Annotated in this window: 48 protein-coding genes, 1 tRNA gene and 2 pseudogenes (1 of these 51 running past the window's edge); 29 read left to right on the top strand and 22 right to left on the bottom strand. The window is 38.3% G+C overall.

The window, feature by feature from the left end; translation table 11 throughout:
• Together dnaA and DQL14_RS00010 are read left to right on the top strand one after the other, a co-directional pair.
• A complete protein-coding gene (gene dnaA, locus DQL14_RS00005) occupies positions 1–1368 on the top strand; it encodes a chromosomal replication initiator protein DnaA (protein ID WP_108169399.1) in 1368 nt (455 codons plus the stop codon).
• 228 nt (positions 1369–1596) lie between these two features.
• Positions 1597–3036 carry a competence protein gene (locus tag DQL14_RS00010; protein ID WP_108169400.1) on the top strand — a complete coding sequence of 480 codons (1440 nt, stop codon included), beginning with the start codon at positions 1597–1599 and terminating at the stop codon, positions 3034–3036.
• Positions 3037–3038: 2 nt separating this feature from the next.
• On the opposite strand, the gene DQL14_RS00015 is transcribed toward DQL14_RS00010, so the two are convergent.
• Positions 3039–3114 (bottom strand) — tRNA-Phe (locus DQL14_RS00015).
• Between the two features lie 101 nt (positions 3115–3215).
• On the opposite strand from DQL14_RS00015, the gene DQL14_RS00020 reads away from it, so the two are divergent.
• A complete protein-coding gene (locus tag DQL14_RS00020) occupies positions 3216–3968 on the top strand; it encodes an exodeoxyribonuclease III (protein ID WP_108169401.1) in 753 nt (250 codons plus the stop codon).
• Here the strand turns inward: DQL14_RS00020 and DQL14_RS00025 are convergent.
• Together DQL14_RS00025 and DQL14_RS00030 are read right to left on the bottom strand one after the other, a co-directional pair.
• The gene (locus DQL14_RS00025) at positions 3965–4600 is read right to left on the bottom strand and encodes an outer membrane protein (RefSeq protein WP_108169402.1); all 636 of its coding nucleotides are present in this window, start codon (positions 4598–4600) and stop codon (positions 3965–3967) included. The genes DQL14_RS00020 and DQL14_RS00025 overlap by 4 nt on opposite strands.
• 3 nt (positions 4601–4603) lie before the next feature.
• A complete protein-coding gene (locus tag DQL14_RS00030; RefSeq protein ID WP_108169403.1) occupies positions 4604–4951 on the bottom strand; it encodes a hypothetical protein in 348 nt (115 codons plus the stop codon).
• 81 nt (positions 4952–5032) lie between these two features.
• On the opposite strand from DQL14_RS00030, the gene recG reads away from it, so the two are divergent.
• The 7 genes and pseudogenes from recG (at position 5033) to DQL14_RS00070 (ending at position 17785) form a co-directional block, all read left to right on the top strand.
• Entirely contained in the window at positions 5033–6904 is a 1872-nt protein-coding gene (gene recG, locus DQL14_RS00035; protein ID WP_108169404.1) for an ATP-dependent DNA helicase RecG, read from the top strand.
• A gap of 43 nt (positions 6905–6947) precedes the next feature.
• A complete protein-coding gene (locus DQL14_RS00040) occupies positions 6948–8327 on the top strand; it encodes a site-specific DNA-methyltransferase (RefSeq protein ID WP_111735915.1) in 1380 nt (459 codons plus the stop codon).
• Entirely contained in the window at positions 8324–8911 is a 588-nt protein-coding gene (locus DQL14_RS00045) for a site-specific DNA-methyltransferase (protein WP_111735916.1), read from the top strand. The genes DQL14_RS00040 and DQL14_RS00045 overlap by 4 nt, the downstream gene beginning before the upstream one ends.
• Positions 8912–8913: 2 nt before the next feature.
• Positions 8914–11823, top strand: a complete 2910-nt coding sequence (locus DQL14_RS00050; protein ID WP_108169407.1) for a type III restriction-modification system endonuclease — start codon at positions 8914–8916, stop codon at positions 11821–11823.
• Between the two features lie 202 nt (positions 11824–12025).
• The gene (locus tag DQL14_RS00055; protein WP_108169408.1) at positions 12026–15787 is read left to right on the top strand and encodes a class I SAM-dependent DNA methyltransferase; all 3762 of its coding nucleotides are present in this window, start codon (positions 12026–12028) and stop codon (positions 15785–15787) included.
• Between the two features lie 805 nt (positions 15788–16592).
• Positions 16593–17030 (top strand): Panacea domain-containing protein, encoded by a 438-nt coding sequence (locus tag DQL14_RS00065; protein ID WP_108169409.1) that lies wholly within the window; start codon positions 16593–16595, stop codon positions 17028–17030.
• Positions 17020–17785, top strand: a pseudogene (locus DQL14_RS00070) (hypothetical protein). The gene DQL14_RS00065 and the pseudogene DQL14_RS00070 overlap by 11 nt, the downstream one beginning before the upstream one ends.
• A 232-nt stretch (positions 17786–18017) precedes the next feature.
• On the opposite strand, the gene nusA reads toward DQL14_RS00070, so the two are convergent.
• From nusA to plsY, 6 genes are all read right to left on the bottom strand, one after another.
• Positions 18018–19205 carry a transcription termination factor NusA gene (gene nusA, locus DQL14_RS00075; RefSeq protein ID WP_108169410.1) on the bottom strand — a complete coding sequence of 396 codons (1188 nt, stop codon included), beginning with the start codon at positions 19203–19205 and terminating at the stop codon, positions 18018–18020.
• Positions 19206–19306: 101 nt separating this feature from the next.
• Entirely contained in the window at positions 19307–20467 is a 1161-nt protein-coding gene (locus DQL14_RS00080) for an aminotransferase class V-fold PLP-dependent enzyme (protein WP_108169411.1), read from the bottom strand.
• Between the two features lie 227 nt (positions 20468–20694).
• Entirely contained in the window at positions 20695–23286 is a 2592-nt protein-coding gene (locus tag DQL14_RS00085; RefSeq protein WP_108169412.1) for a TonB-dependent receptor, read from the bottom strand.
• A gap of 153 nt (positions 23287–23439) precedes the next feature.
• The gene (locus DQL14_RS00090) at positions 23440–23766 is read right to left on the bottom strand and encodes an iron-regulated protein (RefSeq protein WP_108169413.1); all 327 of its coding nucleotides are present in this window, start codon (positions 23764–23766) and stop codon (positions 23440–23442) included.
• Entirely contained in the window at positions 23750–24103 is a 354-nt protein-coding gene (locus tag DQL14_RS00095) for a FolB domain-containing protein (protein ID WP_108169414.1), read from the bottom strand. Before DQL14_RS00095 ends, DQL14_RS00090 begins: the two co-directional genes overlap by 17 nt.
• Entirely contained in the window at positions 24100–24762 is a 663-nt protein-coding gene (gene plsY / locus DQL14_RS00100) for a glycerol-3-phosphate 1-O-acyltransferase PlsY (protein ID WP_001875223.1), read from the bottom strand. The genes DQL14_RS00095 and plsY overlap by 4 nt, the downstream gene beginning before the upstream one ends.
• A 105-nt stretch (positions 24763–24867) precedes the next feature.
• Here plsY and ccoG point away from each other — a divergent pair, with 105 nt between their 5' ends.
• Positions 24868–26244: a cytochrome c oxidase accessory protein CcoG gene (gene ccoG, locus DQL14_RS00105; protein ID WP_108169416.1), complete on the top strand. Its 1377-nt coding sequence runs from the start codon at positions 24868–24870 to the stop codon at positions 26242–26244.
• A gap of 8 nt (positions 26245–26252) precedes the next feature.
• Here ccoG and DQL14_RS00110 read toward each other — a convergent pair whose 3' ends face one another.
• The gene (locus DQL14_RS00110; protein WP_108169417.1) at positions 26253–27452 is read right to left on the bottom strand and encodes a saccharopine dehydrogenase family protein; all 1200 of its coding nucleotides are present in this window, start codon (positions 27450–27452) and stop codon (positions 26253–26255) included.
• An 85-nt stretch (positions 27453–27537) separates the two neighbouring features.
• Between DQL14_RS00110 and gltS the strand changes: the two genes are divergently transcribed.
• Genes gltS through DQL14_RS00130 form a run of 4 tightly spaced genes read left to right on the top strand, consistent with a single transcriptional unit; the run spans position 27538 to position 32869 of the window.
• Positions 27538–28764 (top strand): sodium/glutamate symporter, encoded by a 1227-nt coding sequence (gltS, locus tag DQL14_RS00115; RefSeq protein WP_108169418.1) that lies wholly within the window; start codon positions 27538–27540, stop codon positions 28762–28764.
• Complete coding sequence (locus DQL14_RS00120; protein ID WP_108169419.1) at positions 28761–29795, top strand: bifunctional diaminohydroxyphosphoribosylaminopyrimidine deaminase/5-amino-6-(5-phosphoribosylamino)uracil reductase; 1035 nt, start codon at positions 28761–28763, stop codon at positions 29793–29795. Before gltS ends, DQL14_RS00120 begins: the two co-directional genes overlap by 4 nt.
• The gene (locus DQL14_RS00125) at positions 29777–30493 is read left to right on the top strand and encodes a tRNA1(Val) (adenine(37)-N6)-methyltransferase (RefSeq protein ID WP_108169420.1); all 717 of its coding nucleotides are present in this window, start codon (positions 29777–29779) and stop codon (positions 30491–30493) included. The genes DQL14_RS00120 and DQL14_RS00125 overlap by 19 nt, the downstream gene beginning before the upstream one ends.
• Positions 30494–30502: 9 nt before the next feature.
• Positions 30503–32869 carry a heavy metal translocating P-type ATPase gene (locus tag DQL14_RS00130; RefSeq protein WP_108169421.1) on the top strand — a complete coding sequence of 789 codons (2367 nt, stop codon included), beginning with the start codon at positions 30503–30505 and terminating at the stop codon, positions 32867–32869.
• Here DQL14_RS00130 and DQL14_RS00135 read toward each other — a convergent pair.
• Positions 32866–33303, bottom strand: a complete 438-nt coding sequence (locus DQL14_RS00135) for a CopD family copper resistance protein (protein WP_108169422.1) — start codon at positions 33301–33303, stop codon at positions 32866–32868. The two genes, DQL14_RS00130 and DQL14_RS00135, sit on opposite strands and share 4 nt — an antisense overlap.
• Positions 33304–33484: 181 nt before the next feature.
• Between DQL14_RS00135 and DQL14_RS00140 the strand changes: the two genes are divergently transcribed.
• The gene (locus DQL14_RS00140; RefSeq protein ID WP_162296900.1) at positions 33485–34648 is read left to right on the top strand and encodes an outer membrane protein; all 1164 of its coding nucleotides are present in this window, start codon (positions 33485–33487) and stop codon (positions 34646–34648) included.
• Between the two features lie 62 nt (positions 34649–34710).
• Here the strand turns inward: DQL14_RS00140 and DQL14_RS00145 are convergent, their stop codons facing one another.
• The 11 genes from DQL14_RS00145 to DQL14_RS00190 are packed head-to-tail and all read right to left on the bottom strand — an operon-like array spanning position 34711 to position 43764.
• Positions 34711–36075 carry an AlwI family type II restriction endonuclease gene (locus tag DQL14_RS00145; RefSeq protein ID WP_231952949.1) on the bottom strand — a complete coding sequence of 455 codons (1365 nt, stop codon included), beginning with the start codon at positions 36073–36075 and terminating at the stop codon, positions 34711–34713.
• Positions 36076–36084: 9 nt separating this feature from the next.
• Positions 36085–36330 carry a hypothetical protein gene (locus DQL14_RS08565; protein WP_231952861.1) on the bottom strand — a complete coding sequence of 82 codons (246 nt, stop codon included), beginning with the start codon at positions 36328–36330 and terminating at the stop codon, positions 36085–36087.
• Positions 36331–36333: 3 nt separating this feature from the next.
• Positions 36334–37233: a Dam family site-specific DNA-(adenine-N6)-methyltransferase gene (locus DQL14_RS00150; RefSeq protein ID WP_108169424.1), complete on the bottom strand. Its 900-nt coding sequence runs from the start codon at positions 37231–37233 to the stop codon at positions 36334–36336.
• Entirely contained in the window at positions 37230–38231 is a 1002-nt protein-coding gene (locus DQL14_RS00155) for a DNA adenine methylase (RefSeq protein ID WP_108169425.1), read from the bottom strand. The genes DQL14_RS00150 and DQL14_RS00155 overlap by 4 nt, the downstream gene beginning before the upstream one ends.
• 56 nt (positions 38232–38287) lie before the next feature.
• On the bottom strand, positions 38288–39355 hold the full coding sequence (locus DQL14_RS00160) for an LptF/LptG family permease (RefSeq protein ID WP_108169426.1): 1068 nt from the start codon (positions 39353–39355) through the stop codon (positions 38288–38290).
• 54 nt (positions 39356–39409) lie between these two features.
• On the bottom strand, positions 39410–39970 hold the full coding sequence (gene pth, locus DQL14_RS00165; RefSeq protein ID WP_108169427.1) for an aminoacyl-tRNA hydrolase: 561 nt from the start codon (positions 39968–39970) through the stop codon (positions 39410–39412).
• 9 nt (positions 39971–39979) lie between these two features.
• Positions 39980–40516 (bottom strand): 50S ribosomal protein L25/general stress protein Ctc, encoded by a 537-nt coding sequence (locus tag DQL14_RS00170; RefSeq protein WP_000889333.1) that lies wholly within the window; start codon positions 40514–40516, stop codon positions 39980–39982.
• A gap of 54 nt (positions 40517–40570) precedes the next feature.
• Positions 40571–41521, bottom strand: a complete 951-nt coding sequence (gene tal, locus DQL14_RS00175) for a transaldolase (RefSeq protein ID WP_108169428.1) — start codon at positions 41519–41521, stop codon at positions 40571–40573.
• Between the two features lie 3 nt (positions 41522–41524).
• Positions 41525–42868, bottom strand: coding sequence for a UDP-N-acetylmuramoyl-L-alanyl-D-glutamate--2,6-diaminopimelate ligase (locus DQL14_RS00180; protein WP_108169429.1), 1344 nt, complete (start codon positions 42866–42868; stop codon positions 41525–41527).
• Between the two features lie 3 nt (positions 42869–42871).
• Positions 42872–43483, bottom strand: coding sequence for a histidine kinase (locus tag DQL14_RS00185; protein ID WP_108169430.1), 612 nt, complete (start codon positions 43481–43483; stop codon positions 42872–42874).
• Between the two features lie 11 nt (positions 43484–43494).
• Positions 43495–43764, bottom strand: coding sequence for a NifU family protein (locus DQL14_RS00190; RefSeq protein WP_000569296.1), 270 nt, complete (start codon positions 43762–43764; stop codon positions 43495–43497).
• Between the two features lie 140 nt (positions 43765–43904).
• Between DQL14_RS00190 and DQL14_RS00195 the strand changes: the two are divergent.
• From DQL14_RS00195 to DQL14_RS00255, 13 genes and pseudogenes are all read left to right on the top strand, one after another.
• Positions 43905–45507: pseudogene (locus DQL14_RS00195) on the top strand (inorganic phosphate transporter).
• Between the two features lie 102 nt (positions 45508–45609).
• Positions 45610–46947 (top strand): hemolysin family protein, encoded by a 1338-nt coding sequence (locus DQL14_RS00200; protein WP_108169432.1) that lies wholly within the window; start codon positions 45610–45612, stop codon positions 46945–46947.
• A 15-nt stretch (positions 46948–46962) separates the two neighbouring features.
• Positions 46963–48495, top strand: coding sequence for a TolC family protein (locus DQL14_RS00205; RefSeq protein WP_108169433.1), 1533 nt, complete (start codon positions 46963–46965; stop codon positions 48493–48495).
• Between the two features lie 11 nt (positions 48496–48506).
• A complete protein-coding gene (locus DQL14_RS00210) occupies positions 48507–49496 on the top strand; it encodes an HlyD family secretion protein (protein ID WP_108169434.1) in 990 nt (329 codons plus the stop codon).
• 11 nt (positions 49497–49507) lie between these two features.
• Positions 49508–50605 carry an ABC transporter permease gene (locus tag DQL14_RS00215; protein WP_108169435.1) on the top strand — a complete coding sequence of 366 codons (1098 nt, stop codon included), beginning with the start codon at positions 49508–49510 and terminating at the stop codon, positions 50603–50605.
• Positions 50602–51732: an ABC transporter permease gene (locus DQL14_RS00220; RefSeq protein ID WP_108169436.1), complete on the top strand. Its 1131-nt coding sequence runs from the start codon at positions 50602–50604 to the stop codon at positions 51730–51732. The genes DQL14_RS00215 and DQL14_RS00220 overlap by 4 nt, the downstream gene beginning before the upstream one ends.
• The gene (locus DQL14_RS00225; protein WP_108169437.1) at positions 51719–52291 is read left to right on the top strand and encodes a YigZ family protein; all 573 of its coding nucleotides are present in this window, start codon (positions 51719–51721) and stop codon (positions 52289–52291) included. The genes DQL14_RS00220 and DQL14_RS00225 overlap by 14 nt, the downstream gene beginning before the upstream one ends.
• Before the next feature lie 10 nt (positions 52292–52301).
• Positions 52302–52748: a protoporphyrinogen oxidase HemJ gene (gene hemJ, locus DQL14_RS00230; protein WP_000506456.1), complete on the top strand. Its 447-nt coding sequence runs from the start codon at positions 52302–52304 to the stop codon at positions 52746–52748.
• A 26-nt stretch (positions 52749–52774) separates the two neighbouring features.
• Positions 52775–53506, top strand: coding sequence for a bifunctional demethylmenaquinone methyltransferase/2-methoxy-6-polyprenyl-1,4-benzoquinol methylase UbiE (gene ubiE / locus DQL14_RS00235; protein WP_108169438.1), 732 nt, complete (start codon positions 52775–52777; stop codon positions 53504–53506).
• Between the two features lie 9 nt (positions 53507–53515).
• Positions 53516–53776, top strand: a complete 261-nt coding sequence (locus DQL14_RS00240) for an exodeoxyribonuclease VII small subunit (protein ID WP_050844145.1) — start codon at positions 53516–53518, stop codon at positions 53774–53776.
• 3 nt (positions 53777–53779) lie between these two features.
• Positions 53780–54577: a carbon-nitrogen hydrolase family protein gene (locus DQL14_RS00245; RefSeq protein WP_108169439.1), complete on the top strand. Its 798-nt coding sequence runs from the start codon at positions 53780–53782 to the stop codon at positions 54575–54577.
• Positions 54578–55825 (top strand): serine--tRNA ligase, encoded by a 1248-nt coding sequence (gene serS, locus DQL14_RS00250; RefSeq protein WP_108169440.1) that lies wholly within the window; start codon positions 54578–54580, stop codon positions 55823–55825. It abuts the gene before it with no gap.
• Positions 55826–55834: 9 nt separating this feature from the next.
• A protein-coding gene (locus DQL14_RS00255; RefSeq protein WP_108169441.1) for a tetratricopeptide repeat protein crosses the window boundary here: on the top strand, positions 55835–57671 show its 5' portion. It continues 698 nt past the right edge of the window; the window shows 1837 of its 2535 coding nt (coding positions 1–1837); it begins with the start codon at positions 55835–55837; its stop codon lies beyond the right edge, outside the window.

A 57671-nucleotide genomic window follows, 5' to 3' on the forward strand; every position in this document is an offset into this window, starting at 1 on the left:
ATGGATACCAATAACAATATTGAAAAAGAAATCTTGGCGCTAGTCAAACAAAAAGTTAGCCCCATAGAGTATGAAAATTACTTGAGCCAACTCAAATACAACCCTAACGCGAGCAAGAGCGACATTGCCTTTTTTTATGCCCCTAACATGCTCTTATGCAATTGGATTACGGCTAAACACGGCGCGTTGCTTAAAGAAATTTTAAGCCAGAATAAAGTCGGCATGCACTTAGCCCATAGCGTGGATGTGCGTATTGAAGTAGCGCCTAAAATCCAAATTAGCGCCCAATCTAATATCAATTACAAAGCCATAAAAACGAGCGTCAAAGACTCTTACACTTTTGAAAATTTTGTCGTAGGCTCATGCAACAACACCGTTTATGAAATCGCTAAAAAAGTCGCCCAAAGCGATACCCCCCCTTATAACCCGGTGCTTTTTTATGGCGGCACAGGGTTAGGCAAAACGCACATTTTAAACGCTATCGGTAACCATGCCCTAGAAAAACATAAAAAAGTCGTGTTAGTCACTTCAGAAGATTTTTTGACAGACTTTTTAAAGCATTTAGACAACAAAACCATGGATTCTTTTAAAGCAAAATACCGCCATTGCGACTTTTTCTTGTTAGATGACGCTCAATTTTTGCAAGGAAAACCCAAGCTAGAAGAAGAATTTTTCCACACTTTCAACGAATTGCACGCCAACAGCAAACAAATCGTATTGATTTCAGACCGATCGCCTAAAAACATCGCCGGCTTAGAAGATCGCTTAAAATCGCGCTTTGAATGGGGGATAACCGCCAAAGTCATGCCCCCTGATTTAGAAACCAAACTTTCCATTGTCAAACAAAAATGCCAGCTCAATCAAATCACTTTGCCTGAAGAGGTGATGGAATACATCGCCCAACACATCAGCGACAATATCCGCCAAATGGAAGGCGCGATCATTAAAATCAGCGTGAACGCAAACTTAATGAACGCTCCCATTGATTTGAACCTCGCTAAAACCGTTTTAGAAGATTTGCAAAAAGATCATGCCGAAGGCTCAAGCTTAGAAAATATCTTGCTCGCTGTCGCGCAAAGCTTAAATCTCAAATCCAGTGAGATCAAAGTCTCTTCACGCCAAAAAAATGTCGCTCTAGCGAGAAAATTAGTCGTGTATTTCGCCAGGCTTTATACCCCTAACCCCACGCTCTCGCTCGCTCAATTTTTGGATTTAAAGGATCATTCAAGCATTTCTAAAATGTATTCTAGCGTTAAAAAAATGCTTGAAGAAGAAAAAAGCCCTTTTATTTTAAGCCTTAGAGAAGAAATCAAAAACCGCCTGAACGAATTGAACGACAAAAAAACCGCTTTCAATTCAAGTGAATGAAAAAAGGCTTATCAAAAAGCGTTTCATTCACTTTTTTTAAAATCCCACAACCCCCCTAAAAACACGCACCTCTAAAGCTTTTTATTGTTTCATTCCATTCATTCACGCCCCTACTACTGTTACTAATTATTATTAATTAAAGTGTTACCTATCTATAACTTATTGATAACTTTTACTAAACCTTTTTTTAAGATATAATCCAAAAACCAAAAATAAAAAGGAATAAGCATGAAAAAATCCCTTTGTCTGTATTTCTTTCTGACTTTCTCTAACCCTCTTCAAGCCCTTGTAATCGAGCTTTTAGAAGAGATCAAAACTTCACCGCATAAAGGCACTTTTAAGGCTAAAGTCCTTGATTCTAAAGAACCAAGACAAGTTTTAGGCGTTTATAATATCTCCCCACACAAAAAACTCACGCTCACAATCACTCACATATCCACTGCAATTGTCTATCAACCCCTTGATGAAAAATTTTCTTTAGAAACGACCTTAAACCCTAACCGCCCTACTATCCCTAGAAACACCCAAATTGTTTTTTCTTCAAAAGAATTGAAAGAACCGCACTCGCACCAAATGCCTTCTTTAAACGCACCCATGCAAAAACCACAAAACAAGCCCCATTCATCGCAACAATCCCCTCAAAACTTTTCCTACCCAGAGCTCAAACTAGGCTCTAAAAACTCTAAAAACAGCCTTTTACAGCCTTTAGCAATTCCTAGCAAAATAAGCCCCACCAACGAAACTCAAACGCCAACAAACGACACTAAACCCCCTTTAAAGCATTCTTCAGAAGATCAAGAAAACAACCTCTTTATAACGCCACCCACTGAAAAAACGCTCCCTAACAACACCTCTAACGCTGATATTAGTGAAAACAATGAAAATAATGAGAATAAGGATAATGTGGAAAAACAAGCCATTAGAGATCCTAATGTTAAAGAATTTGCGTGCGGGAAGTGGGTCTATGACGATGAAAATTTACAAGCTTATCGCCCAAGCATTTTAAAACGCGTTGATGAAGACAAACAGACTGCGACAGACATTACCCCTTGCGATTACAGCCACGCTGAAAATAAAAGCGGTAAAATCACTACCCCCTATACTAAAATCTCTGTTCATAAAACAGAGCCTTTAGAAGAGCCGCAAACTTTTGAAGCTAAAAACAATTTTACGATTCTTCAAGCCAGAAGTTCTACAGAAAAATGCAAAAGGGCTAGAGCCAGAAAAGACGGCACGACTAGGCAATGCTATCTGATAGAAGAGCCTTTAAAACAAGCGTGGGAGAGTGAGTATGAAATCACCACGCAATTAGTGAAAGCCATTTATGAGCGCCCCAAACAAGACGATCAAGTAGAGCCGACTTTTTATGAAACCAGCGAATTGGCTTATTCTTCCACACGAAAAAGCGAAATAACGAGCAACGAATTGAATTTGAATGAAAAATTCATGGAATTTGTGGAAGTGTATGAGGGGCATTATTTAAACGATATAGTCAAAGAGAGTAGTGAATACAAAGAATGGGTTAAAAACCATGTGCACTTTAAAGAAGGGGTGTGCATGGCCTTAGAAATAGAAGAGCAACCACGAGCTAAAAGCACGCCTTTGAGCATTGAAAACTCTCGTGTGGTGTGTGTCAAAAAGGGGAATTATTTATTCAACGAAGTTTAAGATGGTGGCTTGAGGCGGAATCGAACCACCGACACGAAGATTTTCAGTCTTCTGCTCTACCGACTGAGCTATCAAGCCAAGCAAAAGACAATTATTACATAAAAAAGGTAAAATAAAGCTTAATTTTTAAAAGAATGACTAAAAAGATATAATTTATTCAAAAGGGAACAAGGATTACAATGAAATTGATTTCATGGAATGTGAACGGGTTAAGGGCTTGCATGACTAAGGGCTTTATGGATTTTTTCAATAGCGTTGATGCGGATGTTTTTTGCATTCAAGAATCTAAAATGCAACAAGAACAAAACACCTTTGAATTTAAAGGGTATTTTGATTTTTGGAATTGCGCGATTAAAAAAGGCTATTCTGGGGTGGTAACTTTCACTAAAAAAGAGCCTTTAAGCGTGAACTATGGGATTAATATTGAAGAGCATGACAAAGAGGGGCGCGTAATAACTTGCGAATTTGAGTCGTTTTATTTAGTGAATGTTTATACCCCTAATTCCCAACAAGCCCTATCCAGGCTTAGTTATCGCATGAGTTGGGAAGTGGAATTCAGAAAATTTTTAAAAGCTTTAGAATTGAAAAAACCGGTCATTGTGTGCGGGGATTTGAATGTGGCCCACAATGAAATTGATTTAGAAAACCCTAAAACCAACCGAAAAAACGCGGGCTTTAGCGATGAAGAGAGAGGGAAATTCAGTGAGCTTTTGAACGCCGGTTTTATTGACACTTTCCGTTATTTTTACCCTAACAAAGAAAAGGCTTACACCTGGTGGAGTTATATGCAACAAGCAAGGGATAAAAACATTGGTTGGCGCATTGATTATTTTTTATGCTCTAACCCTTTAAAAACGCGCTTAAAAGACGCTTTAATCTATAAAGATATTTTAGGGAGCGATCATTGCCCGGTGGGGTTGGAATTAGTTTAAAGGTAGAAAGTGTGCGAAATAAAGACAGAAAAAAGCCTTACAAAGGCTGAGTCGTATTCAAAAGCAAAAGGCCATTTGATCCCCACTTCAATACTAGCGTCATGGTGGAATAGCACGGTTTGGAATTTAAACCCCACTAAACCCAACATCCTAAAATTGGAAGTTTTGAGCGAAAACCCTTGAATGCTGCGCCAATCGTCAATAATGAAATTCGCGCTGTGTTTGGAAATCGTCCATGTGTTTTCAGCAACTTGCATGCCATAAAAAAGAGAAAATACATACAAAGGGTTTTTATTGTATTCTACGATCAAATCCCCCCCAAAGCCATAAGTGAACATGTTCGCTTGAGCGCCCGTTCTTTTATTGAGGATGACATTCCCGTAATCCATAAAAAAGTAATAGCGCGAATAAAACCAATAATTAGTGGGGTTAATCTCCCAGCCTAAAGAAAAGCTCGCCCCTTCAATCGTGCGTTTGAGATCGTTGTATTTTTTCATGATCATTTTCCCTACCTGGTATTGAGAAGCCACATAAAAACGGCTTTTAGCTTGCATAAGGGTAGGGCTTAAAAAACAAACGCTTAAAAATAAGGGGGTTACTTTTTTAAATAAATCCTTTGAAAAAAATTTCACACTTTAATACTTCCTGTTGAGTGGGGAGCTGAGATTGTCTTGGTGGTTAGTGGCTCGTTGCAAAACGTTGTTCGTTCTTTTTTGCGAAGGATCAACATTTTCTTCATTATTGATTTCATCAATTTTATTTTCGTTATTAATCAAATCGTTCACTTCTTTGGTGGCTTTTTCATCTTCTTCTTCATGTTCAATTTTTTTTATATCCTTATTCGCTTGATTGATTGGATTGTTTTGAGTGGTTTTAGTGTTGTTTTGGTGCGATTGGGACGATTTTTTAGGCTCGTCTTTGCACGCGCTAAACAGGCTTAAAACAAAAGAGATAGCGATAAAATGAGTGATTTTAGATTTCATCAATTAAATTTCCTTAAGTCAATGTATAATTTGACTATCTTATCATAAAAATGATTAAGGATTGGCTAGGGTAAGAACAAATTGCAAGAAACAGATAACTTATTAAAAACATTGAACGTGAAATCGCTTTTAGAAGCCTTGCTTGTTTATACGCCCAAAGGTTATAAAGATTTAAATTTATTAGAGCGTTTTGAAACGGGCTTGAGCGGCGTTTTAGAAGTGGGTATTTTAGAGAAAAGAAACTACGCCAAAGTTTTAAAGATTTTTGCCTATTCCAAACGATTTTACAAAAATTTAGAGCTTGTTTTTTTCAATTACAGCGCGTTCCATTACAACCAGTTCAAAACCGGCGAGAGTTTGTTCATTTATGGTAAATTAGAGCAAAGCTCTTTTAATCAAGCTTATATCATTAACACGCCTAAAATCCTTACTGAATTTGGAAAAATTTCTTTAATTTTTAAAAAAGTTAAAAATCATAAAAAAATACAAGAAAATTTACAAAAACTCATTTCATTAGAAAATTTAAAAAAGGAAGGCGTTAAAGAAAATATCGCACATTTATTGTTAGAAATCTTTTTCCCCACGCCGCATTTTGTCAAGGATTTTGAAACGAATAAAAATTTCCCTTCACAACATTTAAATGCATTAAAATACATTGAAATGCTTTTTTATATGAAAAATTTAGAGCGCAAAAAATTGCAATTCAGTGCTAAAATCGCATGCCCCAATAACAGCGAACGCTTGAAAGCGTTTATCGCTTCTTTACCTTTTAAGCTCACGCGCGATCAACAAAACGCTATTAAAGAAATCCAAAGCGATCTCACTAGCCCCATAGCGTGCAAGCGTTTGATTATAGGCGATGTGGGGTGTGGGAAAACGATGGTGATTTTAGCGAGCATGGTATTAGCCTACCCTAATAAAACCCTTTTAATGGCGCCCACTTCCATTCTCGCTAAACAGCTTTATAACGAAGCCTTAAAATTTTTACCCCCTTATTTTGAAGTGGAATTATTGCTTGGCGGGAGCCACAAGAAGCGATCCAATCATTTGTTTGAAAAAATCACGCATGTGGTTATCGGCACGCAAGCGTTGTTGTTTGATAAGCGCGATTTGAATGAATTCGCACTAGTGATCACTGATGAACAGCACCGATTTGGCACCAAGCAACGCTACCAATTAGAAAAAATGGCGAGCAGTAAGGGTAATAAACCCCATTCTTTGCAATTTTCCGCTACCCCCATTCCTCGCACGCTCGCCCTAGCCAAAAGCGCGTTTGTGAAAACGACCATGATTAGAGAAATCCCTTATCCTAAAGAGATTGAAACTTTAGTCTTGCATAAAAGAGATTTTAAAATAGTGATGAAAAAAATCAGCGAAGAAATCGCTAAAAACCATCAAGTCATTGTCGTTTATCCATTGGTGAATGAAAGCGAAAAAATCCCGTATTTATCGCTCAGTGAGGGGGCGAGTTTCTGGCAAAAACGCTTTAAAAAGGTTTATACCACTTCAGGGCAAGATAAAAATAAAGAAGAAGTGATTGAAGAATTTAGAGAGTCCGGGAGCATTCTTTTAGCGACTACGCTCATTGAGGTGGGCATTTCTTTACCACGATTGAGCGTGATGGTGATTTTAGCGCCCGAAAGGTTAGGCTTAGCGACTTTACACCAGTTAAGGGGGCGCGTGTCTCGTAACGGCTTGAAAGGCTATTGTTTTTTATGCACGATTCAAGAAGAAAACGAACGATTAGAAAAGTTTGCTGATGAATTAGACGGCTTTAAAATCGCTGAATTGGATTTAGAATACAGAAAAAGCGGGGATTTACTTCAGGGCGGAGAGCAGAGCGGGAATAGTTTTGAATACATTGACTTAGCCAAAGATGAAAGCATTATCGCTGAAGTGAAACGGGATTTTTTAAAGGCTGCCAGCGTTTCACATGGAACATTTGAAAATTAAGGCGGAATTGGGTAATTTAAATCATTTAAAATAAAGGATAGCAATGCAAAATAAAGAAATTGATGAAGAAAAAAGCGTTAATGAAAAAAATGTAGAGGTATTCAATCGTTATTTCCCCGGTTGCTTGAGTATAGAAAATGACAACCAACTCACGCTAGACACAAAAAAATTAAAGGCGTTACTAGGGGATTTTAGCGAAATAAAAGAAGAGGGCTATGGGTTGGATTTTGTGGGTAAGAAAATCGCCTTAAATCAAGCTTTTAAGAAAAACAATAAGATCTTAAAGCCCTTAAACGAATCCACTAGCAAGCACATTCTCATCAAGGGCGATAATTTAGACGCTCTCAAAATCTTAAGACAAAGCTATAGTGAAAAAATCAAAATGATTTACATTGATCCGCCTTACAACACGAAAAACGATAATTTTATCTATAGTGATGATTTCTCGCAATCCAATGAAGAGACTTTAAAAACATTGGATTATTCTAAAGAAAAGCTGGATTATATCAAGAATCTTTTTGGGTCAAAATGCCATAGCGGGTGGCTTAGTTTCATGTATCCTAGATTGTTGCTCGCTAAAGATTTGCTCAAACAAGACGGCGTGATTTTCATCAGCATTGACGATAACGAGTGCGCCCAACTCAAACTTTTATGCGATGAGATTTTTGGGGAGGGGAATTTTGTGGCTGAAATGCCAAGATTAGTTAAAAGAGCAGGAAAATCTACTAATCAAATCGCTAAAAATCATGATTATGTTTTGTGTTATCAAAAGAATAGTATCAATTTTAAACAGATTGATATTGATGAAAACGATTACTCTTTTAAAGATGAATTTTACAATGAAAGAGGTGGGTATAAATTGAATCAAAATTTAGATTACAATTCACTTCAATATAATAAAAAAATGGATTATGAAATTGTAATTGGTAATGAAAAGTTTTATGCTGGCGGATTGGAAACTTATACTGAAAGACAAAAAGGTAATTTTGGAACGATTGATTGGGTTTGGCGTTGGAGCAAAGCGAAATTTGATTTTGGATTAGCTAATGGTTTTATAGAAGTTAAAAATAATAGAATTTATACAAAAACTTACACAAAGGCTAAAATATCTGATAGCAAGCCTTATAAAATAGAATATTTTAACCGCACTAAAAATATTTCAAGTATAGAATTTTTAGATAATAAATACTCTAATGATATGTCAAATAAAAAATTGCAATCAATTTTTAATGTTAAGAATATTTTTGATTATTCTAAACCTGTTGAATTGATAAGTTTTCTCATAGATCAAACTACCGAAAAAGGCGACATCATCTTAGACTTTTTCGCCGGAAGCGGGACAACCGCGCACGCCGTGTTAGAGAGTAATAAGAGCGATTATCAAAAATTAAGTGAGGGGGGGGGGGGTTATTTAATGGCTTGAACGCCGCATTTAAAGAAAGGCGCTTCATTCTCGTCCAGTTAGATGAAAAAATTGATCCCAAGAAAAACAAAAGCGCGCATGATTTTTGTTTAAACACCCTAAAATCACCCTCGCCGAGCATTTTTGACATCACCGAAGAAAGGATTAAAAGAGCGGGGGCTAAAATCAAAGAAGCTTGCGCGCATTTAGATGTGGGGTTTAGAGCGTTTGAAATCATTGATGATGAAACGCATGCGAATGATAAAAATCTCAGTCAAGCCCATCAAAAGGATTTATTCGCTTATTCCAACCCAAAAAAATGGGAAACTCAAACGATTTTAATCAAGCTTTTAGGCTGCGAGGGTTTGGAACTTACTACCCCTATAATTTGCTTGATTGAAAACGCCTTGTATCTGGCTTTAAATACGGCTTTCATTGTGGGGGATATAGAAATGAGTGAGGTTTTAGAAAACTTGAAAGATAAAGGGGTGGAAAAAATCAGCATGTATATGCCAGCTATCAGTAACGACAGGCTGTGTTTGGAATTGGGCAGTAATTTGTTGGATTTGAAATTAGAGAGCGGCGATTTAAAGATTAGGGGGTAGAGGTGAAAATCAAATTCAAACGATTAGACTATCAGGAGCAATGCCGGGACCAAATTTTAGGGGTGTTTAAGGGGATTGATTTTAGAGAGCTAGAAAATGACGCTCAAAGGATTTCTAACCCTATTTTTGAAATAGGGGCGATCAAAGATCTTTTATTAGAAAATATTGAGAATTTGCGATCGAAACAAAAAATAACCCAGGGGAGCGTGGGGATTGACAAGTCGTTAAACTGCGATATTTTAATGGAAACAGGCACCGGGAAGACCTTTTGCTTTTTGGAGTGCGTTTATGCCTTGCACAAAAACTACCATTTGTCAAAATTTATCGTTTTAGTGCCAAGCAACGCCATTAAATTAGGGGTTTTAAAGAGTGTTGAAATCACCAGAGAATTTTTTAAAAGCGAGTATTCTACGCATTTAGAAAGCTATGAAGATATAGAAAGATTCATTTTAGCGAGTAATCACAAATGCTGCGTGTTGGTGATGACTTTTTCCGCCTTTAATAAAGAGAAAAACACTATCAATAAATCATGCCTAGAAAACACGAATCTATTCAATGGTGCAAAAAGTTACATGCAAGCTTTAGCGAGTATGCGCCCCATCGTCATCATGGACGAACCGCACCGATTTTTAGGCGATAAAACAAAAAAATATTTGGAACAATTAAACGCTTTAATCACGCTCAGGTTTGGGGCGACTTTTAAAGATGATTATAATAATCTGATTTACGCGCTAGACAGCAAAAAAGCGTTTGATTGCGCCCTAGTGAAAAGCATCAGCGTGGCGTCTGTGGGGGAGAGTAACGAGTGTTTTTTAGAGCTTAAAGGGGTTGAAAAAAGAAATGGATATGAAGCGGTAATCAACTACACGGATTTAGAAAATAAAACTAAAAGCGTCAAAGTCAAAGAGCATGATAATTTAGGCGTGGTAACTCAAATCAGCGCTTTAGAAGATTACATTGTAGAAAAAATCACTAAAACTGAGATTCGTTTTCTCAATGGCTTTAATTTGTTACTGGATCAAAAAGAGCCTTTTTCTCATCTTTTAGAGGGCGAGCAAGAAGTGATGCTGAAAGAAGCGATAAAAAGCCATTTTGAAAGAGAAGAAGGGCTTTTTAAAAAGGGGATTAAAGCCTTGTGCATGGTGTTTATTAGCGGGGTGAATAGCTATTTAAGCGAGAATGAAAAGCCGGCTAAATTATCCCTTTTATTTGAAAAACTCTACCAGCAAAAGCTTGAAGAAGTTTTAAAAAAGCCTTTAGATGAAAATTATAGAGCGTATTTAGAGCGCACCAAAGACGCTATTTTAAAAGTGCATGGAGGGTATTTTGCTAAAAGCAAGAAAGAGAGCGATGAAGCCCAAGTGATCGCGCTCATTTTAAAAGAAAAAGAAAAATTGCTGAGTTTTGATTCCGATCTCAGGTTTATTTTTTCGCAATGGGCGTTGCAAGAGGGGTGGGATAACCCTAATGTGATGACGATTTGCAAATTAGCCCCTAGCCATTCCAATATTACTAAATTGCAACAAATCGGTAGGGGATTAAGGCTCGCTGTGAATGATAAGGGCGAACGCATCACTAAAGAGCATGCTGATTTTGATTTTGTCAATGAATTGGTGGTGATCGTGCCGCAAGTTGAGGGGGATTTTGTGGGAGCGATCCAGCAAGAGATAAGCGAGCATAGCTTGATTAAACAAGTATTTAGCGCAGAAGAGTTAGAAAAAAGCGGCATGGTTAAAAAAGGGTATTACGGGGTTTTATTTGAAACATTAGATGGTTTGGGTTTTGGAGAAAAAACAGATGATGAAAGCTTTAAACTCACCCTCAATCAAAACGAATTTTTAAAAAAAGAGCCAGAACTTGAAAAATTAAAAGATGAAAAATACCTGAATTTTGAAAAATTAAAAGATTTTTTAAAAGATCGCTTAGTTGGCAATCCTAGAGTTAGGAACAAAAACGAGCGAAAGAGTGAAAAAATCAAAATCAATAAAGAAAATTTTAAAAAATTTGAAACTTTATGGGAGGGTTTGAATCATCAAGCCCGGATCGCTTATGCCATTGACAGCGAGAGCTTGATTGATGAGATTGTCAAAAAGATCAATGCTTCTTTTAAAGTCAGTTCAAAAATCGTTTCGGTTACGACGCATAAAAAAGTAGAAACTATGGGAAATAACGCCAAAACAGAGATTTTTGAGCGAGAAAGCGCATGCGTGTGGAGCTTGCATGAATTTATCAGCGCCTTGTCTAATAAGGTGAAATTGAGTTTTAAAAGCGTGGCTAAAGTGTTGGAAAAAATTGATGAAAACAAGTTTGAGCAAATTAAAAAAAACGAACAGGAGGGCTTAAGGCGGTTAGAAGAGCTGTTTTTGGAAATCATTTATCAAAATATTAAAGATAAAATTTCCTATCAAATGCGCGAAACGACGATTAAAAACAGAAAAAACGATGCGTTTTATGATGAAAAAGGAGAAATCAGAGAGTTTTTAGACGGGAGTTTGGGGGTGGATAAATATGAGATTAAAAATCCAAGCGCGCGAGAAAAATGCCTGTATGAAAATTTCATGCAAGTGGAGAGCGAGATTGAAAAAGACACGATTGAAGAATCTAACGACACTAAAATCATTGTTTTTGGCAAGCTCCCTAGGGTTAAAATCCCGATAGGGTTAAATCAAACTTATAGCCCTGATTTTGGGTATGTGGTTGAAAACAACGATAAAAAAGTGTTGTTAGTGGTAGAAACTAAGGGGGTTGATAAAAAAAGCGAATTACGCCCTGAAGAAGATCGGAAAATTTCAACCGCTAAGAAATTTTTTGAAGCTTTAAAAAAGCAAGGCGTGAATATTGAATACAAAACCAAATTGAGTAATGATCAATTAAGCGCGTTGATTAATGAAATTTTAAATCGTAAAGATTAGAGTTACTTTAATGTTTCACATGGAACAATTTTAAAGAAAAGCGTTTTATTTAAAATTCATGGTGCTTTTGTTACAATCGTTTTTATCCAATTTTAAAGCATTGAAAAGCATTATACTTATAAAAGCGTAGCATTTAAAAACGCTTTTATAAACAACGATAAACTTTTAAAGCATGTGTTTTTAAGCGATGTAAGGAATTAACATGGATTATAAAAAATTAGATTTACCCAACACAAACTACCCAAGTAAAGAGCAACTGGAAGCTTTTAAAACAGCTTTTGACGCCTTTTTAGAAACCAACCCACAAGAAAATGAAAATCACCAAAACGACGCTTTTAATGATTTATTGAAAGGTGTTTTTAAATACAAGGTTAAGCCCACCAAAAGAATAGACAGTGCTATTCTTAATGATAATGGCAAAGTGGAAGTGATCATTGAATTTAAAGCCCTTAAAAACCCCAACGAATTTATTAAAAAGGGTGATTTGAATGTTAAAGCCTTGCATGAAAGCCTTTTCTATTATCTCATAGAAAGAAAAAATGGTAATAACAACCTTAAGCATCTTATCTTAGCCACTATTAAAGAGCTTTATATTATTGATGCGAACGAATTTGAGATTTTTAATAAAGATAAAGAAATTGAAAACGCCTTTAAAAATTGCCACGATAGAAAGGGTAACCATACACGCACAGAAGCGTTTTATGATGTTTGCCAAAAGCACCTTAATGAACTTGATCATTCTTTGAAATACCACCATATCTCTCTCAAAAAAGAAAATTTAGCCCTAATCTATCAAGCCCTAAGCCCTAATTTTTTGCTCAAAATTCCAAAATATTCTGACGCTAACACGCTTAACAAAGATTTTTATGAAGAATTGCTTTACATTTTAGGGTTAGAAGAGCAAAATGATAAAGGGAAAATTTTAATCAAGCCCAGCCGCACCAAAAATTCCCTAAGCGATGCTTTAAAAAAGCAATACAAAAATTTAGATGATGAAGAAGTCATGGCGTTACTCATCGCTTGGAATAACCGCATCTTGTTTTTACGGCTTTTAGAAAGCCTTTTAATCTCGTTCGAGCATTTTGAAAAAGAAAAACATTTCTTAACCACAGAAAACTTTGAAGATTTCAACGCCCTAAACGACCTCTTTTTTGAAGTCCTAGCCAAGAAAAACAGCGAGCGTTTACCAGAGATTAAAGAAAGCAAGATTTTACAAAAAATCCCTTATTTGAATTCCAGTTTGTTTGATAAAACGCCTTTAGAATTAAAGGGGTATGAAATCAAATGGCTTGATAACAAATCTTTAGAGATTTACTCTAAATCCGTTTTTAAAAAACATAAAGATTATCAAAAAGAAAAAGCTTTACCCTTGCTAAAATACCTTTTTAAATTTTTGCGTCTTTATAAATTCACCACCACCCCTAAAGACATTAAAGATAATACCGATACCAGCGAAAGCTGTTTGATTAACCCTAGCGTTTTAGGGCTTGTTTTTGAAAAACTCAACGGCTATAAAGAGGGGAGCTTTTATACCCCAAGCTTCATCACAAGCTACATGTGCAAAGAGAGTATCACGCCCATCGTGCGGGATAAATTCAACGCTATTTATCAGTGGGACTGCGAAAATCTAAAAGCGTTGAAAGGAGAAATAGACAGAAATTTTTCAAATGAAAAAGCTAAAGAATACTTGCAACTCCTTCTCACTTTACGCGTTTGCGACCCGGCGGTGGGGAGCGGGCATTTCTTGGTTTCAGCGCTCAATGAAATGGTGTGGATTGTTTATGAGCTAGGGCTTATTACTTCCTTGCATCGCTACGATCTTAAATTAGAAAACGATGAAATCATCATTCACCACGCACAAACGGGTGAAATCTTTAACTACAAAAAACCGCATAGCGAAAACGACCCCCACCACCACATCCAAAAAGAACTTTTTGAGCTTAAAAAATCCATTATTGAAAACTGCCTTTTTGGCGTGGATATTAACCCCAATTCTTGCGAAATCACCAAGCTCAGGCTATGGATAGAGCTTTTAAAATACAGCTATTATATTTTTGAAGAGGGCAAGAACACTAACGCGCTTGAAACCCTCCCCAACATTGATATTAACATTAAGTGCGCTAACAGCTTGATCTCACGCTTTAGTTTGAATGACGATCTCAAAAAGATCCCCAACATCAAGCAAAAAATCCAAGAATACAAAGATCTAGTCGCCCAATACAAAGACCCAAACCCTCTCTTTCCTTTAAATAAAACAGATCTCACCAACAAAATCCAAGACCTAAAAACCACTTTTTCCCTCACGCTCAAAGACCCTAAAACCAAAGCAGAGCTTGAAAAGGCTATTGAAAAACACATCAAAAAATACAATTTCTTTACCCTAGACGATAAGAGTTTGCTAGATGGGTTAAATTATTTTATCCCAAGCCTTTTTGGCACGCTCAAACTAAGCCCCAAAGAAGAGGAAGAGGCTTTTGCGTCTTATGGGCGTATTAGAGCTTTAAGAAAAAAGCTTGATGATGCCTTGAGTGGTAGAGAGTATCAAAATGCGTTTGAATGGCGCTTTGAATTCCCTGAAGTTTTAGACGATGAGGGGGATTTTTTAGGCTTTGATTGCATCATTGGGAATCCGCCTTATATCCGTCAAGAACAAATCAAAGACTTAAAGCCTTTATTAGAAAAGCAATACCAAGATTTCTATAACAGCACCGCTGACATTTACACCTACTTTTTTGCCCTATCTTACCACCTTTTAAAAGAAAAAGGCTTTAGCGCTTTCATCACTTCTAACAAATACGCGCGAGCCAAATACGGCGCTAAATTAAGGGAATGGCTACTCAAAAAAACCACCATCGTCAGCTACATGGAATTAAACGCCTTAAAAGTCTTTGAGAGCGCTGCAGTGGATACCAGCATCATGAATTTCATCAAACAAACGCCCCCTAAAGAGAACAGCTTTAAATATTACGAACCCACCCCAAACGATAAAGACGATTTGAAAAGCACCCCTTCCCTTTTGATGAAACAAAACGCGCTTTCAACAGAAAGCTTTATTTTTGCCAACGCCACGCTTTTGGATTTGAGGGATAAAATAGAGAGTGTTGGCACCCCGCTTAAAGATTGGGATATTCAAATCAATTACGGGATAAAAACCGGCGCGAACGAAGCCTTTATCATTACCACTGAAAAAAGAGATGAAATCTTGAACGCTTGCAAGACGCAAGAAGAAAGGGAGTGCACAGAGAGGCTTATTAAGCCTATTTTAAGAGGGAAAGACATTAAAAGGTATTCTTATGAGTGGGCGCATTTGTGGGTTATTTTTATACCTTGGCATTTTCCAAACACCGGTAGTCCAAAAGACATGGAACAAAATGAAAAAGATTTTTCTATTCATTATCCTATTATCTATGCTCATTTGCTTTCACATAAAGATGAACTTTTAAAACGCAATAAAGATGAAACCGGAAAGAGATATGAATGGTATTGCTTGCAAAGATGGGCGGCAAGCTATTATCAAGATTTTGAAAAAGAGAAAATTGTGTATGGCGAGATCGTGCAAGAGCCGCGATTTTATTTAGATAATGGAGAATGCGAATTAGGGTATTTTTATGCAGAAGCCACGAGCTTCATTCTCACAGGAGAACATTTGCGCTATCTTTTAGGAATGTTACATTCTAAATTGATCACTTTTGCTTTCAAAACTTTCTATGCTGGTGGAGGACTAGGTGAGAGTGGTTATCGCTATAAAAAGGCTTTTATAGAACGGCTACCCATTCCCCAAATCACCGAAAAAAACCAAGAATTAGCCCGTAAAATCACCGATGGCGCGAAGCAAATCCTAGCGCTAAAAGCAAAAGACCCTAAAGCCAACACCCAAAAGTTAGAAAAAGAAATTGACGCTTTAGTCTATCGGCTCTACAACCTCACCGATGAAGAAATTAAGATCATTGAAGAGGGGCAGTGAATAAAAAGTGCTTATTCTTTGTCTAAGAAACACCCCCCTTTAAAAAAGGGGGACTCTTGAAAAACTATCGTTTGATTTTTAATTCCAAACAAAACCCTAAAAAACTGATTTTTAGGTATAATGTTTCCCAAGAGTATTTACTATGATTTTTTCTCATAGAAGTCTCCTAGACAAACTTTACCCCCTAATCTCTAGCAAAAAAACTAGGGGGTGAAGCGTTATTTTATCCTAATCTTACAAAAACGATTTTTATAAAAGTTGCAAACCACTCATTTAAAATCGCATCGAAAAACTTCACAAGAAATAAAAAACGCTTTACCTTAAAGGAAACCCCTTAAATAGGGGAAACCTTTGGTTTTAATGGGTTTTTTTAACAACGATTTTAACCCTATACTTAAAAAAAGGTATTTTTAAGTATAATACGACCAAAGGCTTTTTACCATGTTTTTTGGACATAGTAATCCTTTGAAGGTAATTTACCCCCTAATCTCTAGTGGAATAAAAATTAGGGGGTGAGCGTTATTTTATCCTAATCTCACAAAAACGATTTTTATAAAAGTTGCAAACCACTCATTTAAAATCGTATTGAAAAACTTTTCTTCCAAATTTTTGAAATTCTATTAAACATTTGTTCAATACCGCAAATTTTTAACTTAAAGCCTGTTTTTAGAGCTTAAGTTATTGGCCTTACTTTTTTCTTGAAAAATATCTTTATAAATAAAGAGATTAAAATCATTGAAAAAGGAATGGTTAGAAAGTTAACAATATTTAGTTAAAATTAGCAAAAACTGACTAGGAGGTATTAATGGTCAATGCTTTGGAGCTAGCAAAATATATTCTTAAGCATTCAAACAAAGAATTGAGCAACTTAGAATTGCAAAAAACTTTGTATTTCACAGAGCTTGACTATATTAAAAAGTTTGACAAACACCTAGTTTCTGATGATTTTGAAGCTTGGAAATATGGGCCTGTTGCAAGAGAAGTGTATTATGAATACCGCAATTATGGTGCCAATTCCATTGACAAACCCAAAGAAGAAACGCTCTCACAAAATCTTAGAGAAGATGAACTTGAAACCATCAATCGCTCCATAGAAAAATGCAACAAAAAATCCTATTGGGATTTAGTGAAAGAGAGTCATAAAGAAGATGGCGCTTGGCATAAAAGCTTCAAAGAAGATAGAAAAGAAATCATTAGCAAAGATTTGATCAAACAAGAAGCCAAACAAGCAAATGGAAACTAAAGAAGAATATAAAGATAAAAAGCTAGAAGAAATTATTGTATTGCTGTGCGAAGAGGGGGATTTGTCTGGTCAAAAAGATCAAATCATCAAAGATCTCAAAGAAATCTATGTAAGGAGAATACAAGCATAAATACTCAAAAATCACAACTATTATTTTAAATTCCACAAGGGATAAAGAGCAAGCCTTTATGACGCTCACACAAAATATAAAGACACTCAAAGAGATTCAAGGTAATAAAGAAGTTGAAAGCATTAAACCAAAATTAGAAAAGCTTTATGATCACATGAATTTAGAGTGTATCAGACTGCAAGATTTTGATGAGAAAATGAGTAGAGTTAAAGATGTTTCTATCAAGTTAGAAGACGATCTAAATAAAAACTATAAAAAATTAAGCGAAGAATTGAATAAGCAACAAACGCAATACATAACCATTTTAGGTATTTTTGCCTCTATTGTTTTAACATTTGTTGGGGGATTGGCATTTTCCACTTCTGTTTTATCAAGTATTGACAAAGCGAACGCCTATCGTTTGGTTTTTGTTATGGCTTTTATAGCTTTATTTTTTGGGAATATTTTGTATCTGCTTTTTTCTTTTTTATCAAAAATATCCTTATCAAAAGAGGAAAAAGATAAACAAGAAAATTTTTTCAAAAAACCCATGTTTTGGTTTAATCTGATGGTTACAATTCTATTTGTGATTGGTTTTGTGGGAGAATTGCATATAATACAGAGATTAGTTTCTAAATATCTTTAAATTCAACCCAACCCATTTTTTGCGTCATTCCAATAAAATTTGATGCAAATCTTTCTTAATTGAGTGTTTTTTTTGCAATTTTGAAAATTTCAATACTCACTCATTGAAAAACCTAAATTATTTCTTTCAAATTTAGCCTTAAGAAATCCAATCACGTGCTTATTTAACACCGCAAGCCTTTTAGCTTAAAGTCCTTTTGATTAAGGACTCAATAAGTTTCACAGAAATCATTTTAATTCTTAAACAAAGACTCTAAAGCTTCTACCCCTACTTTTTGCGTTTCTTTTTCGCTTTCATTTTCTGCGTTTTCTTTCACGCTAGGAATGGTTTCAAACTCTATGTGATAGCCTGTAAGCATGGACGCTAAGCACACATTCACCCCGCCTTTACCGATAGCTTTAGATTTTTCAATGTCTAATAAACGCACTTTAGCCTTTTGCAAATGGTTATTGACGATAAAACGCTCTTGAATGGATTCTTTTTCTTCAGCATTCAATTCTTCTATAGGGATTTTTTTGATTTCAACGCTTAAAATTTTGGCTGGAGCGAGCGCGAGAGTGATATAAATTTCAGGCACATTAGAATACTCTATGCAATCAATGTTTTCTTTATTCAATTCGTTACTGATCGCATTAATGCGCACGCCCTTAACCCCCACAGCCGCGCCTATGGGATCAATCCTAGCGTTATGGGAAAAAAAGCTCACTTTCGCTCTGTTGCCTGGGATTCGCGCGCAATGGATGATTTCAATTTCTTTGTCTTTAATTTCAGGGACTTCTAATTCCAACAAAGCTTCAAGCATTTTAGGGGTGGTGCGGCTCAGCTCTAATAATAAGCCTTTTTTCGTGCGTTTGACTTGCGTTAAAACCGCTTTAATGCTATCGCCCACTTTAAAACTCTCGCCCTTGATGCGATGGCGCATGGAAAGAACGCCCTGAAATTGCTGCTCAATCTCAATAAAGGTGTTTTGGTTGTGATCCACTAAAATCACTTGCCCCATTAAAACGCTGTTAAGGCGCTTTTGAAACGCTTCAAAGTGGCTGTCTTCTAACGCTTTTTCTAACTGGTATTGCAAATCTTTAAAAAGGCGGTTGATCGCTCCTTGCTTCATGCTCTCCAAACTCAAGCTGTAAGACAATTCGTCTTTAATCTTAACGCTTGGATCCATTTCTTTGGCTTTAGACAAACTGATGTATTTAGAAGGGTCGTTAATCAATCTTTCATCATTATCTTCTAAAACTTCTACCAACTGGATAAGCTGGAGCTGCTTGTTTTCTTCAATTACCAAGTAGCGTGCTAGGGGATCTAACTCATTTTGCGCCATTTTTAACAAACAGCCTTGAATCACTTTTGAAATCATCTCTTTAGGCAAATTTTTTTCATACGCAATGCATTCTATAAGATCGCTGATTTTTTCCATTCTTAAGTTCCTTTAAATTGATGTTCTGTCGTTTTCTATCATTCTCTAGCGTTTTGTGGGGGATATGGCATGTTTAAAAGAAATTTTATTATAGCGAATTTTTAAGCTTTATTAAGAATTTCTTCTAAGATTAGAGCGATTTTTTCAAAATCTTTTTCATTCAAGCTAAAGACTTCAAAGCACACAAATTCGCATGAAATTCTTGTAATAACGCCTTTTTGGAAAAGCTTTAAATAAAGTTTCTCACTATTTAAAGCGCGGGTGTTTTTGGGCTGGACTTTCACGCAAAAGGATTCCAATTCTCTATCGGGCAAATTCCCTATTTTAGAAAAGCTAGAGGCTATGCTCACATTCAATTCTAAAGGCTTTAAAAGGGCGTAGAGTTTGAGGGCTTTTTGCAATAAGGCGTCTTTAGTTTGGTTTAATAATGCATGAATTGTAATGTCTTCTTGATGATTGACCCATGCTTTTAGGCTGCAAAAAAGCAAGGTGAGCGTGATTTTATCCACCCTTAAGGCTCTATAAAGGGGGTGGTTTTTTAATATTTCAACCCATTCTTTTTGCCCCATAATAATGCCCGCTTGCGCGCTGTTAAAGAATTTATCCGCGCTAAAGCTTAAAAGCGATGGTTTGAGGGCTAAAATTTCTTCTAAAGCCGCTCTGTTTAACAAATCCACATCCCCTAAATTGTAATAATCAATCAAATCATGCTCTTTAGCCAGAGTTTGTAAATCTTTAAAGGGCGTGTCTTTTTTAAAATGGGGGTTGTGGGTTTTAAAGAGCATTTTGCTGTTTTCATTCAAGGCTAAGCGGTAATCCCTTAAATAAGCGCGATTAATATTCCCCACTAAATGCAGCCTAGCCCCACTACTCAATAAAATATCTTTAAGGTTAAAATTCCCCCCCACTAATTCGCCATAAGAAACAATGATTTCTTTTTCTTGCGCTAAAGCGTTAGCGATGAGGAATACCGCGCTGGTGTTATTATTGACAATTAAAATTTCTTCAGTGCCAAAGCACGCCTTAAAAAGCTGTTTTAAAGGGGTTAAGCGGTTCGTTTTTTTAGCGGTGTTTAGATCGTATTCTAAATCAATGGGTTGGGTTAAAACTTCTTTTAAATAAGGTTCGATTTTTTCATAAAATTGCACACTAAAAAACGATCGCCCATGGCTTTCATCAAAAACGCTCGCGCTCGCATTGATGATTTTTTGATAAGGGTTTTTCAAAAGATCCGGGGTTATTTCAAGCGTTTCTTTAGCCATAGTGGAGCTCGTTTGATTCCTTTTTTGAGAATTGAAATAAAGCGTTATCTTAAACTAAACTCGCTAAATTTTTGATAAAACTACTTTTTTAAGATCCTTAAGAGCATCTTAATGAGTTTATTGAGAGAGCGGAACTTTTTCCATAGAGTTTGGCGGTTTCTATAGGGTTTCTTCATGCTTGTTTCCATGTTCAAAATTCAAAAAGAAATCCTAGGATTTCTTTAATTTTAGAATTGATAGGATACCTCAAAACGCGCATTAAATCCAGGGGCAGGGAGTGCCATGCGTTTATTCTTAGGGATCATATCGCTTGCTGGAGCGTCCGCGCTCGCTTGCCACACGGAAGCTTGGCTGACATATTGCTTGTTTAAGATATTGTTAAACACGGCTGAAATCCTTAAACCCTGCCATTTTTTAGAAGTGGGGGTCCAGTTGATAAAGACATTATGCACGCCATACCCGGGTTTATGGATTTTCATCAAGCCGTATTGCGGATAGTAGATAGAATAACCTTCATAAAACATGTTAGTTACAAAACGCGAGAGCCAGGTTAAAGTAAGTCCCCATTTGTGGATATTATAATCGGCTTTTAGGATAAACACATTCCCAGTCGTTGCAGCTAGAGCGTAAGTGTCCGCCAATAAATGCCCCCTAGCCGTTGGCCAAGAGCGAGCCACTGAGAAAGTCCCTACGAAATTTTTATATTGCACATTCCCTGAAACTTCATAACCATAAATATTAATGGTTTCGGGTAAATTCCCTGACATGTTTTTTGCAGTCGCGTTACCCCCACCATTTTTAGAAGTGTCTTGCCCGTAGCTGTTGATGAAGTTATTGATGACCTGATAGAACGCTGCCCCACGCACATTGAAATACTTGCTGTTGTAATCCACATTGAATTCCACATTTTGACCGATTGATGGGCGCAAGTTCCTTTGATAAATCACCGTAGGATCGCGCATCAAAACGCCATCGCCAGGCAAAGCCCCCTTAGTTACATACGCATAGCTCACTTTCAAGCCAATGCTTTCAATGGGGTTATAAAGCACGGTTGCAGAAGGCGAGAAGCCAGAAGTTACATGCGTGCGACCGTTTTTGTCCAGCAAGGTGTAAATATCATAACGAGTTCCCGCACCCACGATGAGGTTTTTCAAGAGATTGTAGTTCGCTTGCATAAACCCTCCGATGATATTCCCGATCGCATGCGAATTTTGGGGCATGTTACGATAGAGCGGGTTAGGCGCATTCAGATTTTGAGGGTATTGAGAGCTTTGATCGGTGTAGTAATGGCGGTAAGGCAAGCCCGGCCCGTTAGGGTCGTTAGGATCAATGTTGTTTTTGTAATAGCCGTTTTTGCCTTTATCCAATCCAGAGAAAACGCTCAGGTTTTGATAAATCATGCCGTATTCAAACACATTCCCATAATCTTCGCTAATGGGGTGGGTTACTTTAAAATTAACGCCTGAGTTGATTAAGAAAATCCTTCTGGCTAAAGTCCCCTCAGCGTCCGCATTCCCTAAAGTCCAATCGTTTGCGCTAGGGTTTTGAGCGTTAGGGGGAGTCATGTCGTAATCAGGGTTTTTAGGAACAAGTCCATGGTAAATATTAGATCCTGTGGAAATTGCAGAAGCGCCTTGCCAATTGATCGAGCCCGGCTGCCCATAGCCTATTTGATAGCCTCCATTAGAAGGCCTGATAGCCCCTTGCGTGCACTGGCTGATATTATCCGGGTTGTTACACCAATCCTTAACTTCAGGGATGTAATCCGGGTTGGCCGGCTCATTAGAATTGTAAGCGAAGGGATTTACCACAGGGTTATAATCGCCCCCCCTTACCCCTAAAAAGGCGGTGGATTCAACGCGCGGCTGGTTAAAACTAGTGCCTCCATCATGCTTGTATTTCAGGCTCAAATTGTGGTTGAAGTTAATGGTATGGGCTAATTCTTTCCCAAAGTCAATCACAAAAGGTGCTGGCTGGCTTCCTGGGTCGTTGGCTTTAGACAGCGCCGAAGTGGTGTTAGGGCGTAAAAGCCTGGTGGAATTTTCCCTTGTCATGTTATAGCTTAAGCTAATGGTATCCGTGTCGTTGATATAGCCATTGACCTTACCTAAAACGCTATTGATTTCGCTCGGAGTCCCTACGCCAATGTCGCTATTACTCGGATTTTGCAAGTCAAAAGTAGGGTGGAAGAGATTCCTAAAAGCGTTGTTCCCGTCTCTGTAATAAAAAATATTTTGATGGTTGTAATAGGCGAGGATGTCCCAATTCTTCCCACGATAGGCCGCAGTAGCGTTCATGCGATACCCAAAGTTAGTGTAAAAGCCCGCTTCCGCTTTAGCCCCATAAGTTTGATTCTTTCTTAAGAAGTCGTTAGCGTCAATCGTGGTGAAAGACAATTTACCCGCAACAGCACCTGGGCCTGCTGAAGCGTTCGCCGCCCCCTTAATCACTTCCACTTCTTTAATCATGTTAGGATCGATCACGGTGTTAGCGTCATGGTGGAAAATGTTACCATTTTGAGCGACGCCATCTATCGTTACCCTTAAGAGACGGCTCTCAATCCCCCTAACATAGATCTTTTGCGCCATCAAGCCCCCACTGGCCACATTCACATCCGCTCTAGTCCTAAAAATATCACGGATTTGGTTGCTTTGGCGCTGTTGGAGCTCTTTCCTTTCAATATACATTTTGTTGTTGTATTCAAAGGTCCTTTCACCCTTAGTGGTTACCTTACCCAAAGTGTGGGTATTTTCTTGAGCTTGCAAACTGCTAGCGGCAATACAAGAGACAAACACGATACGAAATTTATTCCTAAGCATTTCTTTTAGCCTTTTTATTTACTTTTTTCTAAAAATTTAGTCAAGTTTTGAACCTAAGGTTATTATTACATTATTCTATTTAATAATACCTTAAATTTGTTTTAGGATTAAGAAAATACCAAGAAAAATGTGATTAAAAAAAGTTTTAGCATTTTACTGAACGACTGAATCGATCACTATGCGTGAAGAAGCGCTGCTCATTCCTCTTAAAAAAGTTTGAGAAGACACATTGATTTCAGCGTTTTGGCGGAAAATATCGCTTGGCTGGTTGCTTTGGCGTTCTTCTAAGTCATGGCGTTTGATAATGATGGTATTCCCCCATTGAAAGGGTCTATAAGCGCGCTTTTTTTTAATGACAAAATGAGGTTCTAAATCTAAAAATTGCGCGTAACTGGGGAAATATAGTGGCTCTAGTAAAGGGTTTATGGGGTGCGCTTTTAAAGCAATAAGGAGGAAAAAGAGGCTAAAGATTGCTTTCATAGTAAATTTTCACGCTCGCCCCCACTTGAGAATTGGGAGAAATTTCTAACTTGCTGATTTTCAAAAAAAGCTCAGAGATCTCCTTGTAGCGTGTTTTTAAAGCATGGCTTAAATCTTTCAGGGCGTCTTCAATGAGAAGGTATTGTTTTTCTCGCATGGTGTTTTGAATGATTTCTTGGATTTCCATGTAGTCCAAATAAGCCTTATTGGGTAATTCCGTGTAGAAAAGATCCAAATCCACGCTTATTTTTTGGGGTTTTAAGCGTTCAAACTCTAAAATCCCCAAAATCGCTTCAAACACCAAGTTATGGATATGAACGCCTTGTTTAGTTTTCATAAGACTTTCTTTTCCTTACCGGCTAATAAATTAAAAATATTGCCCGCATGCTTGATAAGGGTAAAAATAAAAATAAGCACCATAGGCGTTTGCGTGCCGACTTCTTTAAGGATATTGACGCTATCTGGGATATGCATATAAGGGATAAAAAAGATAAGAACAGTCGCTGTGCCTACCCCTAAAATGCTAGCGAGTGAAGAGATTTTAAGCACCTTACCCACAAAAAACCACACCGTTAAGCCGATCAGGCTTTCAATAGGGATGAGCAACACCACAGAACCCATGATTGTAGAAACACCCTTGCCTCCATTGAAATTCAAAAAAGGCGAATAGCAATGCCCTAAAATGCTAGCGATAGCGACCATCCATTGCAAACTGTAATCCAACCCAAACAATTTGCTTAAAAAAACCGCGAACATGCCTTTGAAGAGATCCAAGATTAAGACTAATAAGGCCATTTGTTTAGCGTTACTCACGCCCTTACTTTGTAAAGCGCGCAAGACATTCGTCGCACCAATGCCCCCCGATCCAATCTTAGTAATATCCATGCCATAAAAGATTTTCATTAACGCATAGCCAAAAGGAATCCCCCCAATCAAATAGCCCAAAAGGGTGAAAATCACATTGATATTGGTTAGGAAATTTAAAACGCTTTCCATAAATACCCTTTCAAATAAAATAGCGTTCATTATAACATGTTGCTTTTTAAGTGAAAGCGTTAAGTTGTTAGGGTATAGTGGCTTAAAAATTTTAGGATATTGAGAATGCTTGAATCTTCTAGCCATTTTTTAAAATCGTTCCGCTTGAAGCGTTATATAGGGTTTTTATTGATTTCTTTAGCGCTACTAGTCACGCCCTTTGTTCGCATTGATGGGGCGCATTTATTTTTGATCTCCTTTGAGCATAAGCAACTGCATTTTTTAGGCAAGATCTTTAGCGCTGAAGAATTGCAAGTCATGCCTTTTATGGTTATTTTGCTTTTTATAGGGATTTTTTTCATCACCACTAGCCTTGGGCGTGTGTGGTGCGGGTGGGCTTGCCCGCAAACCTTTTTAAGGGTGCTTTATAGAGATGTGATTGAAACCAAGATTTTCAAACTCCATAAAAAGATCAGCAACAAGCAAGAAAACCCTAAAAACACCCCAAGCTATAAGATCCGTAAAGCGTTGAGCGTTTTATTGTTCGCTCCTGTTGTGGCAGGGCTAATGATGTTGTTTTTCTTTTATTTCATCGCCCCAGAAGACTTTTTTATGTATCTTAAAAACCCTAGCGATCACCCTGTTGCTATGGGTTTTTGGCTTTTTAGCACGGCTGTGGTACTATTTGATATAGTGGTGGTTGCGGAGCGTTTTTGCATTTATTTATGCCCTTACGCTAGGGTGCAATCGGTGTTGTATGACAATGATACCTTAAACCCCATTTATGATGAAAAGCGTGGCGGAGCGCTTTATAATAATCAGGGCCATCTCTTCCCCTTACCCCCCAAAAAACGCAGTGTAGAAAACGAATGCGTGAATTGCTTGCATTGCGTGCAGGTTTGCCCCACGCATATTGACATCAGGAAGGGCTTGCAATTAGAATGCATCAATTGCTTAGAATGCGTGGATGCATGCACGATTACCATGGCTAAATACAACCGCCCTTCACTCATCCAATGGTCTTCAACCAACGCCATTAACACGCGCCAAAAAGTGCGCCTAGTGCGTTTAAAAACGATCGCTTATTTGGGGGTTATCGCTGTTGTGATAGCTCTTTTAGCCATCACTTCGTTTAAAAAAGAACGCATGCTCTTAGACATTAACCGCAACAGCGATCTGTATGAATTGCGCTCTAGTGGGTATGTGGATAACGATTACGTGTTTTTATTCCACAACACGGACAATAAAGACCATGAGTTTTATTTCAAAATTTTAGGGCAAAAAGACATCCAAATCAAAAAGCCTTTAAACCCTATCGCCATTAAAGCCGGGCAAAAGATTAAAGCGGTAGTGATTTTACGAAAACCCCTAAAGAGTAACGCCACAAAATACAAGAACGCTAAAGACGCTCTCATCCCTATTACCATACAAGCTTATAGCGCAGACGATAAGAATATTACGATAGAAAGGGAATCGGTGTTTATCGCACCCAGTGAAGATTGAAGCCTAAACTAGCGCTCAATCACTTCATAAGGCAGGCCTTGTTTGATCAATTCTTCCATAAAGGGATCGGTGTTTAATTCTTCTATGTTAAACACCCCGGCCCTAAAATGATCCGCGCTCCAAGTGTCATTGCAAATCATTTTAGCCGCACACATCGCTGGCACGCCGGTGGTGTAGCTTATGGCTTGCGAACCCACTTCTTCATAGCATTTCTTGTGATCGCACACGTTGTAAATGTAGAGCGTTTTGTCTTGGTTGTTTTTAATGCCGGTCATGTAGCACCCGATGTTGGTTTTACCGGTGGTGTCTTTGGCTAAAGTGGCTGGATCCGGAAGCAAGGTTTTTAAAAATTGTATCGGCACGATTTTTACGCCTTGATGTTCTATTTCTTTAATGCCTAGCATGCCGACATTTTCCAAGCATTTCATGTGGGTTAAATAATTTTGAGAGAAAGTCATAAAAAACCTCGCCCTCCTCAAACCTTTAATGTTTTTGACTAACGATTCCAATTCTTCATGGTATAAAAGATACGAATCCATTTCGCCAATCTGCGGGTAAGCCCACACTTGCTTGATTTCTAAAGGCTTTGTTTCAATCCATTTGCCATTTTCATAATAACGCCCTTTAGAGCTGACTTCTCTCAAATTGATTTCAGGGTTAAAATTCGTCGCAAAAGGGCGTTTGTGATCCCCAGCGTTGCAATCTAAAATATCTAAAGTGTGGATAGTGTCAAAATGGTGTCTTTGAGCGTGAGCGACATAAGCGTTAGTAACCCCTGGATCAAACCCAGCCCCTAAAACCCCTAAAATCCTTGCTTCTTTATAGGCCCTATCAAACGCCCACTGCTCTTTGTATTCAAACTTCGCTAAATCCGGGTGTTCGTAATTGGCGGTATCAATGTAATGCGTTTTAGTTTCTAAACATGCTTGCATGATGGTTAAATCCTGATAGGGTAAAGCCACATTAATAACGACTTTAGGCTTGTATTTTTGGATTAAAGCGACTAAGGCTTGCGTATCATCTGCATCCACTTGTTCAACGCCAATTTCCCCCAAACCCTTTTTGAGCATGCTTTCTTTAATCGCATAGCATTTGTCTAAGCTCCTGCTCGCTAAAATGATATTTTTAAACACATCTCTGTTCATGCCCATTTTGTGCGCTACCACACTGCCTACGCCACCAGCTCCAATTTGTAATACTGTATGCAAGGAACACCTACTTTCTAACTAATCTCGTTCTTTTAGGGGGGTATTATATTATAATAAGATAAATTTGATTAATAAGGATGCAAGCTTGCAAGAAATTAAGTTGGATATTTATGCCACTTTAGTGTGCATGGTTTTAGTGCTGCTTTTGGGGCGTTATGTGATTTCTAAAGTCAAGTTTTTACGCGATTATGATATTCCAGAGCCTGTTGTGGGCGGGGTTTTAGTCGCTTTTACTATCATGTTAGCGCGTCAGTTTTACAATTTTGGCTTGCAATTTGATTCTTCTTTAAAAGATCCTTTAATGCTGACTTTTTTTATCACCATTGGTTTGAGCGCGGATTTCAAATCTTTACAAAAAGGCGGGAAAATGCTTGCGGTTTTTTTGCTGGCTGTGGCGGGGTTTGTGGTGTGTCAAAATGCAGTGGGGATTTCTACCGCTAGCCTTTTAGGGGTCAATCCTTTAATGGGGCTTTTAGGAGGGTCTATCGCTTTAGTGGGAGGGCATGGCACTAGCGCGGCATGGGCTAATTTTTTCACCCAACCACCTTATAGTTTTAGCTCCAGCTTAGAAGTGGGCATGGCGTGTGCGACTTTTGGCTTGGTGAGTGGGGGGATTATTGGGGGGCCTGTGGCTAAATATTTGATTTCAAGATACAAACTAGAGCCTAAAGACACTAAAGAAAAAGACACTTTAGAGGGCGTGGTGTCTAAAGGCTTTGAAACCCCTAAAGAGCAGCGCCTAATCACCGCATCCAGTTTTGTAGAAACTTTAGCTTTAATTGCGATCGCTTTATTGGTGGGGACTTTTTTATCGCATTTGGTGCCTAAAAGCTTCACTTTGCCGACTTTTGTGTGGTGCTTGTTTGTAGGGGTTATTTTAAGAAATGCCTTGTCGTTTTTTAAAATCCATAGCGTGTTTGACAGAGAGGTTTCAGTCATAGGGAACGTGAGTTTGAGTCTGTTTTTAGCCTACGCTTTAATGAGCGTGAATTTATTGGAATTGTTAAAACTCGCTGTGCCATTGGCGGTTATTTTGAGCGTTCAAGTGGTGGTTATGATCCTTTATGTGGTGCTGGTAACCTTTAGGGTATGCGGGAAGGATTATGATGCGGCGGTGTTGTGCGCGGGGCATTGCGGTTTTGGGCTTGGAGCGACCCCAACGGCTATGGTGAATATGCAAACCATCACCAACCACTATGGGCCATCGCATGTAGCGTTTATCGTCGTGCCTTTAGTGGGGGCGTTTTTTGTTGATATTATTAACGCTTTAGCGATTAAAGGCTTTTTGCTCTTGCCTTTTTTCCCATCATGAGACTTTATGAAAGTTTATTAGAAATGTGCTTGAATAAGGCATGGGAGCATCAAACCCTAGCCTTAGAAAACCCAAGCGTGGCCTGCATGGTGTTAGATAAACACCATGAGATCTTGAGTTTAGAAACCCATAAAAAAGCCAAAACCCCGCATGCAGAAGTCTTAGCCGCTAAATCAGCGTTAAAGATTTTACGCCCCCATTTAAAAAACGATTTAGAAAAATTAGAAGATCCTAAAATTTTAAGCGATTTTTTAAAAACGCGCCACGATAACGCCTTTAAAGACTGCGTTTTTTTAATCACCTTAGAGCCATGCAATTCTTATGGCAAAACACCGGCGTGCAGTGGGTTGTTAGAAATTTTAAAGCCTAAAAGAGTGGTCATTGCCGCAGAAGAAAACGAAGCTAAAAAAGGGGGTTTAGCAAGGCTACAAAAGGCTTGTATTGAAACAATAATTTGTCGCAATTTAGAAAACAAGGCTAAAGACTTGCTCTTGCCTTTTAGGGTAATGGAACAAAAGGGGCGTTTTAATTTGTTCAAACTCGCTTTAAGGATGAATGGGGATTATCATCATGGCAAGATCACCGGGCAAAAAAGCGTTATTTTCACACACAACCAGCGAGCAATATGCGACACGCTCATCATTTCTGGGAAAACCATAAGAACGGATAACCCCTTATTAGACGCTCGCTTTTGCGATAGCTTTTATCAACATAAAAACCCCAATATCGCTATTTTATCCAAGCGCTCAATTAGCCCCAATTCAAAAGTTTTTTCAGCGCCCAATCGTTTGGTTAATATTTTCAACAACCCTAAAGATTTACCCCTAGAGAAAGGGTTTAATTTCATTGAAGGGGGGTGGGGATTGTTTGAGAGCTTGAGGGACAAAATAGACGCACTGCTTTTGCATTCGCATGCGTCTATGATTAACGAAGCGTTTAGCACATTCGCTCTAAAAACCCCTTTTAAAGGGCGGTTGTTGCATGCGCAAATCTTAGAAAATGAAGCCCTTTTATGGATAGAAAACTCTTAAGATTATACCAGCCTTTAAACGCTTATTCTTACAACAGCGATTCGCTTTTTTTATACGATTTTTCACGCCCTTTTATCAAAAATAGTGGCGCGATTTTAGACATAGGATCAGGGTGTGGGGTTCTAGGCTTGCTCTGCGCTAGAGACAACCCGCTAGCGAGCGTTCATTTAGTGGAAAAGGATAGCAAAATGGCGTTTTGTTCCCAAAAAAACGCCCTTAAATTCCCTAACGCCCAAGCGTTTGAGAGCGATTTTTTAGATTTCAACCCCCCGATTTTGTATGATGTAATTGTGTGTAACCCCCCTTTTTATGCTTTAGGCTCTATTAAATCCAAAAACAAAGGGCATGCGAGGCACCAGAGCGAATTAGATTTCGCTTCTTTAGCGGCTAAAGTGAAAAAATGCTTGAAACCTAAAGGGTATTTTATTTTTTGCTATGAAGCCTTATCGCTTTGCTTGGTGATAGAGAGCTTAAAAAGCGTTAAACTCACGCTAGAGGCTTTAAGGTTTGTCCAAAGTTTTAAAGACAAAAACGCCCATTTGATGCTTGGAGCGGCTAGGAATAATTCCAAAAGCGCTCTAAAAGTTCTGCCCCCTTTAATCACGCACCATTCCAAAAACCAAAGCGACAACACCAAAGAAGTTTTAAGCATCTATCAAACTTGTAACACCTATTCTATCAAAGCGCCTTTAGATTGAGGATTAAAAATGAAATGTTCGCATTGCCAGTTGGAGTTTAAAGAAAGCGATCTTTTTAAAGAGACCATTAATCATAAAGAATTGCATTTTTGCTGCACGGGGTGCGCTAGGGTGTATGCGTTATTGTTAGATTTGAATTTAGAGAGCTTTTATGACAAATTAAACGATTCTACTTTAGCCCCCGTAACGCCCCAAGATTCAATGAACGCTTTGGAATTAGAACAAGCCCTTGAAGAAAACAATAAAAGCGATTTTATTCTCAATCTTTTGCTAGAAAAAACGCATTGCAACGCTTGCTTGTGGCTCAATCAAAAGGTTTTAGAGCGTTTAAGTGGGGTTAAAAAAGTGAGCGTGAATTTCACCACCCACCATTTACAAATCGTGTTTGACAAGTCCTTAAACCCTAAAGAGATCGTTCAAAAAATTGAGAGTTTGGGTTATGGGGCTAAAATCTATAATGCACAAAATTACACCCTAAAAGCTCAAAAAGAGCAACGCTCCTACTTGCTCACTTTGAGCGTGGGGTTTTTTGCCACCATGAATTTGATGTTTATTGCAATTGCCAAGTATGCGAGTTATGGTAGCGCGAGTTATGGTGGTGCGGGTTATGGTAGCGGCATGGATAAACTCATGCAAAGGAATTTGGATCTCGTATCGCTCTTTTTAAGCTTGTTGGTGTTAGTGGTGGTGGGGCGTTTTTTCATTAAGGGGGCGTTTTATGGGCTAAAAAATGGTGTTTTGGGCATGGATTTGAGCGTGTCTTTTGGGGCGTTATCGGCGTTTGTTTATTCTGTTTATGCCATGTTGGTGTCTCAAGAGACTTATTTTGAAGCGAGCAGCACGATTTTAACGCTTGTTTTTGGCTCTAAGTTTTTGGAATTAAAAGCCAGGCTGTTTGCGAATGAAAAATGTCTGGCCCTAGAATCGCATGAAATCCATAGCGTGATCGTTGTAGAAAATGGCAAGCAAACAGAAAAACACCCTAAAGATGTGGCGATAGGCTCTGTTGTTTGGGTGCCAAGCGGGGCTAAAATCGCTTTAGATGGCGTGCTTTTAGATCATGCGAGCGTGGATGCGTCTTTGATCAGTGGGGAGTTTAAGCCTTTGGAATTGGGGGTTAATGATCCAATTTTAGGGGGTTATGTGAATGTGGGCGTGCCTTTTAGCTATCAAGTGAGCGCTAATTTTCAAAACTCACGCCTTTCTGGTTTGTTAGAAACTTTAAAAAAGAGTTTTTTAGAAAAGCCCTTAATTGAGAGCAGCGCGAATAAAATTGCGGATATTTTTTCTAAAGCGGTGTTGTTTTTAGCCTTTGTAAGCTTTTTATTGTGGCAATTTGGTTTGGGGGGTGATTTTGAAAAAGCCTTAATGGTGTGTATTAGCGTGTTAGTCATCAGCTGCCCTTGTGCATTCGCCTTGGCTACGCCCATTGCGTTAGTGATAGGGGTGTTTAAAAACCCTTTAATCGTGTTTAAAGAAGCGTTGTTTTTAGAAACTCTGGCTAAAGTGAAAAAAATCTTTATAGACAAAACCGGCACGCTCACGCAAAAAGAAGTCCTTTTAAAAGAAAAAATCATTTATGAAGAATTTGATGAAAGGCTTTTAAAGAGCCTTTTAAAAGTGAGAGAGCATTTAGCCCATAGCGCGATTCTTAAATCCCTAGATGGCGATGAGGTTGATTTAGAAAAGATAGAGTTTTTCGCTCATGGCCTGAAAGCGAATTATCACAATGAAACTTTGCTAGTGGGGAGTTTGAAATTTTTAAACGCTATGGGGGTTAATATAAAGGCTAAAGAGAGCGCTAATATCATGGTAGGCTTTGCGAAAAATAAGACTTTATGCGCGTTATTCATTTTAGAAGAGCGTTTGAAAGCTAACGCTAAAGAAGTCGTTCAGGCTTTACAAAATAAAGGCTTAGAATTAGAAATTTTAAGCGGGGATAATGAAAGCTCGGTTAAGGAGTGCGCGAAAAAATTAGGGATTTCTAAGTATCATGCCCATTTGACCCCTGAAGATAAGGCTCAAACCATCAGTTCTTATAAGGGCGTGTGCGCGATGATAGGCGATGGCAATAATGACGCGCTAGCCTTAAAACAAGCGAACGTTTCTTTGGGGTTTGAAAAAAGCGCTTTGAGTAAAAGCGCATGCGATATTTTGCTTTTAGAAGAGGATTTGAGTTTGCTAGAAAAAGCGTTTCATAACGCTCAAAAAGTCTATCAAGTGGTGTTGCAAAACATTGTTTTAAGCTTGATTTATAACGCTATTTTAATCCCGGTCGCTATGCTAGGATACATTAACCCTTTAATAGCGAGTTTGAGCATGAGTGGTAGCTCGCTCTTAGTGGTCTTAAATTCTTTGAGGTTGAAACGTTCTTAAACAAACCACATCGTTTTGGCTAAAATGGCGATTAAAAAGCCAAAAGTTAGAGCGATAGGGTGGATATATTTACCAATAGGGTTTTTCTTGCCCAAAAACTTACACGATAAAGAAAAAAGCACCAAAAGAAAAATGCTTAACGCTAAGATCACTTTAAGCATCAGTATCTTTTGAAAAGGGGTTTCACACCAGCCTTTATCGCCCCCCATGTATTGACTAAGTATCATGCCCCCTGTTAAAACAAGCCCTAAAACGCATAAGGGCATGATTTTGATCGCTCTTTGAGTGATTCCTGTATTCGCTTTATTGGCAAACTCTTCGCCAAACATTTTCTTCACATTAGGGAAAATTACCCCATCAAAAAACAAGTAGCCAATAAAAATAATGGCGCACAATAAATGAACAACCAACACATAAGGATAAATCGCATCCATTTAAAATCCTTTATTCATGGGAAAATTAAAGAGTTTTTAATCTACTATAAAAGGGTTTTATTGTCAAGTATCCCACTATTATGGGAATTTTAGGGGTGGTTTTTGTTTGACTTTTAAGATTGCAATTAGCTATAATAAAATAATTAAAAAAGTAACACTTAAGCGGAGACCCTAGAGAGTGATGCTCAATTTTATGACAAAGAAGAAAAATAGAATGCAAGATTGCAAAATGGTTGGTAAAAATTTTAATCGTAAGGAATCTGTTTTGATAGCTCAATCTTTAGAAATTTCTAAAAAAGGCTCGGTAATTTTAGGCGCTCTTTTGAGTTCGTTATGGCTGACAAACCCCTTAAATGCCCATGAAAAGAATGGCGCGTTTGTGGGGATTAGCTTGGAAGTGGGTAGGGCTGATCAAAAGACCAACGCTTATAGAAACGGCGAGTTGTTTCAAGTGCCTTTTGGCGATGTTTCAGCCAATGATGATGGCAAAGTCCCTAACGGGCAGACCGGTGGCTGTCAGCCAGCTTCAGGGACGCCAGGAACGCCAGGCTATACTAAAGCTAATTGCGTGGTCAATTGGACTTCTCGCACCATGCTTAGCACCAATAAAAACATTCCTGGCCGTAACCAGCCGATGTATGGGCTAGGTGTGATGACGGGCTATAAGCATTTTATCGGTAAAAAAAGGTGGTTTGGGTTGCGCTATTACGGCTTTTTTGATTATGGGCATACCAATTTCTCTAACTCCAGGGCCGCTAACGCTATATCGCCTTTCTATTTGAGCGATCAAAAAGCGGACATGTATACTTATGGTTTTGGCACAGACATGCTTTTTAACATTATAGATAAGCCTAAAGCCACGGCCGGGTTTTTTGTGGGCGTGAATTTTGCGGGTAACACTTGGACCAATAATCGTGTGGGGTATTTTAAGGACGGGTATGTTTATGGCGTCAATACGGATGCTGACGCTTACATGACTAACGCTGATGGCACAATCACATGCGGGGACACGACGCCGGCGAGTTGTGATGTGGGGATTAATCCTAATAGCGTCTATACCACAGGAAAATTGAACGCTAAAGTGAATCACACGATTTTCCAATTTTTAGTGAATGTGGGCATTAGAACTAATATTTTTGAACACCATGGCATTGAGTTTGGTATCAAAATCCCCACGCTCCCTAATTACTTTTTCAAAGGCTCTACTACCATAAGAGCGAAAAAACAAGGCCCGCTAGAGAATGGCCAACCAACCACTATCACCGGAGCAGAAACCAATTTCAGCTTAACCCAAACCTTACGCCGTCAATATTCTATGTATTTGCGCTATGTTTATACTTTTTGAATTTGGTAGGGTTTTTAGGCAGGGCTTATAGCTTATATATGGATATATGAAAGCTTGATTTGTCAAGCTTTAGGGTTGTCATTGAGTTGCAATAACTCTGTGCTGTTTTCTACTTTTTTGATAAAATCATTAATGGCATAACAGCGTATGTTAATATTGTCTTTGAAATGGGCAAATCCCGCATATTCTTTGGCGTCATCATGGATATTTGGAGCTACAAAAACACTAAATTTTTCTCTAATATCAGTGCTATTTTTAATCAATTCTTTTAAATGTCTGGCAATAGGTATCATTTCCAAGGTACTTTGACTTCTATCTCTAATCAAGCTCACTTCTATATAACTTTGGGCTTTTGTGTCCATAGCTACAATATCAGGTTTGTTACCGCTTGCTGTGTATACGGGCAAGCCTTCATCATCGCTTTTATAATTGGGTATCACGCTTAAATTTTCAAAATGTTGTTTCAAGAAAATAGCGCTTAAAAATTCTAAGCGTAAAGGTTTATCAATGAGTCTTAAAAAACTATCTTTTGATTCTTGCTTGTTGCAAGTAATGAGTAATTCTTGCTTGATAAAATCTTTAGTATAAGTGGTTGCTAGTTCATTCAATTTGCTTGTTTTAACGCTCTCATCAGCGCTGATTGGAGTAACGCTAACAAGAAAGCTATCCACGATCGCCATGTAGTTAAAAAAGGCGAGTTTGTTAGCTTGAGTGTCGTTTAAATAATCCCCTTTAAAAGCCTTATGAGTTTGTAAGATATAATCTATTTTGTTATTTTCATTAGTATTAATATCAATAAACCTACCATTACCACGCAATGAAATGAGTCCTGTAATACGCATTTTTCTAATGTATTCATCAACGGCTTCGTTAATGATTTGGCTCATTTTAAATCGTATTTTATTAACACTTTCTAAAAGTTTTAGGCATTTTTCATAGATAAATTCATCTGAGTAACTGAATTCTGTCTTATTGATAGCAGCAATTTCTTTTCTTAAATGAATAATGTAGTCATAAAGCCCATTGGCGTTATCATCTTTCCAACAAAGTAAAATAGGGATTTCTTTGACAGATAGGGGGGTTAGATGGGCATTTTTGAGTCGTTTTAAAAGCGAGAGCAATAGTTTGAAAGGGTTGTTATGGTTTAAATTCTTTTTGTAAGGGTTTCCTACTTCATATTTAGACAGAGCGTTTAAAAATATAGCCCCAACTACGCTTCCATCAACGCTTTCTTTAAAAGCATCGTTTTCTTTATCATAATAAGCAAGAATAAGCATCTTAGCGCTATCGCTGATGAGTATTTTCTCATATTTTGCATAGTAGCAAAAACCAAACTCACACATAAGCTTATACCAAGTGTCAAACCGACTTTCCCATCCATGCTCAAAGCCCATTTCTTTATGATTTTGTGGGGATATCTCTATAATGCGCTCTAATTATTCATCGCTAAAGATATATTCATTGGAGTCAAATTTTTCTTTCAATTCTTTATTTTGATTGATAGAAGTAGGTCTATAAAGCCTATGAGCCAAAACGGATTTGATAATTTGCATGATTGTTGAAGATTTAAGGATTTGATTTTCAAACTTTCCTAAAACAGCTAAAAATTGCCCTATTCTTTTAGGGTTTCGCATGGTGGTTGAAAAGCTTAAAATTTTTCGTGCCGGTTTTTTAGTCATCATTAATCACCTATAATTAGTTACAAAGATTTCTTGACTATCTTCTTTAATGGTATTGTCATTATAACTGATATAATTACTTTTGATATTAAAAATATAATATTTTTTAGCCCATTCTTTTAAAATAAAATTAGTCTCTCCCTTGTGATAAACAAGATTAGTTATACCAAATAAAACTCCCTTTTTATCTAGGTTATCTAAAACACCATATAAGGCTATCTCATTATCGCTATCCCATAACTTGTTGTATTCACTATTTGAGATTAAATAAGGGGGGTCAAAATAAACATAATCATCTTTTAAATAAGTGGTGTGGTTAAGGAAATCAATATAATCATCATTGTGAAAAATAATGGTGTTTTGCTGTATAAAATCTATGTAGTTTTTTAGGGCATTATAAACATTTTCATTGAAATCCACATTACCTACAGGTAAATTAAAAAGCCCTTTAGAATTAAATCTAATCATGTGATTAAACCCATAAATTAAAAGTAAATATAAATAGAGCATGTTGTTTTGATTGGAGTTAAAATCAGCCCTTAGTTTTTCATAAGCTATTTTATTGTATTTGGCGTAGTAAGTTTTTATATATTGTTTTTTTAATTCATCAGGGGCTGTAATCCCCTTAAAAGAGAAAGACAAACCATAATGAATGATGATTTTAGACAATTCATCAAAAAGCTCACAAGCATTGAACTTGCTTAAAGTTTTATGCAAATTGATAATATTAGTATCTATGTCGTTAGCTAAGTATCTTTTAGCCTTAGTGTTTAAAAACACGCTACCTCCACCCACAAAAGGCTCAATAAATTGATTAATGTTATTTGGGAATAGCTTATTGAGTTGTGGCATCAGTTTATATTTATCCCCTACATAGAAAAAGGGAGAACGAATACCTTTTTTCAAGGTTTCACTTCCACTATAAATAAAAATTCTTTATGCTCTTTAAAATCAGTTTTTCCTGAATTAAAAAAACCATGAGCCTTTTCTTTAACGCTTAATTTTCCTTTTTGGCTTAAAATTTCCACTAAATCTTTAAAGCCTATTTTATTTTGCGAAGAGCTAGACTTAGAATTATAGGTATTATTATAAGTTAAAGCAATCCTTTTACAATCTAGTTTTTCAATCAAATCGCTCAATTCTTTCTTGGCATTAGAGCGACAATATTCGCTCATGTTCTCGCATAATGGCTTTAAAGCTGTTCCATAGAGTTTGGGTTTTTTCCACTGCACTAGGTTTTCATAGAGATGATAAAACCGGCTGTATTGCCTTGAATTGTATGGAGGGTCAATAAAGACTAAGTCTATTTTTAAGGTTTTAGCCAATTCGTTAGCGTTTTTTCTCTCTATCATGATATTTTTATCATGCTTTATAGGGCTAATAAGCTCAAAAATAAATTTATCTTGCAAAATCTCTTTTTTCCTATAAGCTTCATAATGCCCTACCGTGTTAGCTATCTTATCCATTGAATAAATCAAGCTTGTTAATAAAATATCTTTATTTAATTTATCTAGATTCAAGCTTTCTATATGCTCTCTAATGCTACCGATTTTGACGCAATCTTTATAGCTGAAAAATTTGTCGCTAAAATGTTGGCTAAAATAATTTTCTTCTAGCTTTAAAGCTTGAGTATAATATTCTTTCAGCTCTTCAAGCACCTTAAAATCAGCGTCTTGCCCCATAAAAAAAGCATGATAAATGATTTCATTAGAAAATAAAATATCATTTATAATAATGTTTTTAACGTTAGGAATAGTGGCAAATTGACCAGCCACTACCCCACTTCCGGCAAAAATATCGCACACGCTTTTGATATTGTTTAATTTTAAACTCCCAAATACCCACTCTATAAGCTTGGTTTTTGAGCCGATATACCGGCGGTTTTTTAGATTAAATCTTTCCACTAGCCACCTTTAAACTAAGGGAATAAAACCACTTAGTAACATATAAGATTTAAAAATCACAATTTCTTATTAAGCTTTTTAAAATACCAAAGACTGAGGGCTAAGAATACGAAAAAGGGCGATAGCACGCCTATTTCAGGAATGAGTATCCCTGAAATGCTGAACTTCCCTAAAGCAAAGAATAGCCCCCAAACAACGAGCGTGATAATGATAAATTTTAGCCCTAAAAGAGCCAGGTTTTCATAGCGGGCGAGACTAGGCGAAAAATAAGCGATTAAAACGCTTAAAAACGGCACAAAAAAGGGCAAGATCGCAAACACATACAAAAACGATCGCACTTTTTTCGTGTCTGCGTTTTGGCGCACTAAAGCATGCAAGGATAAAAGAGCGTCTGTGATAGAAACCGCGGGCTTGTTTTGATAAATGGTGTCCAAAACTTTAGGGCGGAAATTTTTGAGCGTTTTAAAGGTTTTTAAACGCGTGGTGTTTAAAGCGTTGTTGCCCAGTTCAAAATTTAAGGGCATCTCATAGATAGTAGTATCATGCAAGATCCAATATTTGTCTTCAAAAAAAGCTTCTTTAGCTTCAGCGTAAGATTCTAAAGTCTTATCTTTTAGGCGAAAAACCTTGATATTTTGGGCTTTTTGCAATAAGGGATTAATCTTATCAAAATACACATAATCATCGTTATATTTCACTAACAAATGCTCTGAGACGCTCAAAGAATTGTCTTTATAAATTAAATTTTGCGTTTTTTCTTCCATATACACAAAAGGAGTCGCGTTCAACCCCACATAAACAGCCGTGAAAAACAGGCTAATCAAAAAAATAGGGCTTAAAATCTGGCATTTGGAAAATCCAATGGAGAGCAAGGCGGTGTATTGGTTGGATTTAATGAATGAGATATAAAATAAAACCATCGCTAAAAGCAAGGAAATGGGCAAGGTGTAATTGAGAGCGAATAAGATGTCATAGGTGAAAAATAAAATAATCATGTTCGCAGAATCGGGCATTTTATCGGCGTATTTCAGGCTGTCAATGCCTACAAAAAACAATTCTAAAGCTAAAAGCACGATTAAAAAGTATTTGAAATAATACCACCCCACAAATCTAAACAAACGCACTTTAAACCCTTATTCAAACCACGATAAAAACTTAAAACTTTTGATAGAGTGCATTTAACTTTCTATTTTTAAAGGTTTTTTAAGCGTGAAACGATTTTGCATAGCGTTAAAATCATGGCTTTCTATAAAAAATTTTAAGGCGTTTTTGGCATGTTCAAACGCGGCGTTTTTTAAAGGCTCTTCGTTTTTGTGGAATTTTGAAAGCACATGCTCAACCACGCTCATTCCTTTAGAAATCCCCACTCTCAAGCGGTAATAAGAATTAGAACACAATGAATCAATGGATTTTAGGCCGTTATGCCCCCCATTCCCCCCACCCTTTTTAAACCTCACAACACCTAAATCCAAATCCAAGTCGTCATGGACAATTAAAAGCTCTTTGGTTTTGTAAAAATTTTTAGCGCTTAAAACGCTCTCGCCGCTTAAATTCATGTAAGTTTGGGGCTTTAGGAAGATAAAATCCTTATAAACGCATAAATAAGCGTTGTGTTTGGGAGAAAAAGCAAAAGAAAGATCCAATTCGCTAATAAGCGAATCTAAAATATCAAAACCAGCGTTGTGTCTGGTGTGAGCATAACGCAAAGTAGGGTTGCCTAAACCTACTAAAAGCGTCATAGCCTGAAATCACTTCGCTTTAATCACACCGATCACAGCGATAGAATCATGATCTAAAATCTTAACATTCTCGTGTTTTTCTAAATCGCGCACCAAAATAGACTCATTCACATCTAAAGGGGCTACATCCACTAAATAGTGATCGGGCAAATGCTCTGGAGCGCACTCCACGCTGATACGCTTTTTAGAGAGCATTAAAATCCCTTTATTTTTCAAGCCCACCGGAGTGCCTTGGTGTTTAACAGGGACTTTAAACTTAGACTTCACGCCCTTAGTAACAGCGAGTAAATCCACATGGATAAGCTCGTTAGTAACAGGGTTTTTTTGGTATTCTTGAACCACGACTTCAAAAGTCTTATCCCCTAATTTCACCGGAAAAATCAAATGCTTCTTTTCCTTAAGGTATTTAATGAAAGGGTTTAATTTGAACGCGCCATTCACATTTTCAATGCCCTTTCCATAAACATTTGCGATTAGATAGCCATCTTTTTTTAAAGCTTTAGCGTTAGCTTTAGTAATACTCTCTCTAATAACGCCTTCTAACATGTCAATCCTTTAAAATAAAATAAGGGTCTATTCTATCCAAAAAACCCTTAAAAATCAAAAACTCTTTAAAAGCTTTTCAAAGGATTGTTTGAACGCTATCAAGCCTTCTTTAAGGAGTTTTTGAGCGGTGTTTTCTAAATCAATGTTGTGCGTTTTTAATTCTTTTTTAAACGCTTCAATTTCTGCAACCTTTAAAGGGGTTTGACACTCGGTGTTGGGGTCAAGCAAATAAGCGTTTAAAGCCTCTAGGGGGGCTGTATTGATAGAGTTTTTAAAACACAGCGCTTTAATGTAGTAATCTTTAGCTAAAGAATTGGATTTAACGCCCGTGGATGCAAAAAGGGTGCTTGTTAGCTTATTAGCATGCTGATGGATTTGATAATAGCACTCGGTAGCGTTCATGATCCCGCTTTGAGCTTGCAAGTTTTGCGCCACTAATGGGTCTATTTCTTTGTCAAATCGTGAGACAAACACGCTAATGACCGCTCTTTTTTGCGCTTCTTTGGCTAAGATTTGAGCGATTTCACCGGCGATTTTAGGCGAAAAGACTAAGGTTACATTAACAGGAATAGAAGCTTTAGTTAAAGCGCTAATCACTTCAAGTCCGCTTGTGCTCGCTGGGACTTTAATCATCACATTAGGGCGGTTTAATGTTTTGAATAACCGCTTGGCTTCATCAATGCTTTTAGCGGCATCATCTTCTAAAAAAGGGTCAATTTCTAGGCTAATGTAGCCATTGTTAGGGTCTTTTTCATATAAAGGCATCAACGCGCTAGAGGCTTGTAAAATATCCTTTAGTGCTAGGGTTTCATAAATTTCTTTAGCTTTTTTGCCTTTGAGTTTAGCGATTTCATCTTTATAAAACGCACTTTTTGTGATCGCTTCGCAAAACAAACTAGGGTTACTCGTCGCCCCGCAAATAGCCCCCTTATTAATGAGCTTTAAAAAGTCGTTTTCTAAAAAATCCCTTTCTATAAAATCGCACCACAAACTGAATTCTTGCATGTTTTATCCTTGTTTTAAATGTTGGTAATAGCTTTTAACGATCTCTTGGTCGCTAAAAAAAATCGTTTTGTCTTTAAAGATTTGAGTGTTTTCATCGCCCTTGCCTAAAATCAACAACACCTCATCGTCTTTTAAATTTTCTAAAGCGTTTAAGATGGCTTTCTTTCGGTCTTTTTCTATAATGACTTTAGAAGAATCGCTGATGCCTTTTAAAATATCCTTAATAATGTCTTCTTCGTTTTCGCTTCTGGGGTTGTCTGAAGTTAAGATGATTTGATGCGCGTAACAACTCGCTATCGCTCCCATTTTAGGGCGCTTGGTTTTATCCCTATCGCCCCCTGCTCCAAAAAGAGCGGTGATTTTTTGGTTTTTAAAGCTTTCAAAAACTTGTTGCATGCCGTCTGTGGTGTGGGCAAAATCCACGATCACTAAAGGTTTAGAATGCACAATTTCCAAACGCCCCTTCACCCCATAAAAGTTTTCTAATAACGGCGCGATTACTTCTAGCGGTAATTGAGTGAGCAATTTGACCCCTAAAACGCCCGCTAAGATATTATAAAGGTTGTAACGCCCTAAAAGGGGGGAATGCATAAGGACGATTTCTTTGAGATTAGGATCTCTTAAATCTTGTTGGTAGCATAAAGACGCGCTAATAGAGGGGGTGAGCGAAAAGGCTTGAACGTTTAAATGCGCTTTTTTATCCAGCGCGTAAGTGTGTGCGTTAATGGGGTTAAAAAGGGCGTTTGTTTCATCTCTGTTGATCACTTTCAAGCCCTCATCTTTAAAAAAGCTGTTTTTAGCGTCTCTGTAATTTTCTATATTTTGATGGAAATCTAAATGATCGCTTGTGATATTGGTTAAGATTTTAAGGGCAAAATCAAGCCCAGCAACGCGCTTTTGAACAATCGCATGGGAGCTCACTTCCATAATAAAGTATTCACACCCCAAACGCATCGCTTCTTCTAAATCGCTATAAAGCTCTAAAAGAGTGGGCGTGGTCAAGCCCTTTTCTTTGATGCGTTCATCGTTAATAAAAAACCCCCTTGTGCCTAAAAGAGCGGTCTTTTTATTCAAATCTAAGAGCAAGGAATACATCAAGCTCGCTGTGGTCGTTTTACCATTAGTGCCAGTAATCCCTACAATTTTAATCTTAAAATCAAAGTAGTTTTTAAGCTCGTTAAAATCTAAAATAGCCAGGTTTTTTTCTGCAATTAAAGGGGAGTGTTTTTCATTTGAAGGCGTTTTGACAAAAAGGATTTCTTTAGGGTTTTCTAAAACTTCATGCGTGTTATCGCTTAAAAAAGAATAGGTGTGGTTTTGATAAGTCAGGGTTTTTTTAAGCTTCATTCTTTAAGCCTTATTGGATTTAAGGGCGTCTTCTAAAAGAGAACGCAAAAATTTATCGTAAATAAAAGAATCTTCATGCATGTTCTCAATGTAGTTTATCGCTAATTCATAATAGCCATAATGGTTCAATTCTTTCAAAAATTCATAAAAATCTTCTTTATTGTCAAAAATCACCCTAGAGCTGAACATCAAATCTTCAAACGCTTCCTTAAAACCGCGCTCCAAGCTCAAGCGTTTGAAATCCGCATACAAAATGCCATTCAATTCTTCGCCTTTTTGAGAAATTTGCGCGTCAATCTTTTCAGTCATTTGGTTCAGCCCCTCATCAAAAGAAGCGATCAAATTGATGATTTGCTCTTCAGCCTGGTTTTTTAAACTCCGTTTTTGCATAGCGATCAAGCTTTGATACAATTCATAAAAGCTATGGGCTTCTTTAGGGAAATCCTTAGCGATGTCGCTTAATAACGCCCCTATTTTGGCTTTTTGGTTGTCTTTATCCAAAAACAAAACTTCAGAAAAAAGGCGTAACGCTTCAGCGTAATGGGCTTGTTTGAACGCTAAAAATCCCTCTTTAATCAACGCGCGCTTTTTAAATTCATAATCAAACTTTTGCATGCCTATAGTCCTTAAAGCTTATCAAACTCCTTAGCGTTTTCTAAGCACACCACTTCTAAATTGGGGTGAATGTCCATTTTAAGCTGCCTTTCAATGACATTTTTTAAAGTGATTTTACTGCTAGAGCAAGTCTTACACGCTCCCTCTAAAGCCACATAAATCTTCATGCTTTTCACCCCTAGCACTTCAATATTACCGCCATCTTTGAGCAAGTAAGGGCGGATTTTTTCTATTACAATACGCACCGGTTTTTGTAAATCTTCATCGCTAAATTCTATCATTTTTAAAAACCTTATTTTTAAAATTTTACTTTAAGATACCATATAATGAGCCATTTTTATCAAACAACGCTTTTTAAGAGTGGCTCAAGGGCTAATTGGATAGAATAAGACCACTATTAGAATAAGGTTTTTATGACGATATGGAAATTAAAAACATCAAAGAATTTGAAAAAGCTTCTAAAAAAACTCCAAAAAGACACTTTAAAGATCGCTCTCGCCCTTTTGTTTCTCATTGGCGCTGCTTTGCTCGCTCTCATTTTTGGGCAGGCTAATTCTAAGGGATTGTTACTCATTTTTGCGGCTGTGATTGGGGGGTATATGGCGATGAATATTGGCGCGAATGATGTGTCTAATAATGTCGGCCCTGCCGTAGGCTCTAAAGCCATTAGCATGGGCGGGGCGATTTTGATCGCTGCGATTTGCGAAATGCTTGGAGCGATCATTGCTGGGGGGGAAGTGGTTTCTACGATTAAGGGCCGTATCGTTTCGCCTGAATCTATTAATGATGTGCATGTTTTCATTAATGTCATGTTGGCTAGCCTTTTGAGTGGGGCGTTGTGGTTGCATGTGGCGACTTTAATTGGCGCTCCCGTTTCCACTTCACACTCTGTGGTGGGGGGGATTATGGGGGCTGGAATGGCAGCAGCTGGAATGTCTGCTATTAATTGGCATTTTTTATCAGGCATTGTGGCTAGTTGGGTAATCTCGCCTTTAATGGGAGCTTTGATAGCGATGTTTTTTTTAATGCTCATTAAAAAGACTATCGCTTATAAAGAAGATAAAAAGAGCGCGGCTTTAAAGGTCGTGCCTTATTTGGTAGCGTTGATGAGCTTAACATTCAGCTGGTATTTGATCGTTAAGGTTTTAAAACGCCTCTATGCGCTGAATTTTGAAATCCAACTGGCTTGCGGCTGCATCCTTGCGCTTTTAATCTTTATCCTTTTTAAAAGATTTGTGTTAAAGAAAGCCCCGCAATTAGAAAACAGCCATGAAAGCATTAATGAGCTTTTCAATGTCCCTTTGATTTTTGCCGCTGCGCTTTTAAGCTTTGCGCATGGGGCTAATGACGTGGCTAACGCTATAGGCCCTTTAGCGGCCATCAGTCAAACTTTAGAAGATGCAAATAGCCCTATAGGGAATACTTTAAGCTCTATGCCGTTGTGGATTATGGTAGTAGGGGCAGCCGGGATTGCTTTAGGCTTGAGTTTGTATGGGCCAAAACTCATTAAAACGGTGGGGTCAGAAATCACAGAATTAGACAAAATGCAAGCCTTTTGCATCGCGCTTTCTGCAGTCATCACCGTGCTTTTAGCCTCTCAATTAGGCTTGCCCGTAAGCTCTACGCATATTGTGGTGGGTGCGGTGTTTGGGGTGGGCTTTTTAAGGGAGCGCTTAAGAGAGCAATCAAGAAGGCGTTTTGCCAGAATCAGAGACAACATTGTAGCCGCGCACTTTGGGGAAGATTTAGAAGAAATTGAAGGCTTTTTAGAGCGCTTTGATAAAGCCAATTTGAAAGAAAAATCGCTCATGCTAGAGAGCTTGAAAAAAAGCAAGAACACCGCTATCGCTTTGGAATTGAAAAAGAAAGAAAAAAAGTCGCTTAAAAAAGTGTATAAAGAAGAAGTGATCAAACGCTCCATTTTAAAAAAGATTGTTACCGCTTGGTTGGTAACCGTGCCGGTTTCTGCACTTTTAGGCGCGCTTCTTTTTGTGGCTCTTGGTTTTACAGAAAAGTATTTCTAGGGTTTTTAAAGGCTTGATTTTTAAAGTTAGGCTTAATCTTTTATGTTAAAATTCTAAGATTTTATATATTTTATATTTATCGTTAGGTTTTAGGTTTAAATCATGGGGAGGAATCAAGGAGCTTATTTGGATCCGTCTGAATCGATTTTGATGTTGATGGTTGCTTTTTTATTGGTGCTGTTGAACGCTTTTTTTGTGCTTTCAGAGTTTGCCCTTGTGAAAGTGCGTAAAACCCGCTTAGAAGAGCTGGTTAAAATCGGTAATTCCAACGCTAAACTCGCTTTAAAGATGAGTCAAAGACTAGACACTTATTTGAGCGCAACGCAGTTAGGCATCACCCTTTCTTCATTAGCTTTAGGCTGGGTGGGTGAGCCCGCTATCGCAAAATTGTTAGCTGCGCTGTTTGAGTCTATGGATTTGAGAGAAAATCCTATTTTTATCCATTCAATGAGCGTGGTCATAGCGTTTTTAAGCATCACTTTTTTGCATGTCGTGTTGGGCGAGATCGTGCCTAAATCTTTAGCGATCGCTAAATCTGAAAAAGCCGCTCTTTTTGCCGCGCGCCCTTTGCATGTGTTTTGGGTGGTGTTTTATCCGGTGGTGCGCCTGTTTGATGTGATCGCTCATTTCTTTTTAAAAAAAGTGGGCATCAATCCTAAAGAGCATGACGGCACGCATTCTGAAGAAGAGTTGAAGATCATTGTGGGCGAGAGTTTGAGAGAGGGCATTATTGATTCGGTGGAGGGCGAAATCATTAAAAACGCGGTGGATTTTTCTGACACGAGCGCTAAAGAAATCATGACCCCACGAAAAGACATGGTGTGTTTGGACGAAGAAAACAGCTATGAAGAAAATATAGACATTGTTTTAAAAAGCCGCTTCACGCGCTACCCTTATTGTAAGGGTTCTAAGGATAACATTATCGGCATGGTGCATATTAGGGATTTGCTTTCGCGCTCTATTTTCACCCCCAAAATGCATGATTTCAAGCAAATCGTTAGGAAAATGATCATCGTCCCCGAAAGCGCTTCCATTTCTCAAATCCTTATTAAAATGAAAAAAGAGCAAATCCATACCGCTTTGGTGATTGATGAATACGGTGGCACAGCCGGGTTGCTCACTATGGAAGACATCATTGAAGAGATCATGGGCGAGATTAGCGACGAATACGATTTGAAACAAGAGGGCATAAACAAGCTTGAAGAGGGCGTGTTTGAATTAGAGGGCATGCTGGATTTAGAGAGCGTAGAAGAAGCGCTTCACATTGAATTTGACAAAGAATGCGAGCAGGTAACGCTTGGGGGCTATGTTTTTAGCTTGCTAGAGCGCATGCCTATGGAGGGAGATACAATCGTTTCGCATGGGTATTCTTTTGAAGTCTTAAGCGTGGATGGGGCTAGGATAAAACGCTTAAAAGCGAGTAAAGAAAATAAGGATTAGGATAAAGGAATGAGCATGAAAAAAACAACCTTCTTTGTATTGAGCCTGTTGTTCAATAGCTCTTTGAACGCTGTTGATGGGGTTTCTAAAACCGATCTTTCTTCTTTGAATTTGGCTGAAGACAGCGCGCCTTTGAACCATCCTGACGCTCAAAAACTCTCTTTAAAAAACGCATGGACTAGGGTGTTGTCTAACCATGAAGGCTTGCATGCGCAAGAATACGCCATTAAGCGAGCGAGTAAAATGAAATTAGCGGCTAAACTTTCTTTTTTGCCCCAAATTGATTTGAGCGCTTTTTATGTGTATCTCTCTAACCCCATTAAAATGGATTTTGCCAGCCAAAAACAACCGGGCGTGCAAAAAGCCACCAACCAGATCCATCAAGGCGTACAAAACATCCAGCAAAATATCCCCCCTCAAGTATTAACCCCTCAAATCCAAGCGGGCATGCAAGGGGTGATGCAAGGTTTTGGGGCTTTGAGCAGCACTTTAGAAGCCCCCTTATTGTTTTCTAATCAAAATGTGGTGATTGGGGCTTTGAGCATTATTTATCCCCTTTATATGGGTGGGGCAAGATTCACGATGGTGCGCATTGCGGATTTGATGCAAAAAGACGCCAATGAAGTGTATCGCTTGAAAAAGCTTTCCACTTTTCAAGAGCTTGTGAGCGTGTATTATGGCATGGTGTTAAACGCAGAAGTGGCTGAAACTTTAGAAGAAGTGGAAAAAGGCCATTATAAGCATTTCCAAAACGCTTTGAAAATGCAAAAAGTGGGGCAAATCGCTAGGGTAGAAACCTTAGGCGCTCAAGTGGCTTATGATAAGGCCCATATCGCTAGCGTTAAGGCTAAAGATGTGTTAGAAGTTTCGCAGCTCTCGTTCAATTCCATTTTATCTAGCAAGGACGATCTAGCGCCTTCAAGCAAATTAGAGATCCACACCGAGAAAAATCTGCCCGATTTGAGCTTTTTTGTTGCTTCCACGCTCAATTCCTACCCGGCTTTAAAGACTTTAGAAAATCAGGTTCAAATTTCTAAAGAAAACACCAAACTACAGATCGCTAAATTCTTGCCCCAAGTGAGTTTTTTTGGCTCTTATATCATGAAACAAAACAATTCGGTGTTTGAAGACATGATCCCTAGCTGGTTTGTGGGCGTAGCCGGGCGCATGCCCATACTCTCCCCCACAGGGCGTTTCCAAAAATACCAAGCGAGCAAATTAGTCGAGTTGCAAGCCAGTAGCGAACAAATCCAGGCTAAAAAAAACATGGAATTGTTAGTGAATAAGACTTATAAAGAGACGCTTTCTTATTTGAAAGAATACAAAAGCTTGCTTTCTAGCGTGGAATTAGCCAAGGAAAATTTAAAACTCCAAGAGCAGGCTTTTTTACAAGGTTTAAGCACGAACGCTCAAGTCATTGATGCGAGGAACACGCTTTCTTCTATCATCGTGGAGCAAAAAAGCGTGGCTTATAAATACATCGTTTCATTAGCGAATTTAATGGCGTTAAGCGATCATATTGATTTATTTTATGAATTTGTTTATTAAAGGAAAAAATCATGTCAAATAGCATGTTGGATAAAAATAAAGCGATTCTTACAGGGGGTGGGGCTTTATTATTAGGGCTAATCGTGCTTTTTTATTTAGCTTATCGCCCTAAGGCTGAAGTGTTGCAAGGGTTTTTGGAGGCCAGAGAATACAGCGTGAGCTCCAAAGTCCCTGGGCGCATTGAAAAGGTGTTTGTTAAAAAAGGCGATCATATTAAAAAAGGCGATTTGGTTTTTAGCATTTCTAGCCCTGAATTAGAAGCCAAGCTCGCTCAAGCTGAAGCCGGGCATAAAGCCGCTAAAGCGCTTAGCGATGAAGTCAAAAGAGGCTCAAGAGATGAAACGATCAATTCTGCGAGGGACATTTGGCAAGCGGCAAAATCCCAAGCGAATTTGGCTAAAGAGACTTATAAGCGCGTTCAAGATTTGTATGATAACGGCGTGGCGAGTTTGCAAAAGCGCGATGAAGCCTATGCGGCTTATGAAAGCACCAAATACAACGAGAGCGCGGCTTATCAAAAGTATAAAATGGCTTTAGGGGGGGCGAGCTCTGAAAGTAAGATTGCCGCTAAGGCTAAAGAGAGCGCGGCTTTAGGGCAAGTGAATGAAGTGGAGTCTTATTTAAAAGATGTCAAAGCGACAGCCCCAATTGATGGGGAAGTGAGTAATGTGCTTTTAAGCGGTGGCGAGCTTAGCCCTAAGGGCTTTCCTGTGGTTTTAATGATAGATTTAAAGGATAGTTGGTTAAAAATCAGCGTTCCTGAAAAGTATTTGAACGAGTTTAAGGTGGGCAAGGAATTTGAAGGTTATATCCCGGCGTTGAAAAAAAGCGCGAAATTCAGGGTCAAATATTTGAGCGTGATGGGGGATTTTGCGACCTGGAAAGCGACGAATAATTCCAACACTTATGACATGAAAAGCTATGAAGTGGAGGCCATACCCTTAGAAAAGCTGGAAAATTTTAGGGTAGGGATGAGCGTGTTAGTTACCATTAAGCCTTAGAAAGGATTGTTTTGTTCAGATTGATAAGCGCATGGGTTTTACAAGACAAGTTCTTGTTTATCGTGTGTTTTATATTGCCTTTTTGTTTAGGGGTTTTAGGCACGCAAATCTTTAAGCAAGAAATCCCAAGACAGCTCCCTATCGTGGTGGTGGATTTGGATAAGACCACCACAAGCCATCAGGTAGCGTTTGAATTGGGTGCAACGAGCGCGCTTCAAATCAAATACCAAGTGGCCAGCCTTTTAGAAGCCAAACGCTTTTTAAACTCCGCTGAAGTGTATGGAGCGTTAGTTTTGCCTGAAAATTTAGAGAAAAAAATCAAAATGGGGCGGAAAGTGGGTTTGCCCTTTTATTATAATGCGGAATATGTTTTGGTAGGGAAAACGCTCAAAAACGCTTTTTTACAAACTGCTTTGACTTTAGACGCTAAAACCTTAGCCACCAAAGCTTTAGTGCGAGATTCCAATTTGATTTTGGCTAAAGCCCAAGCAATGCCTATTGTTTTGCAATTGCATGCCCTATACAATGAAGAAAACAATTACACGCAATACCTTTTAAGCGTGATGCTGCCTTGCATGTGGCTTATTTTGATTGCGATTGGCATGCTCAATTTCATTCAAAAAGCCTCTAACATGCGCGAGCTTTTAATCAGTATTGTAGCGAATGTGTGTGTGTTTAGTTTTTGGGGGATGGGCATGGCGTTTTATTTTAATCTCATTGGCATGGAGGGGCATTATGCGCATTTGTCATTGGTCTTTTTGGCGGTGGTTTTAATGGCGCTTATTATGAGCGGGTTTGTGGTGTTGGTCTATGGCATTTCAAAAAGCGTTATTGAAACCGCTGGTGCGGTTGGGGTCTATACCGCTCCAAGTTTTGCGTTTGCTGGGGTTACTTACCCGCAAAACAACATGGAAATTTTTGGGGATTTTTGGAGCCATTGCTTGCCTATTAGCCATTTTATGCGCTTTTTTTTACAAGAGGCCTATTATAAGACGGATTTTACAGAGTCTTTAAATTCGTTAATGCCGCTTGTGTTCTTTTTAATCTTTTTAGTCTTAGGGCTTTTGATTTTTTATTTTTCTTTTAAAAAAGATAGGGCTAGCGCATGAATTTTTTTAAAATCCTTTTAATGGAATTAAGGGCTATTGTTTCTCATAAGGGCGTTTTATTGATCCTTATAGGCGCTCCTTTAATCTATGGCTTGTTATACCCTTTGCCTTATTTAAGAGACATTGTAACGCAACAAAAAATCGCCCTTGTAGATGAAGACAATTCCTTTCTTTCCAGGCAATTAGCCTTCATGGCGCAAAGCTCCAACGAGTTAGAAATCGCTTTTTTTAGCCCCTCTATGTTAGAAGCCAAAAAGCTTTTAAAAGAAGAAAAAATTTATGGGATCTTGCATATCCCTTCGCATTTTGAAGCCAATATCCATAAGCAGGTGCCTGTAACGATAGATTTTTATGCGAATTCCAATTACTTTTTGATTTATGGCGCGTTAGCGAATGCGGTGGTGGAGAGCATCAACGCTTTAAATGATGAAATAAGGTTCAAACGCAACGCCCAAATAGAAGAAGCTGAATTAGGGACAGACGGGATTAAAATCAGGCCTATCGCTTTGTATAACCCTAGTGAGGGGTATTTGAATTACGCGCTCTCTAGCGTGTTTATTTTCATTTTACACCAGGTGATGCTCATTGCAAGCAGCATGTTTACTAGCTCCAGGCGTTTGGAATTGGCCCTTTTAGACAAGAAAGAAATCGCTTTAAGGCTGTGCGCAAGACTCTTGGTGTTTATGGCAGCGTTTAGTGTTTTTGTTTTGTTGTATTTTGGGGCGCTGTTTTCTTTTTATGGGATCGAACGGCATGGAAGCGCTTTAATGGTGTTTTTGAATAGTTTGATTTTCATGCTTGCAACCTTGAGTTTGGGGTCGTTTTTAGGCGCATGGATCAAAAATGAAGCCCACACCACTCAAATCGTTTTAATTTCTTCTTTGCCCTTGATTTTTATGATGGGTTTTGTGTGGCCTTTTGAATCCTTGCCCTCTTATTTACAGGTTTTCGTTCAAATAGTGCCAGCTTATCATGGGATTAGTTTGCTAGGGCGATTGAATCAAATGCATGCGGAATTTGTAGATGTTTCTGTGCATTTTTACGCGCTTATTGCGATTTTTATTGCGAGTTTTATAGGGTGCGTGTTCAAACTCAACTCTTTAAAGAAAGCTTGTGAAAACGCTTAAAAACTTCATCGCTTCTAAGCACCAGATTAAAGCGTCCCGCTTTTTAGGCTATCTCATGCCTTTTGATGATTTTGAAAAAACCCTTTTGCAATTGAAAAAAGAGCATTTTAAAGCCGCGCATTTTGTAACGGCGTTCCGCTATTGTTTAGAGGGCAAAATCACGGAGGGTTTTAGCGATGATGGCGAGCCTAAAGGGAGTTCAGGAATGCCTATGCTTAGCGTTTTGAGGCGAGAGGATTTGATCAATATAGGATTAGTGAGCGTGCGTTATTTTGGAGGCACGCTTTTAGGGGTGGGGGGCTTGATGAAAGCTTATGCCACTAGCGCGTTATTGTGTGTAGAAAACGCTAAAAAAGAAAATGCTTTTAAGGATTTTGTGGAGTTGGAAACTTTAAGCGCTCATTATTCTTACAAAGAATTAGACGCTCTTCAGCGTGAAATTAAGAAATTTAGCTTACAATTAAGCAAAAAGAATTTTTCAAACCAAAGCGTGGAAGTGGAAATCAGCGGCGCGAGAGAAAATTTGCAAGCGTTTTTGCAACAAAATAAGATAAATTAGGGAGAGTGGTATGGGGTTTTTGAATGGGTATTTTTTATGGGTTAAGGCTTTCCATGTGATAGCGGTCATTTCGTGGATGGCGGCGTTATTTTATTTGCCACGCCTTTTTGTCTATCATGCAGAAAACGCGCATAAAAAGGAGTTTGTAGGAGTGGTTCAAATCCAAGAAAAAAAGCTTTATTCCTTTATCGCTTCACCGGCTATGGGTTTTACGCTTATTACAGGGATTTTAATGCTGTTGATAGAGCCCACGCTCTTTAAAAGTGGGGGTTGGTTGCATGCTAAATTGGCTTTAGTGGTTTTACTTTTAGCCTATCATTTTTATTGCAAAAAATGCATGCGCGAGCTAGAAAAAGACCCTACAAGAAGAAACGCAAGGTTTTATCGCGTGTTTAATGAGGCGCCAACGATTTTAATGATCCTCATTGTGATTTTAGTGGTTGTCAAGCCTTTTTAAAGACAAGTCATGAAAAAAGAAAAGTCATGAAAAAAGAAAAGCACCTCAAGCAAGAAAAAATCATCAACATGTTTGATGATATAGCCAGCTCTTACGATCAAGCCAACCGCTTGATGAGTTTTGGCTTAGACGTTAAATGGCGAGAAAGGGCTTGCGAGCATGCGTTTTTGTTTTTAGAAAACAAGAAAGCGTTAAGGCTTGTGGATGTGGCATGCGGGACGGGGGATATGCTTGTTGCTTGGCAAAAAAGCGCTCTAAATTGCGCTATAGAATTTAAGGAATGTTTGGGGATTGACCCCTCTAATAACATGCTTGAATTAGCCGCTAAAAAGCTTGAAAACAAAGCTTCTTTCATTCAAGCTCAAGCCAAAGATTTGAAAGGCGTTGGAAATAACAGCGTGGATATCCTCTCTATTGCGTATGGCTTGCGCAATGTCGTGGAAAGACAAGAGGCTTTAAAAGAGTTTTTTAGGGTGTTAAAACCCAGGGGCGTTTTAGTGATTTTAGAATTTTTAAAAAAGGACAACCCCACATGGCTGGATAAAATCTCAGGGTTTTACACGAATAAGGTTTTGCCTTTAGTGGGAGGGGCTATCAGTAAGAATTATGGCGCTTATTCTTATTTACCGCAATCCATTGAGGGATTTTTGAGTTTAGAGGGTTTGAAGCATGAATTAAAAAACGCAGGGTTTGAGATTTTAAGAACACAAGATTCTGTCGCTCAAATTTCAACGACCATGCTTGTTAGAAAAAGCTAAAGGAATGCCATGCAAGATGAATTATTTGAAACCGAAAAAGCCCCCCAAAAAAACACTAAAAACACTAAAAACGCCCCTAAAAAAAGCTTTGAAGAGCATGTTCATTCCCTAGAGCAAGCCATAGATCGCTTGAATGATCCTAACTTGTCTTTAAAAGACGGGATGGATTTGTATAAAACGGCCATGCAAGAGTTGTTTTTGGCTCAAAAGCTTTTAGAAAACGCTTATTTAGAGTATGAAAAACTCCAAACGCCAGACAAAAAGGCTTAAAGGATGCGAGTGTTTGCTTTGCAATTAGAGTCTTTTAAAGAAACCCTCATGCAATCCTTATTCAACTCCATACCTAAGCAAAGCGTAATCGTGTTGCCTGAATACGTGATCAACCCCTTTTTCCACCATAACATGGGATTGGATTTGAATGAAATCAGCGCGCAGTCTGCGCAGGCGGTTGAGTTTTTATCGCAAAAATGCGAAGAACTAGACTTAATTATCTCGGCCCCGGTGCTTTTAGAAGAACATTCTAAAATCTATAAAAAAATCGCTCTCATTTCTAAAGAAAGCGTGAAGTATTACACGCAACAACGCTTAATCCCCTATCCTCACTGGGATGAAGAGAGCTTTTTTGACAATGAAAAAAGCGCTTTTAAAGAATTGCTTATCTTTGAAAGAGACGGCTTAAGAATCGCTCCTTTGTTTGGCTTTGAAGCGCATTTTGATGAAATATGGGTTCAGGCTAAAAATCAGGGCGTGGATGTGGTGCTTTTAAGCAGTGTGGCCACTTTTGAATCCAATGAAAGGTGGCGGCTTTTGTGCCAGATGCGTGCTTTTTGCGCTTCTTGCGTGGTGGTTAGGGCTAATAGAATCGGAGCGTATCGCCAAATCATTGTAGAAGAAAATCAAAAAAACGAATTTTTGTGGAAATTTTATGGGGATAGTTTTGTGGCTTTGCCTAATGGCACCATTGAAGATTCTTTAGAGGGTAAAATGGGGGCTTTGAGCGCTCAAATGGATAAAAATGAAATTGATGAATGGGCTAAATTGTGGCATTTTAGAACGATTAAAGAGGGTTGAATGATTGATAGAAAACTTTTATTGCAAGATTTTGATAAGGTGGCTCTTTCTTTAAAAAAGCGTAATAGTGCGATGGGTGATGAATTAGAGCGTTTGCGCGAAGTCATCACGCATTATAAAAAGCAACTCATTGAATTAGAAGGCTTGCAAGCCTTTCAAAACAAGGTTTCTAAAGAATTTGGTATCAAAATGGCTCAAAAAGCGGATGCAAGCGATCTCAAAAAAGAGCTAGAAAACAATAAAATCAAACTGAATGAGCTTTCCAAAAGCGTGGGCGAGTTGGAGCAACAAATAGATTTAAAGCTTTCCATAATCCCTAATCTAGTGGATGAAAAAACCCCTTTAGGCACAAGCGAAGAAGACAATATAGAGATTAAAAAAATCTTAACCCCAAGGGTTTTCACTTTCAAACCCAAAGAGCATTTTGAACTCGCTCAACAAAATGGCTGGATTGATTTTGAAAGCGGCGTGAAACTCGCCAAAAGCCGTTTTTCTGTCATCAGGGGTTTTGGGGCTAAAATTTATCGCGCGCTCATTCATTTGATGTTGGATTTTAATGAAAAAAATGGCTTTGAAATCATCTACACGCCGGCGTTAGTGAATGAAAAAATGCTTTTTGGGACCGGGCAATTACCCAAATTCAAAGAAGATGTTTTCAAAATAGAAAATGAAAATTTGTATCTGATCCCCACCGCTGAAGTAACGCTCACTAATCTCTACAACGACACGATTGTTAGCGTTGAAAATCTTCCCATTAAAATGACCGCGCACACGCCTTGTTTTAGGAGCGAAGCAGGGAGCGCGGGTAAGGACACAAGGGGGATGATAAGACAGCACCAGTTTGATAAAGTAGAATTAGTGGCTATCACGCACCCTAAAGAAAGCGATGCCATGCAAGAGCATATGCTAGAGAGCGCGAGCGAAATTTTAAAGGCTTTGGAATTGCCGCACCGGTTTGTGCAATTGTGCAGTGGGGATTTAGGCTTTAGCGCGAGCAACACGATAGATATTGAAGTGTGGCTACCCGGGCAAAATTGCTACAGAGAAATCAGCTCCGTGTCTAACACGAGGGATTTTCAAGCCAGGCGAGCCAAAATCCGCTTCAAAGAAAATCAAAAAAACCAGTTAGCGCACACCTTAAACGGCTCTTCTTTAGCGGTAGGTAGGACGATGGTCGCTTTAATGGAAAACCACCAGCAAGCGGATGGGAGCATTCATATTCCTAAGGCGTTAGAAAAATACCTTTAAGGCTAGTTTGTGCTGAATGAAGAGCAAAATTCATTAGAAGAAAAAGGGGGCGAAAACAAAAACGAAAAAGAAACCCCCCTAAAGGGCATTCATTCTAAAATCCCCTCTTTGAAGCAGGCTTTAGAGCAGACGATTAGTAAAATCAAAAGTTCTAAAGAGTTTTTTAAACAGATTTTACACAATAAAAAAAAGCTTTATATCGCACTTGGAATATTGCTTTCACTCATCGCGCTCATTGTGGCTTTGAGTTTGTTACTAGGGCATAAAAAAGAAAGCCAACAAACTTCTTTACAAACTAATACCGCCACCACCAATAACGAAACGCCTAATAACACCAACAACGCTAACAACGCGCAAGCCGAGGGGCAAATAGAAAATTTAGACTTGCCTGATTTAATCGGCAAGGACTCCCTCAAACGAAACGATGAAAATCAAGTGGATGCGATGATGCAAAAAGCGAGCCTTTTGTATGAGCAAGGGCAAAAAGATGAAGCCTTACACTTGTTTGATAAAGTCGCTTCTTTTTCGCAAGGGATTGCGAGCCATAATTTAGGGGTGATTAAGTTTAAGGAAAAGGACTTTAACGGGGCGTTGGATTTGTTTGATTCTAGCATCGCTTCTAAAGAAAATGCGAGCGTGAGCGCGATTGATGCGTTAGTGAGCGCTTATCATTTGCAAGACGCGGATTTGTATTATCATTATCTAAAAATTGCGAGAGACACTTTGTATAAAGACTATAAAAAGTCTTTTTATTCCTACGCTTACGCGCTCAAATCCTATTACGCCGGGGAGTATTTTGAAGCCCTTTCGCCTTTAATGCACCCTAATTCCAACGCCTTTTTAAAACCTAACGCGCGCCTAGCGTCTAAATTGTTTTTGATGTTTAAAGATGAAACGAACGCTTACAAGCAATTACAAAAAAGCGCAAACGCTCAAGATGAGCTTGCTTTAGGGCTTTTGCAGGCGCGTTTGGGCCATTACAAGCAGGCTTTGGAGCATTTGCAGCATTATTTGCACAACTACCCTAAAGATTTAAACGCTTTGATGGCTTTGGAATTGGTGAGTTTGAAAAAAGGCGACACCCTTAAAGCGAGCGAAGCCTTAAAACTAGCCAGCCACACGCAAGAAGACACGCTGTTAGCTAACTCTTTTTACCCCATCAAGCCTACTATAAACCCTGTTTTTTTAGACAAAGAAAGAGCTAAAGAGCGTTTTTGGAACACGCAATATTTTGAAGGCAAAAGGGATTTTATCTACCGCTTGCTCTTTTATTACGCCCCTTTTAAGGTTTTAGACTCTAAAGAAACCTTAGGCGTGATTGAAGAGGGGCTGTTTCTTTTAGACTCTGATGCACAAAAGGATTTAGAGGGGGCAAGCCTTGCTTTTAAAAGGGGGCGTTTGATGGCGATAGCGGATAAAAACGCGCTTCAAGGGTTGAAAGCGTTAGAAAAGAAGCGCTTAAAAAAAGCCCTTGCTTTTTTTGATTTGTCTTTAAAAAATAGCCCCAATAATGCGCTCCTCCATTATAATACAGGCTTGATTTATGCACAATTAGAAAATTACCACAAAGCCTACTTCCATTTTTTAAGGGCTTTCCATTTGAACTCTGCAGATTATTTGAGCGCGATTTTTGCGATTTTAGCCTCGCATTTCACCCACGAAGACACCACGGAGTTTTTAAGAGAAATCACAGAGAATTTTTATAGTCAGGATTTTTCTAGCCCCACGCAAAAAGCTTTACTCTCTTCGCTCATCGCTTATTTGAATTACCGCACCAATTGGGATATGGACTGGCTTAAAAACGCTCCTAAAAAACTCCCCTTTTATTACGCGCTAGAAGCGGTGT

This window comes from Helicobacter pylori NCTC 11637 = CCUG 17874 = ATCC 43504 = JCM 12093 (assembly GCF_900478295.1).
Taxonomy (GTDB): domain Bacteria; phylum Campylobacterota; class Campylobacteria; order Campylobacterales; family Helicobacteraceae; genus Helicobacter; species Helicobacter pylori.

Bases quoted from the DNA above. Each gene is read 5' to 3' on its own strand.
- dnaA (WP_108169399.1), top strand. From the start codon at position 1: ATGGATACCAATAACAATATTGAAAAAGAAATCTTGGCGCTAGTCAAA.
- DQL14_RS00010 (WP_108169400.1), top strand. From the start codon at position 1,597: ATGAAAAAATCCCTTTGTCTGTATTTCTTTCTGACTTTCTCTAACCCT.
- DQL14_RS00020 (WP_108169401.1), top strand. From the start codon at position 3,216: ATGAAATTGATTTCATGGAATGTGAACGGGTTAAGGGCTTGCATGACT.
- DQL14_RS00030 (WP_108169403.1), bottom strand. From the start codon at position 4,951: ATGAAATCTAAAATCACTCATTTTATCGCTATCTCTTTTGTTTTAAGC.
- DQL14_RS00040 (WP_111735915.1), top strand. From the start codon at position 6,948: ATGCAAAATAAAGAAATTGATGAAGAAAAAAGCGTTAATGAAAAAAAT.
- DQL14_RS00055 (WP_108169408.1), top strand. From the start codon at position 12,026: ATGGATTATAAAAAATTAGATTTACCCAACACAAACTACCCAAGTAAA.
- DQL14_RS00065 (WP_108169409.1), top strand. From the start codon at position 16,593: ATGGTCAATGCTTTGGAGCTAGCAAAATATATTCTTAAGCATTCAAAC.
- nusA (WP_108169410.1), bottom strand. From the start codon at position 19,205: ATGGAAAAAATCAGCGATCTTATAGAATGCATTGCGTATGAAAAAAAT.
- DQL14_RS00080 (WP_108169411.1), bottom strand. From the start codon at position 20,467: ATGGCTAAAGAAACGCTTGAAATAACCCCGGATCTTTTGAAAAACCCT.
- DQL14_RS00085 (WP_108169412.1), bottom strand. From the start codon at position 23,286: ATGCTTAGGAATAAATTTCGTATCGTGTTTGTCTCTTGTATTGCCGCT.
- DQL14_RS00090 (WP_108169413.1), bottom strand. From the start codon at position 23,766: ATGAAAGCAATCTTTAGCCTCTTTTTCCTCCTTATTGCTTTAAAAGCG.
- DQL14_RS00095 (WP_108169414.1), bottom strand. From the start codon at position 24,103: ATGAAAACTAAACAAGGCGTTCATATCCATAACTTGGTGTTTGAAGCG.
- plsY (WP_001875223.1), bottom strand. From the start codon at position 24,762: ATGGAAAGCGTTTTAAATTTCCTAACCAATATCAATGTGATTTTCACC.
- ccoG (WP_108169416.1), top strand. From the start codon at position 24,868: ATGCTTGAATCTTCTAGCCATTTTTTAAAATCGTTCCGCTTGAAGCGT.
- DQL14_RS00120 (WP_108169419.1), top strand. From the start codon at position 28,761: ATGAGACTTTATGAAAGTTTATTAGAAATGTGCTTGAATAAGGCATGG.
- DQL14_RS00125 (WP_108169420.1), top strand. From the start codon at position 29,777: ATGGATAGAAAACTCTTAAGATTATACCAGCCTTTAAACGCTTATTCT.
- DQL14_RS00130 (WP_108169421.1), top strand. From the start codon at position 30,503: ATGAAATGTTCGCATTGCCAGTTGGAGTTTAAAGAAAGCGATCTTTTT.
- DQL14_RS00135 (WP_108169422.1), bottom strand. From the start codon at position 33,303: ATGGATGCGATTTATCCTTATGTGTTGGTTGTTCATTTATTGTGCGCC.
- DQL14_RS00140 (WP_162296900.1), top strand. From the start codon at position 33,485: ATGCTCAATTTTATGACAAAGAAGAAAAATAGAATGCAAGATTGCAAA.
- DQL14_RS08565 (WP_231952861.1), bottom strand. From the start codon at position 36,330: ATGATGACTAAAAAACCGGCACGAAAAATTTTAAGCTTTTCAACCACC.
- pth (WP_108169427.1), bottom strand. From the start codon at position 39,970: ATGACGCTTTTAGTAGGTTTAGGCAACCCTACTTTGCGTTATGCTCAC.
- DQL14_RS00170 (WP_000889333.1), bottom strand. From the start codon at position 40,516: ATGTTAGAAGGCGTTATTAGAGAGAGTATTACTAAAGCTAACGCTAAA.
- tal (WP_108169428.1), bottom strand. From the start codon at position 41,521: ATGCAAGAATTCAGTTTGTGGTGCGATTTTATAGAAAGGGATTTTTTA.
- DQL14_RS00180 (WP_108169429.1), bottom strand. From the start codon at position 42,868: ATGAAGCTTAAAAAAACCCTGACTTATCAAAACCACACCTATTCTTTT.
- DQL14_RS00185 (WP_108169430.1), bottom strand. From the start codon at position 43,483: ATGCAAAAGTTTGATTATGAATTTAAAAAGCGCGCGTTGATTAAAGAG.
- DQL14_RS00190 (WP_000569296.1), bottom strand. From the start codon at position 43,764: ATGATAGAATTTAGCGATGAAGATTTACAAAAACCGGTGCGTATTGTA.
- DQL14_RS00200 (WP_108169432.1), top strand. From the start codon at position 45,610: ATGGGGAGGAATCAAGGAGCTTATTTGGATCCGTCTGAATCGATTTTG.
- DQL14_RS00205 (WP_108169433.1), top strand. From the start codon at position 46,963: ATGAAAAAAACAACCTTCTTTGTATTGAGCCTGTTGTTCAATAGCTCT.
- DQL14_RS00210 (WP_108169434.1), top strand. From the start codon at position 48,507: ATGTCAAATAGCATGTTGGATAAAAATAAAGCGATTCTTACAGGGGGT.
- DQL14_RS00220 (WP_108169436.1), top strand. From the start codon at position 50,602: ATGAATTTTTTTAAAATCCTTTTAATGGAATTAAGGGCTATTGTTTCT.
- hemJ (WP_000506456.1), top strand. From the start codon at position 52,302: ATGGGGTTTTTGAATGGGTATTTTTTATGGGTTAAGGCTTTCCATGTG.
- ubiE (WP_108169438.1), top strand. From the start codon at position 52,775: ATGAAAAAAGAAAAGCACCTCAAGCAAGAAAAAATCATCAACATGTTT.
- DQL14_RS00240 (WP_050844145.1), top strand. From the start codon at position 53,516: ATGCAAGATGAATTATTTGAAACCGAAAAAGCCCCCCAAAAAAACACT.
- DQL14_RS00245 (WP_108169439.1), top strand. From the start codon at position 53,780: ATGCGAGTGTTTGCTTTGCAATTAGAGTCTTTTAAAGAAACCCTCATG.
- serS (WP_108169440.1), top strand. From the start codon at position 54,578: ATGATTGATAGAAAACTTTTATTGCAAGATTTTGATAAGGTGGCTCTT.